Genomic DNA, 45,594 nt, shown 5'->3' with positions numbered 1-45,594 from the left:
AGATTCTAGGACGAAGGCCGTTCTTCGTTAAACGGGCGCTAGGGCGTCACCCTTACACCAACATTTTCGACGCGATCCAAGGACGTAGTCGTAGCAGGATCTGAGGGCTGACCTTCGCGGACACTCCGCAGGACGAAAGAACCCCCGCCGCACGTAGTGCGCAGCGGGGGTTCTTTCATGTCCGAGGACGTCCGCGAAGGTCAGCCCTCAGATCCTGCGGTGAGAGACCTAGGCCTCGTTGTACACCGCCTTGAGCTTCAGCAGGTGAGCATAGCGGTCCATAGCGGCCTGCTCGTTCTCCTTGAAGAGCTCCTCGGCGCGCTCGGGGAAGGAACGCGTCAGCGAAGCGTAACGGGCCTCGTTCATCAGGAACTCCTGATAACCGCCCGCGGGCTCCTTGGAATCGAGCGAGAACTTCTTGCCGGCAGCAGCCTCGGGGTTGAAGCGGAAGAGGTTCCAGTAACCGCACTCGACAGCCTTCTTCATCTCGGCCTGGCAGTTCTGCATGCCGCCCTTCTTGATGGAGTGCATCTCGCAGGGGCTGTAGCCGATGATGAGGGACGGGCCGTCGTAGGCCTCGGCCTCGTGGATGGCCTTGAGGGTCTGAGCCGGGTTGGCGCCCATGGCGACCTGCGCCACGTAGACGTAGCCGTAGCTCATGGCAATCTCGGCCAGGGACTTCTTCTTGGTCACCTTACCGGCAGCGGCGAACTGAGCGACCTGGCCCAGGTTCGAGGCCTTGGAGGCCTGACCACCGGTGTTGGAGTAAACCTCGGTGTCGAAGACGAAGACGTTAACGTTGTGGCCGGAAGCCAGGACGTGGTCCAGGCCACCGAAGCCGATGTCGTAGGCCCAACCGTCGCCGCCGAAGATCCAGAAGGACTTCTTGGTGAGGTAAGCCTTGTCGGCGAGGATCGCCTTGGAAGCGTCGCAGCCGCACTTCTCGAGCTCGGCAACGTAGGCAGCGGCAGCGGTCTTGGAAGCCTCGGCGTCGTTGACGGAGTCGATCCAAGCCTGGCCGGCAGCCTTGAGCTCATCGGACGGGCCATCGGCAGCGATGATGTCCTGGGTAGCGGCGATCAGCTTCTTCTGGACGGCCTCGTAACCGACGGCCATGCCCAGACCGTGCTCGGCATTGTCCTCGAACAGGGAGTTATTCCACGCCGGGCCGTGACCGTCCTTGTCCTTGCAGTAAGGAGCGGTGGCAGCGGGGTTGCCCCAAATGGAGGAGCAGCCGGTGGCGTTGGAGATGAACATGCGGTCGCCGGCAACCTGGGTCACCAGACGTGCATAGGCGGTCTCGGCGCAGCCGGCGCAGGAGCCGGAGAACTCCAGGTAGGGCTGCTTAAACTGGCTGCCCTTGACGTTGGCCGCGATGAGCTCCTTCTTCTCGGAGACGTTCTCGACCATATAGTCCCAAACGGGCTGCTGATCCATCTCCTGCTCGGTGGGAACCATCTCGAGGGCGCCCTTGGGGCAGACCTTGACGCAGTTGGTGCAGCCCATGCAGTCGAGCGGGGACACGGCCATGGTGAACTTCATGCCCTTGGCCTTGGGGCCCATGGCGTCGAGCGTGCGGGTAGCCTCGGGCGCGGCGGCAGCCTCGTCCTCGGTCATCGCGAACGGACGGATGGTGGCATGCGGGCACACATAGGCGCACTGGTTGCACTGGATGCACTTGGTCTCGTCCCAGTGAGGAACGACCACGGCGACGCCGCGCTTCTCGTATGCGGAGGCGCCCAGCTCAAACTGGCCGTCGGCACAATCGACGAAGGCGGAAACGGGCAGGCTGTCGCCATCCATGCGATCGATGGGCTCGAGCAGGTTCTTGACCTGCTGGGCGATGGCGGACTTGGTCTCCTCGGAGAGCTCGACGGGAGCGGCGTCCTCGGCGGTAGCCCAGTCGGCCGGAACCTCGAACTTACGGAAGGCGGTAGCGCCGGCATCGATGGCCTTGTGGTTGGCGTCGACGATGGCCTGGCCCTTCTTCATGTAGGACTTGGTGGCCGCGTCCTTCATGTACTGCAGGGCGTCCTCGGCGGGCAGAACCTTGGCCAGCGCGAAGAAGGCGGACTGAAGCACCGTGTTGGTGCGCTTGCCCATGCCGACCTTGGCGGCCAGGTCGATAGCGTCGATCAGGTAGACGTTGACGTTGTTGTTCGCGATATAGCGCTTGGCCACGGCGGGCATGTGCTCGGCGAACTCCTCGTCGCTCCACTGGCAGTTGACCAGGAAGGTGCCGCCCGGCTTGACGTCGCGGACCATCTTGAAGCCCTTGACGATGTAGCTGGGGTTGTGGCAGGCGACAAAGTCGGCCTTGGTCACGTAGTACGGCGAGCGAATCGGGGAATCACCAAAGCGCAGGTGCGAGACGGTGACTCCGCCGGTCTTCTTGGAGTCGTACTGGAAGTAGGCCTGGACGTACTTGTCGGTGTGGTCGCCGATAATCTTGATCGAGTTCTTGTTGGCGCCGACGGTACCGTCGCCACCCAGACCCCAGAACTTGCACTCGATGGTGCCGGGGGCTGCGGTGTTGGGCGCATCCTCGGCCTCGGGCAGGCTCAGGTTGGTCACGTCATCGACGATGCCGATGGTGAACTCGCGCTTGGGCTCGTCCTTCTTGAGCTCCTCGAAGACAGCGAACGCGGACGCGGGAGGCGTGTCCTTGCTGCCCAGGCCGTAACGGCCGCCGACGACCTTGATGCCCGTCTTGCCGGCCTCGTAGAGAGCGGAGACAACGTCCTGGTAGAGCGGCTCGCCGATGGAACCCGGCTCCTTGGTGCGGTCCATGACGGCAATCTTCTTGACGGTCTCGGGGAGAACGTCGACGAAGTGCTTGATGGAGAACGGACGGAACAGGCGAACCTTGACCAGGCCGACCTTCTCGCCGTGAGCGTTGAGGTAGTCGATGACTTCCTCGAGCACGTCGCAGAAGGAGCCCATGCACACGACGACACGATCGGCATCGGGAGCGCCGTAGTAGTTGAACAGGCCGTAATCGGTGCCGAGCTTCTCGTTGATCTTCTTCATGTAGCCCTCGACGACGGCGGGAAGCTCGTCGTAGACCTTGTTGCAGGCCTCGCGGTTCTGGAAGAAGATGTCGCCGTTCTCGTGGCTACCGCGGGTATGCGGGTGCTCAGGGTTGAGCGCGTGATCGCGGAAAGCCTGGACAGCGTCCATGTCGCACATCTCGGCCAGATCCTTGTAGTCCCACATGGCGACCTTCTGGATCTCGTGGCTGGTGCGGAAACCGTCGAAGAAGTTAAGGAACGGGGTCTTACCCTCGATGGCGGCAAGGTGAGCCACCGGCGAGAGGTCCATGACCTCCTGGACGTTGCCCTCGGCGAGCATGGCGAAACCGGTCTGGCGACAGGCCATGACGTCGGAGTGATCACCGAAGATGTTCAGGGCGTGCGAAGCGACGCAACGCGCGGAGACGTGGAAAACGCCCGGGAGCTGCTCGCCTGCGATCTTGTACATGTTCGGGATCATCAGGAGCAGACCCTGAGAAGCCGTGTAGGTGGTGGTCAGAGCACCGGCACCCAGCGAACCGTGAACGGTACCGGCTGCACCTGCCTCGGACTCCATCTCGACGACCTTGACCGGGGTGCCGAAGATGTTCTTGCGACCCTGGGCCGCCCACTGGTCGACATGGTCGGCCATCGGGCTGGACGGCGTAATGGGATAAATTCCCGCTACCTCGGTGTACGCATACGAAACATATGCGGCCGCCTCGTTGCCGTCCATAGACTTAAACTTACGCGCCATATACCCCTCTCCTCTCATATAGGTATACAGGCCCCGGCGATCGCCGGGATATTGGCGTGATGGGATTTTCGTTGTTGCTTCCAATCATCTGGCAGGCGGACTCAGCAGCAGGTACATGGCGTGGAGAGAAGGCATGCCGAGGCAAGGAGGGCTGCACGCGCTCCACAGGCCCAGCTACCCGTCTTGCACATGACCGAGCGCCGCAAAGGCCGCATGTCGGATGCTCCCGGGCACGCCCCGGCGATGGGAAGCGCCCGCAACGGAAATCCGCATGCGGGTTTATTGTACCCCGCCGTCAGGCCATATTTCGGCAAATATAGGTGGCCGGTAAAGGTTTACCTCGGGTGACTATTGTGCGCCCGGCACCGACGGGCACAGTCCCCTGGAACCCCACAGCAGTTGCGGTGAAATAGGGAGTGTTTTTGCTGTTAACGGCCTTAATCAGTCCCTATTTCACCGCAACTCATTGGGGGGGGATGAGCTAGAGGGCGCCGAGGAGGATGGCGTAGGTGGTGGATTCGCCGAGTTTGAGCTCGTCACCGGGGCTGAGCCGGGCGGAGCGGCCGGGCTCTACTTGAATACACACGCTCGTGGCCCCGTTTACCACCACGGTGCCGTTCGTGGACGACAGGTCCTCGACAAACCATGTGCCAGAATCGTCGCACCAGATATGGGCATGGCGGGCCGAGACGTCGTCACCGACGTCGGTGATGTCGCCCTCCCCCGTTGCCAGGGCGCCGATCTCGACACCTTCCTCACTCGGCTGAATCCAGCGCGGGGCGCTCACCACGTAGCCGTTTTGCACGCGCAGCAGTCCCAGCGGATGCGCCGGCGCGACCTCGTGCTCGCCCGCGACCGAAGATGTGCTCAGCGAGCGCGGCGTCGACGTGGCGCCGCCACAGGTCGCATGAGCGTAGTCGATGGCATAGTTCACCGAGGACCGCACATCCGCCGAACAGCCGACGGCGACAAACAGCACCAGCACGGCCTCGGCGCGCTCGGCAGGCATGAGTTCTGCCGCCTGGGACAGGCGATCGAGCGCGTTGCGATAGAGATTCGTGTCCTGGTGGCACTCTTCGAGTGCGCGTACCATCGGTTCACCTGCAGGACCGCACACCATATTGATCACAGCCGTGGAGTCCATGGGATTTCGCTGGCGCAGGGCCAGTTGCGACATAATACGCGCAGCCGAGGTACCGTATTCGGCAAAGTAGCGCTGCTGAAGCGTGCCGACCGGCGCGCGAACGATAAAGCGGGAAACCCAAGAGCGATCGGCGGCCCGGCTCTGCGGGCTGCGGCCGTCGGCGAGCGGACGGGACGAAAGCACCAAGCCGCACAGCTCGATATGGCTCAGATGCGCCGCGCGCTTAAAGATGTCAAACATGGCCCCGCATGGGGTGAGCTCAACTTGAGATGCCATGACCTAGGCCTCCTTGGTCGTAGAAATAGAATCGGACGATACCTCGACAGGTCTGCCAAAAGTACGGGCAGCTGCGGCTCCACCGGCAAGCGGAGTCGCCATCTGGGCTTTTGTGCGTCGCGGTGCCGAAACGGGGAGTTCAAAGGCAAAGCCCATCGCAAGCAAAAACCACGTAAGCGCATAGGTTGCAACCAGGGCGGCAATAAGGCCGCCCATCACGGCGCGTTGGGAAAATACGCTACATGCAGCCACAACCAGCACCGGAACCTCGCAGGCAGAAAGCGCAAGCACACCCTGCAGGAGCCCCGAGCGCCGATCGCGCGCAAGTGCCCCCGCGGCAACGCCGGCTATGCCTGGCAGCGCCAACGCCAGTGCGGCAATAATACCCGGTAGCGACCCAGACCACACGAGCGATCCCAAAGTCGCTGTCACGCGAGCGCCCGACGCCAGCAGCGCGGCCGAAACCACGACCACAGCCCAAACCACGCCACAGACGACCGTCGCGCCGACCATCAGCGCGCGACGAACCGCGCGGCCAGACGCATCCATGGGGCACGGCGTGAGCGGCTCGCCGCGGAGCGAACGACCGACATTTTGCGTATAGTGGTCACAAAACGCCGAGAGCGCCGCCTCGACCGCCGCCGGCTCGGGACGATCTTTTTGATGGCTGGACAGACAGGCCATCACCACGTCGAACAGCTGGGCATCGACAAACGCCAGCGCATCGCGTAGCTCTTCGGAATCCGGCTCAAGCCCTAGCTGCTGGGCCTGCTCGGCCGCGGCGAGCGCCACATCGGGCTCACGACGAAGCAGCTGAGTCAAATTGCAACCGGGCGCATGGGCACCAATGGGATAGTCGGGCCGCGTGTCCATCTTGAGACGATAGGGGCTGGCGATGTCGCGCGTCTTTTTGCGCGAGCCCGAGGTGCCCGAAGTGCCCGGCGCGGCTTCGTATGGCGCGACGCCGGCAATGAGCTCGTAAACCGTGCTTGCCGCGGCATAGACGTCGATCGCCGGCGACATACGCAAAGCGCGCAGGTCGGGAATATCGTCGGTGAGCATCTCGGGCGGGGCATAGGCAACCGTCGCGCGACGCAGCGTGGCATAACGCTCCGTAAACGACGCCTTGCCGCCGGTACCGGCCACGGCCGACGCAGGCTCAAGCGCCAGCGACGAGCCAAAGTCGATCAGGCACAGGTCAAAGGTGCCCTCGGCAAGCTGCCGGTCAAGCGGCAGGCGCGCCGTGCGCACCATAATATTAGCGGGCGAGATATCGCGATGGACAAAGCCCTCGCCCACCAGGCTCATACGGCAGAGCAGATCGAACAGGTCGCGACCCAGACGCGCCGCCACAAGCGGCGACAGGCGTCCGGCATCGTCCACGGCGAGTCGCGAACGCAAGCGGGCAAGCGTCTCGCCCTCGACCCATTCCATGACAATTGCAGGCACACCATCGACCTCGCCCCAGCCATAGAGACGGGGAAAGCCCTTAAGGCCCGAAAGGGCGCGATGGCATTCGTATTCCTCGCGAAACGCCGCCTTGAACTTGGCGACCAGCGCCTCGTGAGCGGCATCGTCGTCGAACTCATCGCGCGCCGGCAAGATGAGCTGCTTGAGCGCCACGGCCTCGCCTTGGGCGTTGACGGCACGCGTCACGCGGCCGATACCGCCACGGCGCATGGTGGCATCGTCGGCAAACAGCATCGTGAAACGACGCAGATAGGCAGGCAGTTCGTCCTGACCGAGCGCAATAGCCGGCTCAAACCCGTCGACACGCGCCAGGCGCAGGCCGACCATGGGATCGCGACCGAGCGATTGTGGTGTGGTGGATGCAAGATCGGTCATCATAGGGCAAGCGCCGCCACGTTATTGTTGAAGTTACCGAGCGCGACGTCATCATCGCCGTAATGGCCGACCCATTGACATAGGTTGGTGTAACAGCCCCACAGATTGGCATACTGCTGATACCACTTTGACCGGGGCGAAAATGTCTGACGACCGAACTCGGCTCGAATGACAAACATCTCCCCGACCAGGCTGTCGCACGGTCTGGGATCTCCCGTAGAGTTATAGGTCGAGACCACGTCATTGGCACGAGAAACATAGCCGTCGAGCATGTTGTACTTGGTCACAAGCCAACTGTGAATGCTCTCTTCCTCAGCAGCGGAAAGGCCACCGGAGTTTGCATCGTTGTCAGTGTTGCCGCCCGTCGAGCCGCCGTTTCCAGACCCTCCGGTAGAGGAACCCGCCCCAGAGCCGCCGCCCGAACTCGATGAATCCGAGCCGGAGCCAGGAGTATCCGAGCTACCGGGCTTTCCGGACTGCTGGGCGTCCTGCTCCTTCTGCTGCTCGACCTTATTCACCGTTGCCGCCACGCTATTGTTGGACAACCGATCGATGATCTTGGTGTTGGTGAGCACGATGGTTTTGCCATTGGCAAGCGTGACTTCGTTGTCCGGGGCCTCGGCGCCGTCCGCATCGTCGGTGCCAAACACAATATGCGCGACCACACTTGCCCAAGCATATCCAGTCGTGGTACCCAGGTCACTTTTGACCTCATGCCCCACGCGCGGTTCGCGTGCGGCATGCGCCTGCATCATGGACGGCACGGTCATGCCATAGGCAGAAACGCCAGCTATGACCAGCACCAGCGAGCACGATAGCAGTGCGTACGCCCGCGGCGCCAAGCCCAGTCGGCGTCGCATGCGCACCGCGGCGCCGCGCTTTGTCTGAGTGCCACCGGGCCGCATGCGTTCTCCTCCAAGAAAAACACGCCGCTCAGAAGCGGCGCATTCATTCAAATCCATATTTGAGTGTATCAGCGAACCCAAAAGGTTGCGCAACGAATGGGCAAATTAAGGATGCGAGCGGAAGCATCCATGCGATAAGCGGATACGAAGCATCTTTGTTGCACAACAAACCCACAGTCGCTCGGGGAAATTATGACTACCCCGTGCGTCGTGAGGAAAACATACGGCAGGAGCAGGCTCGCCACCTAAATCGCGCGACGGGCCTCGATGGCGCGGCCAAGCGTAAGCTCGTCGGCATACTCCAGGTCGCCGCCCACGGGCAGGCCGCTCGCCAGACGCGACACCTCGACGCCCAGCGGCTTGATAGTGCGGGCCAGGTAGCTCGCCGTGGTCTCGCCCTCGATGTTGGGGTTGGTGGCGATGATGACCTCATGGATATCCTCGTGGCCCAGACGCGCCAGCAGCTCGCGGATGTGCAACTGCTCGGGGCCAATCTTGTCCATGGGGCTGATCACGCCGCCCAATACGTGGTAGAGACCGTGGTAGCTGCCCGTGCGCTCGATCGCCTGGACGTCGCGCGGCTCGCCCACCACGCAAATGCGAGTGGTATCGCGCATCGGGTCCTGGCAGATGGAGCACTCGTCGGCCGTGGCGTAGTTAAAGCAGCGGCTGCAAAAGTGGACCTCCTGCTTGACCTCCAGGATGGCCTCGGCCAGGCGGCGGGCCTCCTCGGCATCGGCCTCGAGCAGGTAATAGGCGATGCGCTGGGCCGACTTGGGACCAATGCCCGGCAGACGGCCCAGCTCATCGAGCAGTTTTTGCAGACTGTGATTCGCACTCATATATATGTGTGTCTTAGAACGGCATGCCCGGGATGTTGAGGCCGCCGGTGATGGCGCCCATCTGCTTGTTGGCGAGCTCGTTGACGCCGCGGACGGCCTCGTTGACGGCAGCCATGATCATATCCTGCAGCATATCGACGTCCTCGGGATCGAGGGCATCGGGATCGATGGTGAGGTTGACGAGCTCCATCTCGCCGTTAACGGTCACCTTGACCATGCCGCCGCCGGCAGAGGCGTCGACGGTCTGGGACTTGAGGTTCTCCTGCGCGGCGGCAAGCTGTTCCTGCATCTTGCGAGCCTGCTTCATCATCTGCTGCATGTTCATACCGGCCATGATGGCTCCTTTACGTGCGGCCGCACGCCGAGCTGCAAGGGCAGCCGGAGCACGGCGGGACTTTCAAACTCAAAAATCGTACCACGGCGCGCGGCCAGCGAGCGGGGCGGACGTGTTCCCTCAGTCGATATACATGTCCTGGAGTGCAAGCCGCACCCAAAGATTATGCAAAGTTGAATAATTCGCATCTGCATAATATTGAAAGCTAAATCTTGTAGAGCCGGAATCCGACATTTTATGCGTCCCACTAAATGGCTAAATGCCGAGCCACTACTCGAGGCGGCGCACATGGCAGCAGGGTATAATTTGATTGCCATAGATAGCAATTTGGAGGTGCCCCATGAATGCCCCCGACGCGCTCCAAAACATCCGCTCAAAACACCCCGTCGCATATGTGGTTCTCTATCTCTTTGTCGGCTGGGCATTGCTGGTTGTCATCACCCATGCTATAGCCTTTGGAGCAGAACTGCTGATAGCCAACTCGGACCAGCCCACCGTCAAATGGGAAGCGACCGATGAGTGCACCGATGGAACCCGAACCATTTACTACAACAGCCCGTCCCTCTACCAAGAGTTCAAGGTCAAGATAAAGGACTCCAAGATTGTCAATGCCGAACCAGGCGCTTTCTTGACAATCGGAGCAACCCTCAACGCCGAGCAAGTCGAGAACACGGACAGCTATGCGGCGTATCGTATCGACCTCAGCATCCTAGGCCGACCGTCGCGTACCTGCCTGCTCGAATGCGAGATACGCGGCACCACACTACACATGTCCGAAATACAAATGCGCCCGGGCAAGGGGTTCTCTTCTTGAGCAGTATACCCGCCCGTACGGCTACTCCACCGGTTTGAAGATGGTGGCCTGACCGAAGACGCTGCGGATGAGGTCTTTGGCCTCGTCCTCGGTCTGCGGGATGCTCGGGGCTGCGCCCTGGTGGCCGAAGGGGCTGCCGGCGCCGGGGTTGGACTCCCAGGGAGCTGCAGGAGCGTCCTCCTCTTTGGGGGCAGCTACAGCGGACTTGGGCGCGGGCGTCGCACCCGGCACGTCGAACGGAGGCAGATCGTCCCCGCTCGCATCGCCAGCGAAGCCGCCGACTATAGCGTCGTCGTAGGGCACCTGTTCGGATTCCCACGGCGCGGACTGCGCGACAGGCTGGGCCTTGGGGGCAGCCGAGCGCTCGGGCACGCGGGGCGCGGGCTCGGTCGGGAGCTTGCCCGTGGCAGGAGCGCCGGCAGGGTTGTCGGAGCGCAGCCAAGGGGCCTTAGCCAGGTCGGATGACTTGGGCGCAGGCGCGGCAGCGGGCTTGGGCGCGGGAGCCGGAGCAGCCGGTTTGGGCGCCGCGGGCTTAGGCGCCGACAGGGTCGGTGCCGCTACCGGTGCCGCTTTTGGCTGCGTCGCGCTGGCGCTCGAGGATACAGGGGCCGCCGAGGACACGGGTTGCGGGTCCGCAGATGCCGCAGCCCGTGCAGATGGAGAATGCTCCTCATGTTGAGGAGCCGGCGTGCCACCCCCATCCAGGACATAGTCGACGGTACGACGACCGAAGACTGCGCAGACCGTCGGCAGGACCACCGATTGCGTGTCAGCGCGGCCGAGCATCTTGATGGCAAAGGTCGAGCCCGCAGGGAACGAGACGGTGAGCTTGGAGCCGTCGTCGGCCGTGGCGCGGGCGTTGAGCAAAAGCCCCGCGTAGGAAGCCTGACGCGCCTTGACGCGCTCGACAACCTCGACCCATTTGCGCTGGAGCTCACCGGCGTCCTCAACCGCGGGGGTCTCGGCAGCACCGGCGGCGGCAACCTGGGCGGCATTGTTGGACTGGGGCTTAGGTGCCGGAGCGGTGGCAGGCGCGGGGGCCGCAACGGGCTGAGGCGTCGGAGCCGGCGCAGGCTGAGGCGCAGGCGCCGCAGGCTTGGAAGCTGACACGGACGCAGAACGGGGCACAGGCTGAGCCGCCGGAGCGGCAGTACCACGGTCCCAAGGCATACCGCCCTGGCGCGCGGACGTAGCAGCGGGGGCAGCGGATGCCGCCGGAGCGGCAGCACGGGCGCCCGAAATTAGCGTCGGCTGTTGGGCAGCAGCGGGTACGGATGCTACAGGCGCGGCGGCCTGAGCAGCAGCCACGCTCGCCGGCACGGCGCCGTTGGCAACCATGGCCTCCAGACGCGCCACGCGCTCGGCCAATGCCTCAATCGTTAAATCAGCCTCGGGACGTGCCAGACGCGTGCAGGCAATCTCGAGCACCAGGCGCACGTCACTCGCGCCCCTCATCTCCAGTGCGGCATCGTCGAGCACTGTCAGCACACGGGCCAGGCGGTCGGCAGGATGCTCGCCAAAGGCAGCGGCCTCGGCAGCAAGCGCCTCGGCCTGCTCGGAGCCGCCCTCAAACAGCTCGGCACGGGCACCGGCAACGCAGGCAACGTACACGTCACGCACATGCGCCACTAGGTCGCGCGTCAGCTCCAGCAGGTCGTTTCCTTCCTCGACCTGCGCACGGATCAGTCCATAGAGCTCGGCAACATCGCGATCGGCAATGGCGCGGGAAAACTCGCCCAGAATCTGGTCCGAAACCTCGCCTAAAAGCGAGCGGGCGTCGTCCGCATGCACAGAACCGTTGCCAAAGACGCTCAGCTGCTCCAGCGTGGACAACGCGTCGCGCATGCCGCCCTTGGCATGGCGCGCCACGATAGCCAGCGCCTCGTCGTCGTAATCGAAGCCCTCCTGCTCGCACACGTATGCCAGGCGATGCTCAATATCCTCGTTGCCGATGCGATGGAAATCGAAACGCTGGCAGCGCGAGAGGATGGTCTCCAGAATCTTTTGCGGGTCGGTGGTGCACAGCACAAAGATCACGTGCGCCGGCGGCTCCTCAAGCGTCTTGAGCAGCGCGTTGAACGCCGCCGTCGTGAGCATGTGGACCTCGTCGATGATATAAATTTTGTACTTGCCGCGCACCGGGGCAAAGTTGACGGAGTTGATAATTTCCTCGCGCACATTGTCCACGCCCGTGCGGGAGGCGGCATCGAGCTCGTAAACATCGGGGTGGTTACCCTCGGCAATGAGCTCGCACTCCTCGCAAGTACCGTCGGGCATGCAGCCGCTTGCACCCTCGGCGCGCGCCGCCTCGGCATTGCGGCACAGCAGCGCCTTGGCCAGAATGCGCGCCATGGTGGTCTTGCCCGTGCCGCGCGGTCCGCAGAACAGGTAGGCGTGGGACAGGCGCCCCTCGGTGATGGCGTGCTCGAGCGTCGAGACGATATGCTGCTGGCCCACCACGGAGTCAAAGGTGAGCGGGCGATACTTTCGGTACAACGATTCCATGGGTGCTCCCCCGGGTATACTGAGTCTTGTTGCCGCGGCGGCCATGCGGTCGCACGGCATACTGCATTCATAATAACCCGTACGGCGAGCCCGCCGCGATAGGAGTCCAAAGAGCATGGCAGACGCAGAAAGCAACCTCGTTCCCTCCGAAGCAGCCGACCAGGTCGAGGTCGCGCTCGAGGAGCAGGCCGCAGCCGACGACGGCATCCTGTACCTCAACGAGTACCAGTACGAAAACGACCTGGTCACCGACTTCGCCCGCCTGGTCGCCTCGCCCAGGCGTCGCGGCTCGCTGTATGTCGCCGCCGCGATTGCCGCGCTCATCGGCATCGGCATGCTGGTGGCCGGCGGCAACTGGATCAAGTTTGGCGTCGTCTTGATCGTATTCGGCGCCTTTTTGGCCTGGTGGAGCAAAAACCTGCACCACACCCTCGCCCGCGACTTTATCGACGCCGTCGAGGCCGACGAGTCCATGGGTGGCCGTTATCGCCGCGTCGCCGCCAACGAGGACGGCCTGATGGTTTGGGGCAAGAGCGGCAAGTCGCAGTTCTTCCCGTTTGAAAAGCTCGACCACGTGCTCGACGGCGAGCGCATCTTTGTGGCCATGTTCGCCGACCAGGGCGTGACGATCCCTAAGGACACCTTTGTTCACGGCGATGCCGAGCAGTTTGGCACCTTCCTTAAGGCACGCATCAACAAAAAACTCCGCATCGAGACCAAACGCAAGAAGATGAAGGCAGAAAAGGCCGCCGCCGAAGCCAAACAGGGCGACAAGCCCCAGGAGACCAAGGGCAAGCAGCGCAAGCAGAAGAAGAACAAGAAGAAGCGCTAACCCGAGCCGGGGTCCAAACTCCGGCCGCCTGCTTAGGCGTAACTTAGATTGACAGCGGAAACCGCATCCCGTTTTGGCGCTCCAAAGTGGGATGCGGTTTCCTTTTGAGCGCCCATCCGGAAAGCGCATCCCGCTCTACGCCAATATTCTGGGACGCAGTTTCCGCAGACCACCCCATTCGGAAAGTGCATCCCTTAATTTGGTCGCAAAGTGGGGTGCGCTTTCCGAGCGAGCCAAAACAGAGCCAAGCCAGACAGGCAACCTCGCATCCCGCTATCCTCCCCATGCACCCGAGCGTGCTACACTAGCAGCATCTATGCCACCGCGAACGGCTCGGCTCCGCGCCCGCCACTCGCAAACGAACTTTAAACGCACGAGGGTTGGCCATGCCGCTTTTCTCGCAACATACCGCCCGGTTCTCGCCGGACGTTCCTCTGGAGGGCACCAGCTCTCGCGAGCTGCTTAAGCGGTACCAGCCGCTCGAGACACTTGCGACCGGCGGTTTTGGCTCCATCGAGATCTGCCGCGACACGCATCTGCGCCGCCGCGTCGCCATTAAGCGCATCCCCCTTATCAACGGTGCCGGCATGCCCGCCAGCGACATCATGGATGTCCTGCGCGAGGCGCACACTGCCGCTATGCTTCAACATCCCAACATCGTGCAGGTCATCGACTTTACGCACGACACAGCCTATGCCTACCTGGTTATGGAATATGTCGATGGCATGTCGCTGGCCGAGTTTTTGCACCGCGTGGACGGCCACTCACTTACCTTTGACGAGGCCGCGGCCATTGCCGATGCCCTGGGCCAGGCGCTCACCTTCGCTCATAGTAATGGCGTACTCCACCTGGACATTAAGCCCGCCAACGTGCTCATCGACCACTCGGGCAATGTAAAGCTCACCGACTTTGGCATGGCGCGACTGTCGTCCGCCGGTGGCTTTGGCGGCTCACGCGGCGGCACCATCGGCTACATGCCGCCCGAGCAGCTCGATATCGAGACCGGCACGGTCGACGAGCGCGCCGATGTCTTTGCCCTCGCCTGTGTGATCTACGAGGGCCTGTGCGGCAGCGCTCCCTTTATGGCGGCCACGCCCGCCGACTCGCTCGACCGCATCATCGGCGGCGCCACCTATCCCAGCGAGCTGATACCACACTTTCCCCCGGGAGCCGAGGCCGCGCTCATGAGCGCGCTCTCCCCCATGCCGCAGGACCGCCCCAACAGCATCGAGGCATTTTGCGACCAGCTCCTTGCCGGTCTGGGCAGCGTGCGCGAGGGCCGTCGCAGCCTGGAGCAAATGGTTGGCGAGCTTTCGGATGACGAGCAGGAACTCGACGATATCGAGCCGTCGCACTACGAGGACGACGCCATCGAGGTCGACCCCGCACTCGGCTGGGCGGGCACGCGCTGGAGCCATGCGCGCGACTACACCATGCGCACTATCTCGGCGCTAACGTGCGGCACCTTTAGCTTTTTACTGATGCAAACGGCCGGGGTCGCGGCGCTTCCCGGCCTGGTCATTGCGGCCATCGCGATCGGAGCGGCGGCTGGCCTGGCCCCCCAGATTGGCTCGGCCATCTCGGCTGTGGGCTTTTTGGTGCTCATGGCCAACGCCACCATGCAGGCACAAGGCATCCTGTCGATGCTGCCCGTCGCGGTGATCTTTGCCGCCGCCATGTCCGGTTGGTGGATCGCCTGGGGTCGCACCGAGACTGCCGCGAGCGCCACGCTCACCTGTGCACTCGCGCTTGGCTGTCTGACCGGCAATACCTTCCTGGCAGCTGGGGTCGCCGCCGGCGTCGCGTCATTTTGGCTCGGCCCGGCAAGCGCCGCCGCGGCAACGGGCATGGGCGCGCTTTTTGCCCGTCTGGCCACGGTCGCGCTTTCAGCCGGAGGCGTGCTGGGGCTCGGTAACGTTGCCGCAGCGCTGGGAGACCCGCTCCTTTGGGCTGCCTTTGTGCTGGTCGCGGCAACTGCCGCAGCGTCATCCGCGCTGCTCAATGCCCATGCCAAGCGTGCCGATCAGGGCTCAAACCTTGCCGCAATCGCCGCCATCGCTGTCACCGGCATCGGCTGCGCAGCGGCGTCCTGTCTTGCACACCATATGGAAATTGCCAGCCTTGCAGCCGCGGTCGTCGCCAAGGCGGCGGTTGCGGGAACCCTATCCTCTATAATCGTTGGGATATGCCTATATTTGCTCGGATACCAAAGAACCTATACGGAGAGTGATCTTTCGTGAACTTCCTGAACATCTTCGAGGACCACGTGGCCGGCATCTTCGGTGCCACCCGTGCCCCGTTCTCCTTTAAGAAGCTTGCCAAGCAGGCCGCTCGCGACATGGAGGATCAGACTCTGGTGATTAACGGCGTCAACACGGCGCCGGCACTCTATACCATCCTTATCGCCGCCGACGACGATCCCATGCTCGCCCCGTTCTACCCCGAGCTTTCGCGCGAGGTCCGCGAGTTTGTGAAGGCGCAGGCCGAAAAGCGCCGCTATGTCTTTGTCGGCGAGCCCCTCGTGCGCTTTATGATCGATCCGCAGCTGCGCGCCGGCAAGTTCTCGGTCTTTGCCGAGAACGTCGATGCCCCCACGCTCGGCCGCCTGTACGAAGAAGAGCGCGCCTATCAAAACGGCCTGGGCCAGAACAACTCCGCGGCAAGCCGTGCCGCCAGCGCCCCGCGCGCCGGCCAGCAGCAGTTTGCTGCCCCGCAGCAGCAGCGCCCCGCCGCCATGCCCCAGCAGCAGCCGACGCCTCGCGCCGCCGCTCCCGACCCGCTTGCCGTGGCAGATCCCTTCGCGCCTAGCGTCCCCGACCCCGCCGCTCCTATCCCGGTGCCGCAGACCGTCTCGCGCGACGCGCTTGCCGGCATGGGCGGAGCCGCCGCGACCGGTGCCGCCGTGGGCCTAGGTGCCGCAGCCGGCATCGCCTCCAACATGGCGAGCACTCGTGCCCCGCAGCGCCCGCTCGCCCAGCTCGTCGACGTCGTGAGCGGCGAGAGCCATAGCATCACCTCCGCACAGGTGACCATCGGTCGCGAGCGCTCAGTTTCCGACATTGCCCTGCGCGACCCCAACGTGTCGCGCCGCCACGCCCAGCTCACCTTTACGGGCTCGGATTGGTCGATCGAGGACCTCAATTCCACCAACGGCACGCTCGTCAACAACCGCCGCATTACGCGCTGCCCGCTGCGCAACGGCGATCTGCTGACGTTTGGCCTGAGCACCTTTGAATTTAGGGGATAGTCGCTTATGAACATCGATATCGTCCTTTTTGCAGGCCGCATCGTCCTGGTCGCCCTGCTCTATATCTTCCTGTTCGCCGTCATGAAGACCGGCGTGGGACTTGTGCGCGGGCAGCGCCGCGACTCGGCTATCTGGACGATTGATGTGGACAAGGGTCCGCGCGGTATCCGCGGCATCCACGTAGACATGCTCGGCCCCGTCATCGTCGGTCGCTCGCCATCTTCGGACATCTGCATCAACGAACCGTTCGTCTCGGCCTCACATGCGCGCTTTTCGCTGCAGGGCCCGGCGCTCATCATCGAGGACCTCAACTCGCTTAACGGCACGCTCGTCAACGGCCGCCAGCTTGTTGAGCCCGCAACGCTGCGCGAGGGCGACGAAGTCCAGATTGGCGACGTGGTCATGAAGGTGAACCGTCGATGATCGACGAGGAGAACAAGTCCGCAACTATGACCGAGGCACCGGCCGCCGCCACAGCTGCGCCGGCCCACGCCGCTCCGGCGGGCTCCGCACCCGTGGAGCCCGAGGACACCGTGTTCTCCCTGCCTCTTTCGCATGTAACGCATGATATTTCGGATCTCGCCGATAACGAGGACGAAGAGGATGCCGTAGCGGCGCCCATCGGCGCACATGCTGCGGAACAGCCCACAGCGCCCGAAGCAACCCCGGCGCCGGCTCACTTTGCAGAGCCCGTCGCCGCGGCAATCAACGAGAGCGCTGCGGTGTTTGCGGCACCCGAGCCCGCCGCGCCGGCGTTTCCCATAGCCCCGGCATCCGAGGTTGCGCCCGCGTCTACGCCGGCGCCCGAGCCTATAGACGTCAGCCCGCAAGACGACGAGTCGACCGCCCGCGTGTCCGAGGAGCCCGACTCCCCGGACACCGACAATTCCGAATCAAACGCCGAGACCGACACCGTCTCTCCCGGTGACACCGCCGAGATCGACGTTGCTGCCGTTGAGGCCAAGCTCAAAGACCCCGGCTCGACCATGAGCTTTGAGCCCCTGACCGAGGAGCGCATCGAGACCGACTCGACCTATGATGCCGGTACCACCACGCAACTCATGTGGGGCGCCCGCTCCGACGTTGGCTGTGTGCGCCCGCACAATGAGGATTCCTACCTGGTGCAGTCGCCGCTCTTTTGCGTATGCGACGGCATGGGTGGTCACGCCGCCGGCGAGGTAGCCTCTTCTATCGCTGTCGAGACTATAGCCAAGACGGCCCCACAGTCCGCCGACGCAGCACGCCTGGCCGCAGCCGTCGAGGCAGCCAACGCCGCCGTAATCGAGGCGGCCCTGAACGGCCTGGGCAAGCCCGGCATGGGCTGCACAGCCACCTGCGCCTATATCGAAAACGATACGCTCGCCATCGCCCACGTGGGCGACTCGCGCGCCTACCTGCTCCACGAGGGCACGCTCATCCGCGTGACCCGCGACCACTCCTACGTGGAGGAGCTCGTGGACGCCGGCGAGATCACGGCAGACGAGGCTCGCGTCCACCCCAACCGTTCGGTCATCACCCGCGCACTGGGCTCGGACCCCGCCATGTATGCCGACCACTTCACTCTGCATATCGAGGAAGGCGACCGCCTGATCCTGTGCTCCGACGGCCTTTCGAGCATGATTCCCGATAGCGATATCGAGAACATCGCCACGCAGTCCTCAACCGCGCAAATCTGCGTCGACAACCTAGTGGACGCGGCGCTTGCCGCCGGCGGCCACGACAACGTGACCGTAGTAGTCGTTGACCTGGTTGACGATGGCGTCATGCGCGAGGCGCAACGCGTGCGTCGCCGCAACGTTACTATCGCCGCCATCCTGGCCCTCGTCTTTGTGCTGGCAGCTGGCATCTGGGCCTACACGGGTGTCACCGGCTCGTACTACCTGGGTACCTACCAGGGCAATGTCGCCGTCTGGCGCGGCCTGCCCGGCAAGCCACTCGGACTCAAGCTCCACTGGCTCGAAAGCGAAACCAGCATCAAGCTGTCCGACCTGCCCGAAGACACGCAAAACCGCCTCAAGGCGGGCATTCCGCAAACAAGTGTCGACGATGCGCAGGACACGATATCCAAGTACCGCCACCAGATCGACGAGGAGCAGACCCGCCAGGTGATCGACGCGCAAACGATTCGCGACAACACCAATCAGGGATCGACCTCCGAATCAGATTCCGAGAAAACCGCCGAACAGTCCGCCGAGGCCGAAGCCTCCGATAAGAATTAGAAAGGGAGTGCCGCTTATGAGTCGCCGCAACACCGAGCTGCTCTTGCTCATCGCCTCGGCGTTCCCCGTCATCCTGCTGTATGCGATGTACGTCCTCACCGCGGGCGCTGCCATCTCCTTTGAGACGCTCGCCGTACCGATCGGCCTCTTTGCCGCCTTTGCCGCGGCCCACATTGCCGTGCGCATCTTGGCGCCCGGTGCCGACCCCGCCATCCTGCCCATCGTATTTATACTTTCGGGCATCGGCATCACGTTCGTGACGCGTCTCGCCCCCGCTCTCGCCATCTCACAGCTCATCATCCTGTTTGTCTCGGTGGCGCTCATGGTGGGAACGCTTGCACTAGTCAAAAACCTCGACGTGGTCATGCGCTACAAGTACACCTTTGGCATCATCGGCATCATTCTGCTGATGCTGCCTATCTTTATCGGCACCACGATCTCGGGCTCCAAGCTGTGGATTCGCATCGCGGGCTTTACCATCCAGCCTGGCGAGTTCGCCAAGGTCTTTATCGTGCTGTTCCTGGCCGGGTACCTGGCCGAGAACCGCGAGCTACTCTCCATCTCCAACCGCAAGATCCTGGGCTTTAAGATCCCTCGCCTGCGACTGCTGCTGCCGCTGTTTGCCGTGTGGGGTGTGTGCCTGCTCGTCGTCGTCTTCGAACGCGACCTGGGTTCGGCCGTGCTGTTCTACACCATCTTCTTGCTGATGCTCTACGTTGCCACGGGGCGCTTTTCGTATGTCGTTATCGGCCTTGCGCTCTTAGCCGTTGGAGCCGTGGGCGCCTACAAGTTCCTGTCGCACGTTCAGGTGCGTTTCCAGGTTTGGGTCGATCCGTTTAAGGACGCCCAGGGCCAGGGCTACCAGATCGTCCAGTCGCTCTTCTCGCTTGCCGACGGCGGTCTGGTCGGCGTTGGCATCGGCAACGGGATGGCCAACAACATCCCCGTCGTCGAGTCCGACTTTATCTTCTCGGCCATCGGCGAGGAGATGGGTCTTTTGGGCGGCGGCGCCGTGCTCATCCTGTTTATGCTCTTTGCCGTGCGTGGCCTCACCACGGCTGCCCGCGCTAAATCCGACCTCGCCGCCTTTAGCGCCACGGGCCTTACGGCCGCCATCAGCTTCCAGGCCTTCTTGATCGTTGGCGGCGTTACCCGCCTGATCCCGCTGACCGGCGTCACCTTGCCCTTTATGAGCCAGGGCGGCTCCTCGCTGCTGGCGAGCTTTATCATCGTCGCGCTCCTGCTGCGCGCCGGTGACGAGGCGACCGGACGCGAGGCCGAGCTTACCGGCACCGGCACCATGGCCGCCATCACCGATGATCAGGTCGCATCTGCCGCCGCCCCGACGGGCACGCGCTTTGCCACCTCGTCTTCCTACGGCAGCGGCAGCCATTCCGTCGGCTCGCGCATGCGCCGTCGCCTGCTCGACACACCTGAATCCGGTGTGCTCGGCCGCGTGGCGCTCGCCAACCGTCTAACCCGCGCGGTGCTCGCCTTTACGGCGCTGTTCGCCATCCTTATCGGCAACCTCACCTATGTCCAGGTCATCAAGGCCAAGGACTATCAGGACATGCCGACCAACAACCACACCATCGCCCGCTCCAAGTACATCCAGCGCGGTTCCATCATCACGTCCGACGGCGTGACGCTGGCCGAGTCGCTGCAACAGGAGGACGGCACCTACGTACGCTCCTACCCCAACGGTAACCTGGCAGCGCACGTGGTTGGCTACGTGAGCCAGCAGTATGGCACCACCGCCATCGAGAGCGTCATGAACGACACGCTCACCGGCTCTAAGGATTACTCCAGCTGGAACAACGCCATCGCGTCGCTCGCGGGCCAGACCCAGCCGGGCAACACCGCCAAGCTCACCATCGACTCGCGCATCCAGACGGCTGCCGAGCAGGCACTCAAGGGCTTTAAGGGCGCTGTAGTGGTCATCGACCCGCGTACCGGCGCGGTGCTCGCATGTGCCAGCTCGCCCACCTACGACAACACCAACATCGATGCCCTGCTGCAGACGGGCGGCGGCGAGGACGGCTCCATGTACAATCGCGCCATGGACGCGCTGTACACGCCGGGCTCAACGTTTAAGGTCGTTACGCTTTCCGCGGCACTCGAGACCGGTGCCGCCAGCCTTACCAGCACCTACCAGGCGCCCGGCTCCATGGACATCGGCAACGCACCGGTCACCAACTATGCCAACGAGAGCTACGGCACCATCAGCCTGCAGCAGGCCTTTGCCGTGTCCTCCAACGTCGTCTTTGGCCAGGTGGCAAACGAAGTTGGCGCAAACACGCTCGTACAGTTTGCCAACGCCTTTGGCTACGGCCAAAAGCTCGGCCAGGACCTGACCTCCGCGGCCTCCATCATGGCCGACCCGTCGCTCATGACCGAGTGGGAGACCGCCTGGGCCGGCGCCGGCCAGCCTGTCGGCATGGACCACACGCCCGGCCCGCAGACCACCGTCATGCAAAACGCCGTGATTGCCGCCGCCATCGCTAACAGCGGCGTGGTCATGGACCCGTACTTTGTAGCCCAGGTACTCGCCCCGGACGGAACCGTGGTCAAGACCACGCAGTCCCGCTCGCTGGGTCAGGCCGTCAGCTCCGCCACGGCCGACCAGGTCAAGCAGGCCATGCTTGCCGTCGTCCAGTCCGGCACCGGCACCGATGCCCAGATCCCCGGCGTCAAGGTCGCCGGCAAGACCGGCTCGGCCGAGATCGGCGGCACCAACGTCAACTCGATGTTCGTTGGCTTTGCACCTTACGATTCACCCACGGTCGCCATCTCGGTGGCCTTGGAGGATTTCGACAAGCATGACGTCAAGGCCGCCAAGATCGCCGGTATCGTCCTGACCGCGGCGCTTGCCGCACAGGGAGCGTGATGCCCATGATCGAATCGGACACCCGAGGCGCGCCGCGGCCGAAGAGTTAGCGGCAACGCGCCACACGGCCCCAGCGGCCACATCGTAGGTACTACACACATCGTTGAGCGAATAGTTATGTTAGGAGCAGGAATGGAACAGAGGGTCCTCGGGGGAAGATACCTCCTCAAGGATAAGGTGGGAACAGGCGGCATGGCGACCGTCTACCGTGCACAGGACCAGGTCCTCGACCGCACGGTTGCCGTCAAGATCATGCTGCCGCAGTATGCTGGCGACGCAACCTTCGCCGCACGCTTTAAGCAGGAGGCCCAGGCAGCAGCCGGTCTCTCCTCCCCCTATATCGTGGGCGTCTACGATTGGGGCAAGGACGGCGACACCTATTACATCGTCATGGAGTACCTGCGCGGCACCGACCTTAAGAGCGGCATCAAGAGCCACGGCGCCCTCGACCCCAAGAAGGTCGCCCAGATCGGCTCGCAGATCAGCTCCGCGCTTTCGGTCGCCCACAAGCACGAGATCATCCACCGCGACATTAAGCCGCAGAACATCATGGTGCTGCCCGACGGCAACATCAAGGTGATGGACTTTGGCATCGCGCGCGCCAAGAACAGCCACCTCACGCAAGACAACAACGTGCTGGGAACCGCCCACTACGTCAGCCCCGAGCAGACCCGCGGTCAGGACCTCGGCCCCACCTCGGATATCTACTCGCTGGGCGTCGTGATGTACGAGTGCGCCACCGGCCGCGTTCCCTTTGACGGTGACGACGCCATCTCGGTCGCACTCAAGCAAGTCAACGAGCTGCCTATTCCGCCGAGCCAGATCAACTCCGGTGTCGACGCCGACCTTGAGCGCATCATCCTCAAGTGCATGGAGAAGGACCCGGCAAACCGCTTCCAGACCGCCGACGAGCTTCGTCAGGTGCTCAACAGCTACCTGTCGGGCCGTGCCGTCAACGTCTCGGAGCCCACGCGCATCATCGGTGCCCCCGGTGAGCTGGGCGCCACCAAGACTCGCGAGCTTTCCGATCAGACGCGCGCCATGGTGCGTCCCGTCTCGGGCGTGAGCGGCCAGAATACCGCCCGTAGCTCGGTTTCGGGCTCCACCGGCTCCTACGAGGTCGAAAAGCCCAAATCCAACAAGAACAAGATCATCGCCGCCGTGGTGGCAGCCGTTGCCGTCATCGGCATCGTGGTGGCCTTTGCCACAGGACTCTTTGGCGGCGAGCAGGTCACCGTGCCCGATGTGCTGGGCAAGGACCAGCAGACTGCCGTCGAGCTGATCAAGGAAGCCGGCCTCGAGGTCGGCACCATCGACCAAAGCTACAACGACGATGTCGACGAGGGCAAGGTCGCCGAGCAGACGCCCAACGGCAACACCAAGAAGGCCAAGGGCACCAAGGTGAACCTGGTAATCTCCAAGGGTCCCAAGCCCTCCGAGAAGGTTGAGGTTCCCCGGCTTGTCGGCCTGACCAAGGACCAGGCCGAGGCCGCGCTGGCAAGCGTTGGCCTGAAGGGCAACGCCTCCGAGGAGGCCAACGAGGCCGATGAGGGCCAGGTCTTTGAGCAGGGCACCGAAGCCGGTAAGGAAGTCGCGAAGGGCACGACCATCTCGTACAAGGTCTCGAGCGGCCCGGATACCACGTCCGTCCCCGATCTGACCGACATGACCGAGGCCCAGGCGCGCAACGCCCTCGATATGGCAGGCTTTGGCGTCGACGTTAGCTACCAGGAGAACGACTCGGTTACCGAGGGCACCGTGATCAGCTGGAACCCCAGTGGCAAGCAGAAGCCCGGCGCCACGATTACCGTCGTCATTGCCAAGAAGTCCGGCAAGGCCAGTGTTCCGGGCAACCTGTACGGCAAGAGCATCTCCGCCGCCGTCACCGCGCTCAACAACGCCGGTTTCTATAACATCGGCTTCTGTGACCAGAACGGCAATCCCGTAAGCGGTAACGAGGATGCCACCGTTACGGGCGTCTCCCCCACTGGCAAGCAGTCCACCGACAGCACGATTACGCTGACGGTCGCACTTTCTGGTTCGGGCTCGGGCTCGGGCACGAGCACGGGCGACGATTCCGGTACGACCAACTAGTCGCCACCCCACCGCTTATCGCGGCTTTCGCCGCAAACATATTCGCTCACAGGCGCCCGCTTGCTCCCCCAGCAAGCGGGCGCTTCGTTTTTGACATGGCATTGAACCAGAAGAGCCCGGCACCGTAGCGGTACCGGGCTCGACAAATCTCTGGTGCTCCGGGCGGATTCGACCCCCCCCGCGGGGAAATTGCTGACGCGGGTGTCGACGGCTCGAATCCTGCCGGCGGTCCCCACAAATCAGAACCACCCTTAAAAAGGGTGGTTTGCTCTTAGGGTATAACCCACGGGCCCCGGGCTCGCGTCTAAAGGCGCGGGCCCGGACTTCGTCCAGGCCTAGTGCATCTTGACCCGTGGCGCGCCGGTCGAACCGGCAGGATCACCCCCTCTTGAAGGGGTCCTCGTACTCCTTCACGCTCAGCTTGTCCAGCGCGATGTCGTGGGACTCCTGCTCCCTGATGTACTTGGCGATCGTCGCCTCGTTCAGGCCGACGGTGGACACGTAGTAGCCCTCCGCCCAGAACTTCCTGTTGCCGAACTTGTACTTGAGGTTGGCGTGCCTGTCGAATATCATCAGCGAGCTCTTCCCCTTCAGGTAGCCCATGACGCTCGCGACGCTGTACTTCGGCGGGATCGCCAGCAGCACGTGCACGTGGTCGGGCATCAGGTGCCCCTCGATTATCTCGATCCCCTTGTACTCGCACAGCTTCCTGAGGATCTCCCCTATGTCGCTCCTGATTTGGTTGTAGATCACTTTGCGCCTATACTTCGGCGTGAACACGATGTGGTACTTGCACATCCACTTCGTGTGGGAAAGGCTGTAGGCCTTCTGGGCCATGGCGACCACCCCTTCGACTCGAATTCTTGACGGCCTGAACAATCGTCAATATCGGTCGGAGGGGTGGCTTTGTAAAGCCGTTCGTCTCCACCCGCGTAGCGGGTGGTTTAAAGCTGGCCGCTGCGCGGCCAGCAGACTAAAGTCTTGAACAACCAGAAACGGCGCCGCTCTCGCGACGCCGTCATAATCTTCTGGTGCCCCCGGGCGGATTCGAACCGTCGACACCCGCTTTAGGAGAGCGGTGCTCTATCCCCTGAGCTACGGAGGCATGTTGTACTAGTGTAGCAGATTTACGCCGTTGTAATACAGCGTATAGCCACTCTTCGAAGTTGCGGTGGAACAGCCCTCCGGAAAGTGTGTCCCACTATCCAGGCAAATTCTGGGTCAAACTTTCCCAATGGGACCTCGCTGGAAACTGTGTCCCAGAATTTCGGCTCGAAACGGGACACGGTTTCCCAAACGACCCCGTTCCGGAAACTACATCCCGGAATCGGCGCTCGAACTGGGATGCACTTTCCCAATCGAGCCCCATGGGAAACTGCGTCCCACTTTGGGGGGCGCTCTTTAATGACTAGTTACCTTTGTGGAAGAGGTTTTTGATAACGGAGGGGATGCTCTTGGCGCCCTTGGCCGTCACATCGATAAAGTCGGGCGAACGCACAAGCTTATCCTCGTCGACGTACTTGCGGACAGCACGAAGCGTCTCTTTGTCGTCGCGCGTCGAAAACGTAAAGTGACCGTTGTCCTTGGTGAAGATGGCAAAACGCGTGATCTTCTTGGTGCCGCGTAAAACCTCGGCGGCAATATAGTCGACCTCATCCCACGGGATTTGAATATAATCCTCGGGATTGCGCTCGTTGTAATACTCGAACGCCTTATTGCCCACCATCACGTTGCCGTGGCTGGTAAGCCCCATCAGGCAGGTTGCCGGCGTTGCCAGATCGACCGTGCTGTTCTGAGATTGCGCCATGCGCGCCTCGCCCTCCAAATAAAACAATCGGACCGCATCCAGTGTACCCACCGGGTGCGGTCCGTTTCAATGGCTCAAAAGCCCTTGCCTAGCAATTCTCGGTCTTAAGCCGAAACGTGCTTACATGAAGCCGCAGACGCGACCGATGATGCCGATGGCGAAGAGAGCCAGGATGATGACGATCGGGCTGACCTTCTTCTTGAGGAGCTTGCAGACCAGCAGGGTCAGGCACACGGCGGCAAGGCCGGGGATGAGCTGATCGAGGTTGGCCTGAAGCGTGGTGACCTTCACCTGATCAAGGGCGTTAGCACCGATGGAGTTATACATCGTCAGTGCTTCCTTGACACCCTCAGAACCGGAGGGCAGGTTAGCCCAGTCGATAAAGGCGCCAGCAGACTGCGTGACCTTGGAGACGACCGGGGTGAAGGAGATGGACACCCAGCGCTCGACCAGGGCGCCGATGATGAACATACCCAGGATGGATGCACCCTCGGTGACCTTGCCCATCAGACCGCCGGAGAGGTCCTTGGCGATGGAGGAGCCGACCTTGTAGCCAAACTCCTGCGTGTACCACAGGAAGGCGTAACGGATGATGTTCCACGCGAAGAAGAACAGCAGCGGACCGGCGATGCTACCGGACAGGGCCAGGGAAGCGCCCAGAGCGCCCAGAATCGGGCGAAGGGTGAACCAGAAGGCGGGGTCGCCGACGCCGGCGAGCGGGCCCATCATACCGACCTTGACGCCCTGAATGGCGACGTCGTCAATCGGAGCACCGTTGGCGCGCTCCTCCTCGAGAGCGAGGGTAACGCCAATGACGGGGGCGGAAACATAGGGGTGGGTGTTATAGAACTCCAGGTGGCGCTTAAGAGCGGCAATCTGGTCATCCTTGCTGGTGTAGAGCTTCTTGATCGCAGGGATCATTGCGAAGCACCAGCCGCCGTTCTGCATACGCTCGTAGTTCCACGAGCCCTGAAGGAACTGATGACGGAAGCAAACCTTCTTGCGGTCAGCCTTGGTGAGCTGAATCTTGTTCTCTGCCATATGTATCACTCCCCTCCTACTCGTAATCGTTCAGAATGTCGCCGAGCGGGTCACCGGAGCCGCCGCCCATGCCGCCACCCTGCTTGGCCAGATCCTTAAGGCCAAGGTAGATGAGGGCAAGGGAGATGCCGATGAGACCAAGGGCGATCAGCGTGAGCTGAGGGATGGCAGCAAGGACAAAGCCGAGGATGAAGAACGGCCAGGTCTCCTTGGTGGCCATCATGTTGATGACCATGGCGTAACCGACGGAAGCGACCATGCCGCCGCCGACAGCCATGCCGCCGGACAGCCAGTCGGGCATAGCGTTAAGCGCGTTGGTAACAGCCTCAGCCGGGATGATGCACAGAAGTACTGCCGGGATGGCGATACGAAGGCCCTGCATGAGGATGGCAGCGTACTGCCAGCGCTCGATGCCGGAGAAGTCGCCCTTCTCGGCGCAACCGTCCATGGCGTGAGCGATAGCGGTGGCCAGGGTACGGCAGATCATGGTCAGGAACAGACCAGCGACCGACAGCGGGACGGCGACGGCGATAGCGGCGGTAACGGCCTTGGCCGAGTCGGTGGCGCCACCGTTGAGGGCGAGCACCATGATGATCGAAGAAGCGACCGAGGCCAGAGCGGCGTCAGGCGCGACGGCGGCGCCGACGTTAGCCCAGCCAAGGGCCATCATCTGGAGCGAACCGCCCAGGAGGATGCCCTCCTGAAGGTGACCGGTTACGAGACCGATAAGCGTGCATGCCACGAGCGGCTGATGGAACTGGAACTCATCCAGAATGCCTTCCATACCGGCAAGCAACGCGACAATCGCAACAAGCAGAATAGTGATTGCAGACATGTATCGGACCCTCCTTTACTATGCTTGAGCGGCCAGTTCGGCCTTAGCTTTCTTCAACATGGCGTCGAGATCCTCGGAGGAATCAGAAGGAACCTTGCGGACCTCGAACTTGACGCCCTTGGCCTTAAGGGCCTCGAGAGTCTTGACGTCGTCATCGCCCATAGCGACGGCATTGGTGACGACGACCTTGCCCTTGGAGTGAGCCATGGAACCGATGTTGACTTCCTTGATGTCGACGCCGGCCTCGATGGCCTTGAGCAGATCCTGCGGATTCTCAAAGAGCAGCATGGCCTTGGTGTCACCAAAGCGCGTGTCCTTGACGACCTCGGCCATCTTCTTGATGGGCACGACGTTGGCATGGACTCCCGGAGGGGCAGCCTGCTCGATCATGGTCTTGCGGAGCTCGTCGTGAGCAACGCCGTCGGAAACCACGATGATGCGGTTGGGGTTGATCTGCTTGGTCCACGTGGTGGCCACCTGGCCATGAAGCAGACGGGTGTCGATACGGACGTGGGCGATCTTGATGTGCCCATCGCCGATGACCGTTCCCGGAGGGATGGCGCCTGCAGGAGCAGCGGCGGCCGCAGCCGGCTTCTTCTCCTCGGGCTCCAGAGACTCGGGCTTGACACGCACGCCAGCCTTAGCCTCAGTCACGAGATGTTTTGCGATCGCATGTGCAGTGTTCTTTGCGTCAAAGCGCTGCGAATATGCCTCGATGAGCATAGGCAGGTTGACACCGGTGACGATAGCCCAGGAATCGTGGCCCTCGATGAGCCCGCTGATCTGGTTGAACGGCGTGCCGCCCCACAGATCAACGAGGAAGAGCACCTGCTCCTGGTCTTCGAAGGAAGCGATTGCTTCCTCGACCTTGGCACGGAAGTCGTCGGGGCCCATGCTCGGCTCGAGCGAGACCACGGCAACAGACGGCTGATCGCCAAAGACCATCGAGCCCGTCTGCTTGATTCCAGCTGCCAAGTCCCCGTGGCTAGCAAGAACAATACTTACCATCACATAACCTCCTTTTTGTCTACGTATTTCCTACATGACATGAAAGGAGTATACCTGTTTGGATTGTGGAATTATAGCTAAATTCGCAAATGGTTGGATTATTTGTTTAAACGTCTAAATTTGTTACAAATTGATTACGTTGCCGGTTTACAGCTTATTGCCTGCTAAAACATGATTTGCTGATTGCTTTCAAAGACATATAAAGGTGCACTGTTCGTTAAGACCTCTTTTAGGTGGATCCCAATGCGTCTGCGTGCCACCATTTTGTTTAAACAGACATGACTTGACTAACCGAAGCAAATATGTTTAGAACTCTAGCCCATGTAGTCATTGGATGTTAGGCGATGTGGAGGGGGTTGGCGGCGTCGACGGCGTCGGGGACGTCGGAGAGGCCGTCAGGAGCAGCGTCTGCCGGGTCCTCGTCGGGGGTCTCGATCTGTTTGATCATGACCTCTTGGCCCTGCAGCAGGTATGTCTCGCCGCTACCGCAATGGGGACAGGTCTTGCCGTGCTCGACCGTCGCGTAGTCGCGGCCGCACGCCTCGCAATGTGTCACGGCCTCGACGGGCTCCACGATAAGCTCCGCGCCCTGCGCGATAGGCTTTTTATCTGCTGCCCAGCGCCAAGCGTCGAGTAGCAAGTCGGGAACGACGCCCGAGACCTCGCCCAGCAGCAGCGTGACGCTCGAAACGCGACGCACGCCATTGGCGCGCGCCACGTTCTCGACATCGCGAATGATGTGATAGACGATCCCCAATTCATGCACTTTTTCTTCCGCCGTTCCCGTTATGGCTACTTACTTGCGACCGAACTTAATCTTGATGGCGCGCTTGAGCGCGTACTTGCCCAGGCTTGGGAGCTTTTGCTCGTATTTGACCATCGTGGAGCACTCGGGGCGGTCGCGATACAGATGGATAGCGTCAAACGCGCACTTGGTGGTGCACAGGCCGCAGCCGATGCACTTGTTAGGGTCGACGATCGAGGCGCCGCAGCCCAGGCAGCGGGCGGTCTCGGCGCGCACCTGCTCCTCGGTAAAGGTCTCAACATACTCGCTAAACGGCGCAGCCTTCTCGCGTTCGCGGTCCACATGCGCAACCTCGCGGCTCGCGTTGTCGTAGCTCTCGAGCACAACGTCGTCGCGGTCGAGCGCGGTGTAGTGGCGCTGGTTGCGGCCGATGGTGAGCGTGGAGCCTGGCTGCACAAAGCGATGGATGGACACGGCGGCCTCGTGACCGGCGGCAATGGCGTCGATGGCAAAGCTCGGACCGGTGTAGACGTCGCCGCCTACAAAGATGTCGGGCTCGGCGGTCTGATAGGTCTGAGGATCGGCAAGGGCACCCTGGCCGCGGCCGAGCTCCACCTTGGAGCCAGCTAGCAAGTCGCCCCACACAATGGACTGGCCAATCGACATGACGACACGGTCGGCATCGACACGGCGCAGATCGTTCTCGTCGTACTCGGGCGCAAAACGGCCCTCGTCGTCAAAGACACGCGTGCAGCGCTTGAAGGTGATACCGCACACACGACCGGTCTCGTCCAGGTGAACCTCCTTGGGACCCCAGCCGCAGCTGATGTGGGCGCCGTCCTCAACGGCCTCGCGACGCTCCTCCTCGCTGGCGGGCATCTGGGCCTCGCTCTCCAGGCAGAACACCTCAACGTGCTCGGAGCCCAGACGGCAGGCGTTGCGCGCGACGTCGATAGCCACGTTGCCGCCGCCCACCACGATGGTGCGGCCGGGCAGCGCGTCGATCTTGCCACTGTTGACCTCGCGCAAAAAGTCGACGGCCACGGCCACGTCCTCGGCATCCTCACCCGGAATACCGGCGAGGCGGCCGCCCTGGCAGCCAATGGCAACGTAGAAGGCCTTAAAGCCCTGTGCGCGCAGCTCGTCGAGCGTCACGTCGCGACCGACTTCCACGCCATAGCGGAACTCGGCACCCATCAGGCGAATGATCTCGACCTCGGCCTCGATAACATCCTTCTGCAGCTTAAAGCTGGGAATGCCGTAGGTGAGCATGCCGCCCGGGCACTCATTCTTCTCGAACACGACAGGTTTGTAGCCCTTCTCGGCCAGGTAGAAAGCGCAGGACAGGCCGGCCGGACCGGCACCGATGATGGCGATCTTCTGGTCGAAGCCGCCGGCACGCGTCGGGGTCACCACGGGCGGGACGTAGCGGGTCGCGGCATCCAGATCGCGCTGGGCGATGAACTTCTTGACCTCGTCGATGGCCACGGCGGCGTCCACACGGCCGCGGGTGCAGGCATCCTCACAGCGGCGGTTGCACACACGGCCGCAGATAGCGGGCAGCGGGTTCTCGCGCTTAATGAGTGCCAGCGCCTCGTCATAGCGACCCTGAGCCGCGAGCTTCAAATAGCCCTGAACGGCAACGTGCGCGGGGCAGGCCGTCTTGCAGGGAGCGGTGCCGGACTCATGCGTCTCGATGCGGTTGTCGTTGCGGTAGTTGGGCGACCACTTGGTGTGGTCCCACTTGGTGGCATCGGGCAGCTCCTGGCGCGGATACTCGGGCACCTGTCCGCCGGCCTTTTTGCTGCAGAGCTTCTGGCCCAGCTTGGCGGCGCCGGCCGGACACACCTCGACGCAGCGACCGCAGGCCACGCACTTGTCCTTCTCGACCTTAGCGACATAGGCCGAGCGCGACAGGTTGGGCGTGTTGAACAGCTGCGAGGTGCGCAGGGCGTAGCACACGTTGACGTTGCAGTTGCAGATGGCGAAGATCTTGTTCTCGCCGTCGATATTAGTGATCTGGTGCACAAAGCCGTTGTCCTCGGCCTGGCGCAAGATGTCGTAAACCTCGTCGCGGGTCACGTAATGGCCACGATCGGTCTCAACCACGTAGTCGGCCATATCGCCCACGGCGATGCACCAATCGGCCGGGTCGTCGGCGCAGCCCTCACCCATCACGTGACGGCTCGCGCGGCAGCTGCAGGTGCTGGCGGCATATTTGCCATCGTATTTGTCGAGCCAATGCTCGATATGCTCGATCGGCACCGAGGTACTCGCGGCGTCGATGGCCTTCTCGACCGGAATGACGTGCATGCCGATGCCGGCGCCTCCGGGCGGCACCATCGGCGTGGCCTTGGACAGCGGTCCCTTGGACGCCTGCTCAAAGAACTTGGCATAGACCGGGTGCTCCTCGAGCTGGCTCACGCGCATGTTGAGGAACTCGGCAGAACCCGGCACCAGCATGGGCAACACCCATTGCTTGGCGCGCTCGGGGTTTTCCCAGTTGTACTCGAGCAGACCCGTGTAGCTCATGTCGTCGAGCATCTTCTCGATCTGGGTCTCGGGCATGCCGGTGAGCTTGGCCATCTCGGGCAGCGTATAGGGACGGCGCATCTTCATCTTGCAGAGCACTTCGGCCTGCTCGTCGGTCGCGGCCTCGGCAAACGACCAGTACTCGTAGCCCAACAGCTCGTCGCGATGCAGCAGACGGTTGGTGCAGTGCTCGCACAGCTTGACGATGGCCTCGCGCGGATGCTCCGGCAGCGGCGGCACGAACTCCGAACCGATGTCGGGCTCGGTGTAGCTAATCCCCGGTCCGTTGAGAATCATGGTTGTCCCTTCTCTTGCCACAGCCCGACGAGGCCGCAGCGCCCCTCTTTTTTTGCAGGCCGGGCATGCCCCATGCCGTTCACCCGCCATTGTTGACATTGTGTCAAAAATAGTATTGACGAACCGTCAACAATATTCAAGACTGTTAGGCGAACGGTCAGGCAAAAGAGGATGAAAGGCGGCAAAACATGGGCAACAACACAGCAGGTACCTCTGTAGTCGATGCCGTCCCCGCATCCGATAGCGCGGCAAAGCGCCTGACGGGCGACGAACGCCGTCGCGAGATCCTCGATGCCGTGCGCACCGTAAGCTCCGAGCTGGGCGTGTCCCACCTATCGGTATCGGCCGTGACCAAGCGAGCCGGCTGCACGCGTTCATTGTTCTACCATTACTTCGCCGACATGGACGCCGCCGTCACCTCTGTTATGGACGAGGCGATCGACGGCTTTATCTCCGAACTCGAGCAGTGGAACGCCGACCGCACCGTCGGTGATATCGAGGGCGCGCTCGACACCGTCGCCCCGCTCTTTAAGCGCCTGGTCGCCAGCGGCCACGAGCTGCCGAGTACGCTCACCTCAAGCAGCGGCGCGCTCTACGGCGGCTTTTTGCACAACGTGGTCCAGCGTGTGGCGCAATATATCTGCGACACCACCGTGGTGTATTTTGTCGCCCATCATGAGCTACGCATCGACCATGTCTACGAGACGTTCTACACCCTCATCATGGGGTTGTTGATGTATATCCGCACGCACCCCGATGTGCCCGACGAGACAGTCAAGGAAATCATCGCCTCGACACTCCACATCGAGGGCTATACCGCCAAGTATCCGGAGCGCAAGCCCCAGGACTGACGACATTTGGCCAAACTGCCCGCGATCAGAAGAGGGGCCGCGGGCGTGTGAAAGGAGAGCAGCATGCTGTTCGATGTTTGGGGTAGCGATACCCTTATCCACTGGGCCGGCTGGGCCATGGTCTTTATTGGCCTGATCGTGCTCAACGAGGTCGGCCGCCGCACCAAGCTGGGCGCGGCCATCATCTTTGGCGTGGCTCCGCTGGCCATGACCATCTACTGCGTCGCCATCGCCGTGGGCGTCTCACAAGGCGCCGAGTGGGCGCTCACCAACCCCACCCATGTGTACCAGAACAGCTGGTTCCACTACGCCAAGGTATACGCGGCGCTGGCCGGTTGCTGGGGCTTCATTGCCATTAAGTACCAGTGGGGCAAGATCGGCAAGGCGCATTGGTTCCGCGCATGGCCGTTTGTGATCGTCGCCATCAACATCATGATCGCTGTCGTGTCCGACTTTGAGAGCGCCTATCACTTCTTTGTCCTGGGCCAGTCCACCTGGGTCACCTCCGAAGGTGCCACGCAGCTGGCCGGCTGGAACAACGTGTTCAACGGCATCGCCGGTATCATCAACATCTTCTGCATGACCGGTTGGTGGAGCGTCTACGCCTCCGAGGACAAGACCGATATGCTGTGGCCCGACATGACCTGGGTCTACATCATCGCCTACGATATCTGGAACTTCTGCTACACCTACAACTGCCTGCCCACCCACTCCTGGTTCTGCGGCTTTGCGCTGCTGCTGGCGCCCACCGTCGCTGCCTTTATCTGGAACAAGGGCGGCTGGATCCAGAACCGCGCCTTTACGCTGGCCATTTGGTGCATGTTTGCCCAGGTGTTCCCCTACTTCCAGGAGGAGTCCATCTTTGTGACCCACTCCACGCTCGACCCCGGCGCCGCCACCGCGGTCTCGATTGCCGCGCTGGTCGCCAACGTCGCCGCGATCATCTACATCGCCTACCGCGCCAAGAAGCTCGGCCGCAATCCCTACAAGCAGGATGTCTTTGAGGGCACCAGCGATTGGGAGAAGGCCACCGCTCGTCGCGCCAAGGTCGATTACGCTCACGCCGAGTAACATGTTGGTCGCTGTTGGCGCCTGGGCATAGGCCCGCCCGCCAGGTTTTTCATCCAATGCCTCGCAGAGCCCCCGGAAAGCGTTTCGCTCGCTTTTCGGGGGCTTTTGTCGTTGCGTCTCTATTCATCTATTCAAAAACATGCGCATATATAAAATCGGATTTCAAATCATGAGGCGGCTCTATGGGGTCCCGTTTTTGGGTACAGTGTTGTCCCGATATTGAGCTTGGGGGATGTATGAATGATGAGACGATGGGCCAAGAGGATGCGGCCCAAGATGCAGAAGCGTGTGCCGAGGCCCTGGAGAGCCTAGACCGGATTTCGCTTGACGATGTTGCGTTTGACGATTCGAGCGTTGATGTGCAGGATGAGCCGGAAATCGAGGCGCAGCCCGATGATCAGGATACAGGCGACGTTGAGCCTGCCGAGGATGAGGCAGATCACGAAGACACCGAAAGCGAGGCCGACGACCAGCCCGGATCCGACACGAGCGAGGAAACCATCTTGCTCGACAACTTGCCGGCCGAAGATTCGCTGACCCGCGAGCTCCCTGGCTTAGGCTCTGCGCCTGCCGTGGACGAGACCATCGCCATGGGCGATATTCCCCTACCGTCCGTTCCTTCGGCACGCGAAGCCGAGGTTCGTCACCGTAAGATGTCGCCCAAGCGCCGCAACCTGATGGTGGCAGGCGTCGTAGCCGTCGCGCTTGTTGCCGGCGGCGCAGGCTATGCTGCCTGGAACGGATATCAACAAGAGCAGGCTGCCGTGCTTGCCGCAAACGCCCATACCATGATGTCGGTGCAGATTGGCGTGCATGCCGCGGGCCTCGACTGCTCAACTGGCTCCAAGATTCCCGTGCAGGTGAGCGGACAAGATTCCGACGGTTCTTCCGTGAGCGAAACGCTCTACGTTGACGAGCGCGGCCGCGGCATCAAACTGCTGCCCGGCGATTACACGCTCTCCATCGCCGCCTCCCCCATCGCGGCCGACGGCACCATCTATACCGTCCCGACCACCAAGACGCAGGTCGCCGTTAAGAGCGATGGACAGGATTTAAGTGCCCAGGCCACCTTTAAGCTCAAGGTGCCTTCGGCCGACACGGTGACTGACGACCAGATCGATGCCGCCGCCAAGTATGCCGAGGAAGGCGGTGCGAGCTCCGCCGCGGCCGCCAAGATACTTCAGCAGGCGGCAACCGCGCGGCGCGACGCCGCCGTCAATGCCGTGAGCGCGAGCGAAGCGCAGGCCGCGCGCGATGCCGATGCTCGGCATAAGGCAACGGACCTGTATCAGCTCGATATTCCGGTTGAGTGGTATGGCAAGGTCGCAACCTGGCAAAACGGCAACACGCTGTGCATTTATCTGGACGGCGACAGCGATACGCCGATCGTGACGCTCGTCGCGGTGCGCGAGGGCGAGAGCTTTACGCCCGATGAGGGCGATACGGTTTTGGGTGCGGCCAATCTGGGCAACGGTTATACCGTCTATGCCAGCGGCCCCGTCTATCCGTACGTGGTGCCCCAGACTATCAACGGGCGCACCCAGGATCCAGTGTCGACCTACCCCATGGACACGGCCATTGAGCTTGTCGAGCTTACGACCGGCAACCGCTATACGTATAGCCAGATCAAGAACGACCTGGTGGGTAAAGACGGCAAGGCCGATGGTGCCACTAAGCTCGAAACCGACTACCTCGCGCAGATCCTGCTGCCGAGTATCAAAACCCAGGACTAGCCTGGCGCAGCAAGGTGCTCCCCAACCGTGATGAGGGAGCCAGGAGGTCCTGACCCCACAGGTCCATAGATGATTAGGCAAGGAGCCACTTCCATGCGGGCACAACGTGGACCACACCGTGCTCGCATGAAATATCGGTCTGTTCATCCATGGTAACGATTGCCGACTCGCCAAGATCGAACTGGGCCATCGAGGCATCAAGCGCGGCAATTTCGCGCTCGCGCGTTTTCTCACGTGCCATATCCGCACTCACCTGAATCAGGCTATAAGCCCGCATGAGAAGCGCGTCCCCAGCCACAAAGTCCACCTCATGGCTTTTGCTCTTCTCTTTGATCAGCAGGCGGCAGACCGAGCCGGTCCTCACCGCGGGAGTCTTTCTTCTTAGCGCATTGAACACTGCGGTCTCGAGCCTCTGGCCCTGGTCCAATGCTGATGCGGGAGAGAATGCTCCAAACATCGCAGGGTCGACAGCGTAGACCTTAGACGCAGACCGCATGTTATTTGCCAGTGAACGCGTGAACTCCGGCACAGAAAATAACAGGTAGGCGTCCTCATAATACTCAAGTAAATCGCTAAGCGAATTACGACTGACGGGTATCTGTCTGCTCTTGAACTCGTTGTACACTTTGTTCACTGACAGCTCTCGTCCCGAAGATGCCATACACCGCGTCAAGAACAGCGATGCCAGGCGAGGGTTCTTGACGTCGTAACGTTCAACGACGTCCATGGCGACCGTTCGCGAAGCATATTCCTGTAGCAGCTGAATCGCGTCTGCAGGCGTCTGCTCAAGTGTCGCAATGAATCCCCCTCGTTCAAGATACCCGATCAGATGATGTCGAAGCAGCGCTGCATCGCTCGGGGAAAAGGTCGCATCTGGCTCGAGAACGCTCCCCGTCTTATATCGAACGTATTCCGAAAAACTCAACGGAAAAAGCTCTCGCACAAGAGAACGACCCCTGAACTCGCTCTTAAGTTCTGAGGACAGCATCTTAGAAGAAGATCCCGTCACATAGACGGTCGCTTTCTCCGTATCGACTACACGCCGCAGAAACGCACCCCATTCGGGAATTTCCTGGATCTCGTCAAAGAAAATGTAAGCGCCCTCGGTTCGAGCAACAGGATACAGCGCATAGAACGTGTCGAGCACGTCCGCCAGCAGCGATGGCTCATACGGGCGCAAGCGCTCATCCTCAAAATTGAAGTAAAGCATCCGGTCAAGCTCGACGCCCCGGCTCTGAAGCCGCCGCATCTCCTGATACAGGCGATACGTCTTTCCACAACGGCGGGCCCCCACAATCACATTTACGATGTTGTCGCGCTTTGGCTCCTGTGGGTTTCCTAGATCAAGGTCTCGCTCAAAGACCTGCGGAACCCCCTGCTGTTCAAAGTCCTTTATTTTCTGGGCGATCAAGTCGTTGAATGCCATTATTCTCCAATCTTGCTCTCTAGCTAATCAAAATTATAGTGATTCTTGATTAATTAGAGAGCAAGATTATATCTGACTTGATTAACACTTAAGCAAGTTTTTTCACTATTACTGCTCGAAGGATGCCGAGTGGCTGAGAGGACAACCAAGCTCGAATGCGACTCCCTGGACAGTCGATTTGGGACGGGACTTTTTTGACTACCCCGTCCCAGAAAATCATCGCCAAATTAGCTACTTGATGCAATTAGCGCCACGGGTCAGCTTCGAACATCGGCTCACGCTCGGGGCGTCGGTCGCTGTAGGGGTCGTAACCGTCATCGTCCTCGTTCTCGGCACGAATGTAGGGGTCGCACGGCTTGGGCGCCGGTTTCGGTGCGGGCTTTGGTGCGGCGGACGCGGCGTTAGTCGCCGGCGTGTTCGTCTTGATCTCGACGTTCATCTGCATATCTCCTTGCCATGTACTCATGCTCAACATCATCGATTGTCGCACGAAAAAGGGCGGCGGACCCAATTGGATCCGCCGCCCTTGGCGTTTTGCGATGAGGGGCGGTTTTAAAGCCGGCCCCAAAAATCTACTCAGCGTCGGGGACCTCGTAGGTGGCCGCCGGCGTGTTGTCGCACACGACGGTAAAGCCGCCGTCCTTGTCGGCATCGACCGTCACCTGATCGCCCTCGCGCACCGTGCCGTCGATGATAGCGGCGGCGATGGCATCCACGACCTCGCGCTGAACCAGACGCTTGAGCGGACGGGCGCCAAAGACCGGGTCCAGGCCGCCCACGGCGAGCATCTGCTTGGCCGCCGGGGTGATGGCAAGCGTCATGCGCTCCTTGGCCAGACGCGCGCGGACGTCGGCGAGCTGGATGTCGACGATCTTCTCGATCTGCGCCATACCGAGCGGATGGAACACCACGATATCGTCGATACGGTTGAGGAACTCGGGGCGGAAGGTCTGAGCCATGGCAGCGTCGACCTGATGGCGCATCTCCTCCTCGTCCTTACCGGACAGATCGGCGATGGCCTTGGAGCCCACGTTGGACGTCATGATGATAATCGTGTTCTTGAAGGACACCTGGCGACCCTGGCCATCGGTCAGACGACCGTCATCAAGCACCTGCAACAGCACGTTAAAGACATCCGGATGAGCCTTCTCCATCTCGTCGAGCAAGATCACGGAGTACGGACGACGGCGCACGGCCTCGGTGAGCTGGCCGCCCTCGTCGTATCCCACGTATCCCGGGGGCGCACCGATCAGACGCTGGACGCTGAACTTCTCCATGTACTCGGACATGTCGATACGCACGAGCGCACGCTCGTCATCGAACAGGCACTCGGCCAGCGCCTTGGCGAGCTCGGTCTTACCCACGCCGGTGGGGCCCAGGAAGAAGAAGCTGCCAATGGGCTTGTCCGGATCGGAGAGGCCCGCACGGCTGCGACGCACGGCCGCGGCGACAGCGGAGACCGCCTCGTCCTGGCCGATGACACGCTTATGCAGCTCGCCCTCCAAGCCCTTCAGCTTGTCGAGCTCGCCCTGCATCATCTTGGAGACGGGCACGCCGGTCCAGGCGCTCACGACCTCGGCGATCTCGTCGGAGGTCACCTGCTCGTTGAGGCCCTCGCCGTCCTGCTGCTTTTGCGCCTCGAGCGCGGCCTCGGAATCCTGAATCTGCTGCTGCAGACCCGGGATCACGGAATAGCGCAGCTCGGACGCACGACCCAAATCGCCGTTGCGCGTCGCACGCTCCTCTTCGCTCTTGGCCTCGTCGAGCTGTCCCTTGAGCTCCTGCACGTGGTCGATGGCGTTCTTTTGGTTGAGCCAGCCGGCCTTTTGCACGTTGAGTTTTTCCTGGACCTCGGCGATTTCCTGGCGCAGAGCTTCCAGGCGCTCCTTGGAGGCGTCGTCGGTCTCCTTCATGAGCGCCTGCTCCTCGATCTGAAGCTGGGTGAGCTGACGCGTGGTGGCGTCGATCTCGACCGGCATGCTGTCGAGCTCCATGCGTAGGCGGCTTGCCGCCTCATCGACCAGGTCGATGGCCTTGTCGGGCAGGAAGCGGTCGGCGATGTAGCGATCGGAGAGGTCGGCAGCTGCCACGAGCGCGCTATCGGTGATATGCACGCCGTGGAAGATCTCGTACTTCTCTTTCAGGCCACGCAGGATCGAAATGGTGTCCTCGACGGTAGGCTCGCTCACCATCACGGTCTGGAAACGACGGGCGAGCGCCGCGTCCTTCTCGATGTACTTGCGGTATTCGTCGAGCGTGGTCGCGCCGATCGCGTGCAGGTCGCCACGGGCGAGCGCCGGCTTGAGGATGTTGCCGGCGTCCATGGAGCCCTCGGTGGCACCCGCGCCCACAATGGTGTGGAGCTCATCGATGAACAGGATGACCTTGCCCTCGGACTTCTGGACTTCCTTGAGTACGGCCTTCAAGCGGTCCTCGAACTCGCCACGGTACTTGGCGCCGGCGACCAGCGCGCTCATGTCGAGCTCGATGAGGTCGCGGTCGCGCAGGGTGCTCGGCACGTCGCCGGCCACGATACGCTGGGCGATGCCCTCGACGATGGCCGTCTTGCCGACGCCCGGCTCGCCGATGAGCACGGGGTTGTTCTTGGTGCGACGGGACAGGACCTGGATGGTACGGCGGATCTCGTCGGTACGGCCGATGACCGGGTCGAGCTTGCCGGCGCGGGCGAGGTCGCAGATGTTGCGGCCGTACTGCTCCAAGGCCTCAAACTGGGTTTTGTCTTCGGCAGACGTCACGCGGTCATCGCCACGCAGCTCCTCGTAGACCTGCTCGATGCGCTCCTTTGTGACGCCGGCGTCGCGCAGCACGCGGCCCGCCTCGCCCTTGTCCTCGGCAAGTGCCATCAGCAGATGCTCGGTCACCACAAAGCTGTCGCCCATCTTGGTGGCCTTCTTCTCGGCCTTTTCGATGACGCGAACGAGCTCGTTGGACAGGCCCATCTGCTGACCCTCGCCCGAAACCTTGGGCGCGTGGTCGATGGCATCCTGCGTGGAACGCGCGAGCTGGGCCGGGTCGGCACCGATGCGCTCGATGATCACGGAGATATTGCGCTCGCCGGCACCGAGTAAGGCGGACAGCAGGTGAATCGGCTCCACCGCGCCGGCCTGCGCGTCGGCAGCCGTGCTCATGGCGGTCTGCAACGCCTCGCGCGACGTCATTGCTAGCTTATCGATTCTCATGGAATCACCTCTCTTGGGGCGGCCGCCCTACGGGGCGGCTTCACGTTGTTCGAGAAGTATTGTTGCCAGCTTTGTACAATCTTATACACAAATCTAAGTCTCTATATATAAGATTTTCTGAGTGATTAAGTGATAGGGGGCAGGCACGCTCGCCCGCTGCGGCCTCGTCCCCTAACTATCTCAATCTGTAACATCTATCGACCGTTTCCGGCTCCAGATGTTATAGATCGAGACGAATTGTTCAGCGGCGCCCGTTTGTCTCAATCTGTAACATCTAATCGGCAAATAGGGCTCTATCTGTTACAAATCGAGACGAACAGAAGACACCTGAATCGAAAATCTAAATCTGTAACACCAGGCCCACTTTTAGCGGCCAAGATGTTACAGATCGAGACAGACCGAAAACCACCACAAAGAGGACAGGCACCTTTGTGGTGGTCGCGGTCTCTACTCCTTCGCCGAACCCATACTTCCCGATTCGACGGTCCAGAGCATCTCATCCTCGAACAGCCATGTACGGGCAGACCCACTATCGCGTGCAGTCTGCGGGTCAGGCAAGCAGGTCTGTTTATAGGCATCTTGGATACACTGACCCATAAAATCGTTGAGCTCGGTCTGGTCGCCCTCCATGACATAGGCGACATCGCCGTCCATGATGTAGATGCCCGGACCCTCATTGCCCTCGTAGCCCGGATCGTACGAGACATCACACAACTTTGCGCCGTTTGCAGTGTCCAGCTCGATGGAAGAGTGGCATCCGCCAACCATGTCGTTCGCTTTTGCCCGATAGGACGCATATCCGTACCAGCGCTTAAAGGTTTTGCCCTTGAGTAGCTCGGACGCCCTATCGATCAGGCTTGTATCCGTGGTATAGCGCATGGCCCCAAGCTGAATACGCGGATAATTGCTAATACCCAGCACAGCCGGCTGCTCATCAAAATCAACGGTAATGGCCTCGGGCTTGTCGTCGCCGGTCAGAAGTTCGACAGATTGAGTCACAGGCTTGACTACCGGCTCCGTCACCGCAGCAGGTAGAAATGCCATACCGACAGCGCCCGCGCCAACCACAGCGATCGCAAGCGCCAAGACAATCAATCCAATACGGGCAGAACGGCTCACGGCAAAACACCCCACAATGCAAACCTTCGCCACCTTCACTAATGATACCGCCAGCTAACACTATTACCAAAAGAAGCCGCGCGCTCCTCACCACCACAAAGGGGACAGGCACCTTTGTGGTGGTTTTCGACGCTAACGGTCGACTATCTCGCGCCATGAGATTAAACTTGAATTGTTCTCTGAACATATCCATTTCTGCCTATCCTCAACAGATCTTTGTCTCGAGGAGCGCATATGAAGCCGCCTCATTCCACCGGTCGCAACGTCATCGCCATTCTCGCCATACCCATCGTGATGCTCTTCCTTATCGTCATCACGCCCTTTTCTTTTGGTATCGCCTCGCCCTTCGATCTTTGCGGGATGATCGACGCCGGCTCGCGTGCCACCTCGCTCTCCTTTGTCTGCCGTGGCGTGTTCTACGAATATGCAATTCCCACCGGACTTTGGCAGTCCAAGTTACCGTTGCTCGGTCAGATCGACGGATGCTCCCCCTATTTCTGCCTTGGACCTCAGGCGCTAAACTATCTAATCGACGACCAGCCACTCGACTCCATCGGCCTTGCCTACGACTACGCACCAAACACCGATGAGCGCCACATGAACCAAGTCCTCGACAAGATGCTTGGACAGTGCGGGCTCACCGAGGAGGCCGGTCGAACCATCTATAGCAACCAGAAATTAAAGCGAACAGAACTCCGCCGTGTCGGAAAAATCAAAGGGCGAAACAGGGCCGCCTACTGGGATGCCTGGGCAACACGCGACAAGGGCGAATTCGGACACAGCACCTATATGGTCACCGTCTACACCAAAGACGGAATTAAGGACAATGTTGACGATTTCGCGTCATCCAAACTCGGCATCCCCAAAACAACCAAACCCGCCAGCCCAGATGAAATTCTGTAGAGACGCTCATTAGAATGTCGTTCAACGAGCACGGCAGCATCGAGCTCGCCCCACCACCACGAAAGGGACAGGCCCCTTTGTAGTGGTTTTCGACTCTGGCACTCGACTGTCTCGATCTGTAACATCTAGCGGCTCTTTTCGATCTTAGATGTTACAGATTGAGATGAAATGATCAGCGGCGATCGTTTGTCTCAATCTGTAACAACCGCTCGTCAAATAGGGGCCCAGATGTTACAGGTCGAGACAAACGGGACCGCCACAAAGGTGCCTGTCCCCTTCGTGGTGGTTTTCGACAAAAAGAAACCGCCCCGATAACAGAGGCGGCATCAAGCAAGTCTATTTATTAGCGTCCCTCAAGACCCAACGAGAACGTCGCGGTAGCCCCGGCCATACCTTTCCCTCGGGCGACCCTCGCGAAGCGCGTGAGCACGAGGGAAAGGTGTGGCAGGGGCGTACAGCAGAGTTACTCGGCAGCGGCCTTGAACTTGTTGTAGTTGATCAGGCAGCCGGCCTTGACGATAGCACGCTCCTCTGCCGTCATGTCGGCAATGTAGAGCTCAATCTGCTCGACCGCACCATCGGCGCGGACCACGTAAGCGGCGATGTCCTTCAGGTCGCCGTCGAGCGCGGCGCGGATACCCGGCACAAAGACGTAGTCGCCCACCTCAAAGCTGGGCTCGGCCTCCATCTGGAAGGGCACCATGCCCCAGTTCATCACGTTGGAGCGATAGCGCTTGGTGGCGTACTCGTGGACGATGTTGGCCAGGCCGCCAATTACGCGCTGGCAGCTCGCGGCCTGCTCGCGGGCAGAACCGTCACCGGGCTTCTTGGCATAGAGCATGGAGCCGTACTCGGTCGCCCTGGCGTCGGCAGCGACACCCGCGCCGGCCAGTGCCTCAAACACGCCGGCAAGCTCGGCATCGAGTGCCGCCAGGTCGCCTGCTGCCTCGCCGGCAACGCGGCGCTTCTCTACGGCGTCGACCTCCTTCGAACGGCCCACGTAGGCCGGGTCGCGGCGGCTCAGCGTAAACTCTGCCAGGCCCAGTGGATTGGAGCGGAAGGAGCTCGTCTCGCCCGAAGGAATGAGCTCGTCAGTCGTGGTGACCGGGTCCATGATCTTGGAGCACACCTTGAGCAGGATATCGTCGCCGAGAGGCTCCATCGCGGGCCACGGCTTGATGTTGGGGCCTTCGACCAGCTCGTCGGCCGGCTCAGCCTTGCCAAAGCCCCAGTACACGCGCTTCTTGTACGGCGCGTCGTCAAAGGTGTACTCGCAGGCCTCGTCCCAGGTCTCCTCGGGCAGGTCGGTCGCCGGCGTCAGGACGCCGCCGTTGGCAGCCGTCGCCGCAATGGAGCGGGCGTCCATCAGGGCCACCGCGCTCAGCTGGCCATTGCCCGGCTTGGAACCCTCACGGTTGGGGAAGTTGCGCGTGGTGTGGCGGATGGACAGGCCGTTGTTAGCGGGCGTGTCGCCGGCACCGAAACACGGGCCGCAGAACGCCGTGCGCACGATCGCGCCAGCCTCCATAAGGTCGTAGATGTAGCCGCGACGCGTGAGCTCGAGTGCCACGGGCTGGCTCGTGGGATAGACCGACAGCGAGAACTCGCCGCAGCCGGTGTTGGCGCCCTTGAGCACGCGGGCAGCCTGGACCACGGAGTCGTAGTTGCCGCCCGAGCAGCCGGCGATAACGCCCTGCTGCACGTGCAGCTTGCCGTCGACGATCTTGTCGAGCAGGCTAAAGTGCGTCTTACCCTCGCCGATCTTGGCAGCCTCGAGCTCCACCTCGTGCAGGATGTCCTCGAGGTTCTCGTTAAGCTCGTCAATCTCAAAGCCGTTGGAAGGATGGAACGGCAGCGCGATCATGGGCTTGATGCTCGACAGGTCGACCTCGACGCAGCCGTCATAGTAGGCGACATCGGCGGGCTTGAGCTCGCGGTAGTCGTCGCCGCGGCCGTGCATGGTCAAGAATGCGTGCGTGTCCTCGTCGGTGGCCCAGATGCTCGACAGGCAGGTGGTCTCGGTGGTCATGACGTCGACGCCGTTGCGGTAGTCGGTCGTCATGCTCGCGATACCGGGGCCCACGAACTCCATGACCTTGTTCTTAACGTAACCCTTGGCAAAGACGGCACGGATGATGGCGAGCGCCACGTCGTGCGGGCCGACGCCGGGGCGCGGGGCGCCCGTGAGGTAGATGGCGACGACGCCGGGATAGGCAACGTCGTAGGTGTCGCGCAGCAGCTGCTTTGCCAGCTCGCCACCGCCCTCGCCCACGGCCATGGTGCCCAGGGCACCATAGCGGGTGTGCGAGTCGGAGCCCAGGATCATCTTGCCACAGCCGGCGAAATTCTCACGCATAAAGGAGTGGATGACGGCGATGTGCGGCGGGACGAAGATGCCGCCGTACTTCTTGGCAGCCGAGAGACCAAAGACGTGGTCGTCCTCGTTGATGGTGCCGCCCACGGCGCACAGCGAGTTGTGGCAGTTGGTGAGCACGTAGGGCAGCGGGAACTGCTCCATGCCCGAGGCGCGCGCCGTCTGGATGATGCCGACAAAGGTGATGTCGTGGCTCGCCATGGCGTCGAAGCGAATCTTGAGCGCCTCGGGGTCGCCGGACGTATTGTGTGCCTGGAGGATCGAATACGCGATGGTGCCGCGCTTGGCATCCTCGGGCGTCTGCGTAATACCGCGCTCGGCAGCCTCGGCCTCAGGCACAACCTCGCTGCCGTTACGCAGGTAGATGCCGTCCTCGTACAGCTTGACCATACTGTCCCCCACTCTGCCCAAAAGATTTGGGCGCATAGCATACATTCGTTCAATATCGTGCCATAGAACGGTTGCGAGTGGGTTACGAATCTACACGTTCACTTTATCTCAGTAAAGTAAAGGACGAGCACCTTGCATCCCTCTTCTGACAAGGAGTGTCCCAAAGTGCCGGCACAGACGATATGAGCAGGACATAAAAACATTGAGAGCCCCTGCTGCATGAAAGACCGCGGATTAGGCCGACAATGGTGAGTGTCTAATTCAGCCGCGGCGGCCACGCCGCATTCATGGAAGGGGCTCCCATGCTCGATACTACCACCTTCGTCGGCCTCGACGTCCACGCCCGCTCGATAAAGGCAGTCTCCCTCGACGTCATGACCGGGGAGGTGCGCTGCGCGACCTTCGGCTACGACGCCGGCGCCGTCGCGGGGTGGGTGCGGTCCGTGGACCCCAGGGCCAGGTGCGTGTACGAGTCCGGGGTCACGGGCTTCGACCTGCAGAAGAGGCTCTCCGGCCTGGGGGTCGACTGCGTGGTCGGCGCCGTCTCGAA

31 protein-coding genes, 1 tRNA gene and 1 pseudogene are annotated in these 45,594 nt (G+C 61.7%); 13 read left to right on the top strand and 20 right to left on the bottom strand.

The genetic code is table 11. The annotated features are described in order from the left end of the window. Nucleotides 1-228 precede the first annotated feature (228 nt). From nifJ to AB5202_RS06660, 6 genes are all read right to left on the bottom strand, one after another. A complete protein-coding gene (gene nifJ / locus AB5202_RS06685; RefSeq protein WP_368143958.1) occupies nt 229-3,768 on the bottom strand; it encodes a pyruvate:ferredoxin (flavodoxin) oxidoreductase in 3,540 nt (1,179 codons plus the stop codon). 481 nt (nt 3,769-4,249) lie between these two features. Beyond that, entirely contained in the window at nt 4,250-5,188 is a 939-nt protein-coding gene (locus AB5202_RS06680) for an FHA domain-containing protein (RefSeq protein ID WP_368143959.1), read from the bottom strand. Nucleotides 5,189-5,191: 3 nt separating this feature from the next. Further along, on the bottom strand, nt 5,192-7,036 hold the full coding sequence (locus AB5202_RS06675; protein ID WP_368143960.1) for a serine/threonine protein kinase: 1,845 nt from the start codon (nt 7,034-7,036) through the stop codon (nt 5,192-5,194). Next, the gene (locus AB5202_RS06670; protein ID WP_368143961.1) at nt 7,033-7,938 is read right to left on the bottom strand and encodes a hypothetical protein; all 906 of its coding nucleotides are present in this window, start codon (nt 7,936-7,938) and stop codon (nt 7,033-7,035) included. The genes AB5202_RS06675 and AB5202_RS06670 overlap by 4 nt, the downstream gene beginning before the upstream one ends. 245 nt (nt 7,939-8,183) lie before the next feature. Continuing rightward, the gene (gene recR / locus AB5202_RS06665; RefSeq protein WP_006235173.1) at nt 8,184-8,780 is read right to left on the bottom strand and encodes a recombination mediator RecR; all 597 of its coding nucleotides are present in this window, start codon (nt 8,778-8,780) and stop codon (nt 8,184-8,186) included. 13 nt (nt 8,781-8,793) lie between these two features. After that, complete coding sequence (locus tag AB5202_RS06660; RefSeq protein ID WP_006235174.1) at nt 8,794-9,114, bottom strand: YbaB/EbfC family nucleoid-associated protein; 321 nt, start codon at nt 9,112-9,114, stop codon at nt 8,794-8,796. A gap of 340 nt (nt 9,115-9,454) precedes the next feature. On the opposite strand from AB5202_RS06660, the gene AB5202_RS06655 reads away from it, so the two are divergent. Next, nucleotides 9,455-9,928 (top strand): hypothetical protein, encoded by a 474-nt coding sequence (locus AB5202_RS06655; protein ID WP_368143963.1) that lies wholly within the window; start codon nt 9,455-9,457, stop codon nt 9,926-9,928. Nucleotides 9,929-9,949: 21 nt separating this feature from the next. On the opposite strand, the gene dnaX is transcribed toward AB5202_RS06655, so the two are convergent. Next, nucleotides 9,950-12,433 carry a DNA polymerase III subunit gamma/tau gene (dnaX, locus tag AB5202_RS06650; RefSeq protein WP_368143964.1) on the bottom strand — a complete coding sequence of 828 codons (2,484 nt, stop codon included), beginning with the start codon at nt 12,431-12,433 and terminating at the stop codon, nt 9,950-9,952. A gap of 115 nt (nt 12,434-12,548) precedes the next feature. Here dnaX and AB5202_RS06645 point away from each other — a divergent pair, with 115 nt between their 5' ends. The 7 genes from AB5202_RS06645 (at nt 12,549) to pknB (ending at nt 23,712) form a co-directional block, all read left to right on the top strand. Continuing rightward, on the top strand, nt 12,549-13,265 hold the full coding sequence (locus AB5202_RS06645) for a hypothetical protein (protein ID WP_368143966.1): 717 nt from the start codon (nt 12,549-12,551) through the stop codon (nt 13,263-13,265). 386 nt (nt 13,266-13,651) lie between these two features. Further along, nucleotides 13,652-15,505, top strand: a complete 1,854-nt coding sequence (locus tag AB5202_RS06640) for a serine/threonine-protein kinase (RefSeq protein WP_196033891.1) — start codon at nt 13,652-13,654, stop codon at nt 15,503-15,505. Then, nucleotides 15,502-16,512 (top strand): FhaA domain-containing protein, encoded by a 1,011-nt coding sequence (locus AB5202_RS06635; protein WP_070097545.1) that lies wholly within the window; start codon nt 15,502-15,504, stop codon nt 16,510-16,512. Before AB5202_RS06640 ends, AB5202_RS06635 begins: the two co-directional genes overlap by 4 nt. Nucleotides 16,513-16,518: 6 nt before the next feature. After that, nucleotides 16,519-16,935, top strand: a complete 417-nt coding sequence (locus tag AB5202_RS06630) for an FHA domain-containing protein (protein ID WP_006235180.1) — start codon at nt 16,519-16,521, stop codon at nt 16,933-16,935. Then, the gene (locus AB5202_RS06625; RefSeq protein WP_196033896.1) at nt 16,932-18,731 is read left to right on the top strand and encodes a Stp1/IreP family PP2C-type Ser/Thr phosphatase; all 1,800 of its coding nucleotides are present in this window, start codon (nt 16,932-16,934) and stop codon (nt 18,729-18,731) included. Before AB5202_RS06630 ends, AB5202_RS06625 begins: the two co-directional genes overlap by 4 nt. Before the next feature lie 16 nt (nt 18,732-18,747). Beyond that, nucleotides 18,748-21,618, top strand: a complete 2,871-nt coding sequence (locus tag AB5202_RS06620; RefSeq protein WP_271738189.1) for an FtsW/RodA/SpoVE family cell cycle protein — start codon at nt 18,748-18,750, stop codon at nt 21,616-21,618. A gap of 132 nt (nt 21,619-21,750) precedes the next feature. Further along, nucleotides 21,751-23,712 (top strand): Stk1 family PASTA domain-containing Ser/Thr kinase, encoded by a 1,962-nt coding sequence (gene pknB, locus AB5202_RS06615; protein ID WP_368143967.1) that lies wholly within the window; start codon nt 21,751-21,753, stop codon nt 23,710-23,712. A gap of 378 nt (nt 23,713-24,090) precedes the next feature. Here pknB and tnpA read toward each other — a convergent pair whose 3' ends face one another. From tnpA to AB5202_RS06575, 8 genes are all read right to left on the bottom strand, one after another. Next, a complete protein-coding gene (gene tnpA, locus AB5202_RS06610) occupies nt 24,091-24,549 on the bottom strand; it encodes an IS200/IS605 family transposase (protein WP_055287554.1) in 459 nt (152 codons plus the stop codon). Nucleotides 24,550-24,741: 192 nt separating this feature from the next. Then, nucleotides 24,742-24,817: transfer RNA gene (locus tag AB5202_RS06605), tRNA-Arg, on the bottom strand. A gap of 303 nt (nt 24,818-25,120) precedes the next feature. Continuing rightward, nucleotides 25,121-25,519: a DUF956 family protein gene (locus AB5202_RS06600; protein WP_006235193.1), complete on the bottom strand. Its 399-nt coding sequence runs from the start codon at nt 25,517-25,519 to the stop codon at nt 25,121-25,123. Between the two features lie 120 nt (nt 25,520-25,639). After that, the gene (locus AB5202_RS06595; protein ID WP_022094170.1) at nt 25,640-26,560 is read right to left on the bottom strand and encodes a PTS system mannose/fructose/sorbose family transporter subunit IID; all 921 of its coding nucleotides are present in this window, start codon (nt 26,558-26,560) and stop codon (nt 25,640-25,642) included. Between the two features lie 16 nt (nt 26,561-26,576). Further along, on the bottom strand, nt 26,577-27,395 hold the full coding sequence (locus AB5202_RS06590) for a PTS mannose/fructose/sorbose transporter subunit IIC (protein WP_055285302.1): 819 nt from the start codon (nt 27,393-27,395) through the stop codon (nt 26,577-26,579). A gap of 18 nt (nt 27,396-27,413) precedes the next feature. Beyond that, the gene (locus tag AB5202_RS06585) at nt 27,414-28,403 is read right to left on the bottom strand and encodes a PTS sugar transporter subunit IIB (RefSeq protein WP_006235196.1); all 990 of its coding nucleotides are present in this window, start codon (nt 28,401-28,403) and stop codon (nt 27,414-27,416) included. A 337-nt stretch (nt 28,404-28,740) separates the two neighbouring features. After that, on the bottom strand, nt 28,741-29,169 hold the full coding sequence (locus AB5202_RS06580; RefSeq protein ID WP_161115190.1) for a hydrogenase maturation nickel metallochaperone HypA/HybF: 429 nt from the start codon (nt 29,167-29,169) through the stop codon (nt 28,741-28,743). Nucleotides 29,170-29,199: 30 nt separating this feature from the next. Beyond that, the gene (locus AB5202_RS06575; RefSeq protein ID WP_368143968.1) at nt 29,200-31,977 is read right to left on the bottom strand and encodes an FAD-dependent oxidoreductase; all 2,778 of its coding nucleotides are present in this window, start codon (nt 31,975-31,977) and stop codon (nt 29,200-29,202) included. Nucleotides 31,978-32,165: 188 nt separating this feature from the next. Here AB5202_RS06575 and AB5202_RS06570 point away from each other — a divergent pair, with 188 nt between their 5' ends. The 3 genes from AB5202_RS06570 to AB5202_RS06560 all read left to right on the top strand — a co-directional run bounded on the left by AB5202_RS06570 (nt 32,166) and on the right by AB5202_RS06560 (nt 35,632). Beyond that, a complete protein-coding gene (locus AB5202_RS06570) occupies nt 32,166-32,828 on the top strand; it encodes a TetR/AcrR family transcriptional regulator (RefSeq protein ID WP_368143969.1) in 663 nt (220 codons plus the stop codon). 63 nt (nt 32,829-32,891) lie between these two features. Beyond that, nucleotides 32,892-33,899: a DUF5692 family protein gene (locus tag AB5202_RS06565; protein ID WP_227790330.1), complete on the top strand. Its 1,008-nt coding sequence runs from the start codon at nt 32,892-32,894 to the stop codon at nt 33,897-33,899. A gap of 236 nt (nt 33,900-34,135) precedes the next feature. Beyond that, complete coding sequence (locus AB5202_RS06560) at nt 34,136-35,632, top strand: hypothetical protein (RefSeq protein WP_368143971.1); 1,497 nt, start codon at nt 34,136-34,138, stop codon at nt 35,630-35,632. A gap of 73 nt (nt 35,633-35,705) precedes the next feature. Here the strand turns inward: AB5202_RS06560 and AB5202_RS06555 are convergent, their stop codons facing one another. From AB5202_RS06555 to AB5202_RS06540, 4 genes are all read right to left on the bottom strand, one after another. Next, nucleotides 35,706-37,058 carry an ATP-binding protein gene (locus tag AB5202_RS06555; RefSeq protein WP_195622186.1) on the bottom strand — a complete coding sequence of 451 codons (1,353 nt, stop codon included), beginning with the start codon at nt 37,056-37,058 and terminating at the stop codon, nt 35,706-35,708. Nucleotides 37,059-37,302: 244 nt separating this feature from the next. Then, the gene (locus AB5202_RS06550) at nt 37,303-37,497 is read right to left on the bottom strand and encodes a hypothetical protein (protein ID WP_342996958.1); all 195 of its coding nucleotides are present in this window, start codon (nt 37,495-37,497) and stop codon (nt 37,303-37,305) included. A 133-nt stretch (nt 37,498-37,630) separates the two neighbouring features. Further along, complete coding sequence (gene clpB, locus AB5202_RS06545) at nt 37,631-40,258, bottom strand: ATP-dependent chaperone ClpB (RefSeq protein ID WP_238057912.1); 2,628 nt, start codon at nt 40,256-40,258, stop codon at nt 37,631-37,633. Between the two features lie 447 nt (nt 40,259-40,705). Next, the gene (locus tag AB5202_RS06540) at nt 40,706-41,377 is read right to left on the bottom strand and encodes a hypothetical protein (RefSeq protein WP_368143974.1); all 672 of its coding nucleotides are present in this window, start codon (nt 41,375-41,377) and stop codon (nt 40,706-40,708) included. Nucleotides 41,378-41,611: 234 nt separating this feature from the next. Here AB5202_RS06540 and AB5202_RS06535 point away from each other — a divergent pair, with 234 nt between their 5' ends. Further along, nucleotides 41,612-42,280 (top strand): hypothetical protein, encoded by a 669-nt coding sequence (locus tag AB5202_RS06535; protein ID WP_349105321.1) that lies wholly within the window; start codon nt 41,612-41,614, stop codon nt 42,278-42,280. Nucleotides 42,281-42,743: 463 nt separating this feature from the next. Here the strand turns inward: AB5202_RS06535 and AB5202_RS06530 are convergent, their stop codons facing one another. Continuing rightward, nucleotides 42,744-45,044 (bottom strand): hydratase, encoded by a 2,301-nt coding sequence (locus tag AB5202_RS06530; RefSeq protein ID WP_368143975.1) that lies wholly within the window; start codon nt 45,042-45,044, stop codon nt 42,744-42,746. A gap of 302 nt (nt 45,045-45,346) precedes the next feature. On the opposite strand from AB5202_RS06530, the pseudogene AB5202_RS06525 reads away from it, so the two are divergent. Then, nucleotides 45,347-45,594, top strand: a pseudogene (locus AB5202_RS06525) (IS110 family transposase); the annotation flags it as partial.

Origin of the sequence: Collinsella aerofaciens (genome assembly GCF_040915545.1) — a bacterium.
GTDB lineage: Bacteria > Actinomycetota > Coriobacteriia > Coriobacteriales > Coriobacteriaceae > Collinsella > Collinsella aerofaciens_BE.
This window is presented reverse-complemented; position numbering and strand designations above follow the sequence as displayed.

Excerpts from the sequence above, each read along its gene's own strand:
- nifJ (WP_368143958.1), bottom strand. The coding sequence starts at position 3,768 with ATGGCGCGTAAGTTTAAGTCTATGGACGGCAACGAGGCGGCCGCATAT.
- AB5202_RS06680 (WP_368143959.1), bottom strand. The coding sequence starts at position 5,188 with ATGGCATCTCAAGTTGAGCTCACCCCATGCGGGGCCATGTTTGACATC.
- AB5202_RS06675 (WP_368143960.1), bottom strand. The coding sequence starts at position 7,036 with ATGATGACCGATCTTGCATCCACCACACCACAATCGCTCGGTCGCGAT.
- AB5202_RS06670 (WP_368143961.1), bottom strand. The coding sequence starts at position 7,938 with ATGCGGCCCGGTGGCACTCAGACAAAGCGCGGCGCCGCGGTGCGCATG.
- recR (WP_006235173.1), bottom strand. The coding sequence starts at position 8,780 with ATGAGTGCGAATCACAGTCTGCAAAAACTGCTCGATGAGCTGGGCCGT.
- AB5202_RS06660 (WP_006235174.1), bottom strand. The coding sequence starts at position 9,114 with ATGGCCGGTATGAACATGCAGCAGATGATGAAGCAGGCTCGCAAGATG.
- AB5202_RS06655 (WP_368143963.1), top strand. The coding sequence starts at position 9,455 with ATGAATGCCCCCGACGCGCTCCAAAACATCCGCTCAAAACACCCCGTC.
- dnaX (WP_368143964.1), bottom strand. The coding sequence starts at position 12,433 with ATGGAATCGTTGTACCGAAAGTATCGCCCGCTCACCTTTGACTCCGTG.
- AB5202_RS06645 (WP_368143966.1), top strand. The coding sequence starts at position 12,549 with ATGGCAGACGCAGAAAGCAACCTCGTTCCCTCCGAAGCAGCCGACCAG.
- AB5202_RS06640 (WP_196033891.1), top strand. The coding sequence starts at position 13,652 with ATGCCGCTTTTCTCGCAACATACCGCCCGGTTCTCGCCGGACGTTCCT.
- AB5202_RS06630 (WP_006235180.1), top strand. The coding sequence starts at position 16,519 with ATGAACATCGATATCGTCCTTTTTGCAGGCCGCATCGTCCTGGTCGCC.
- AB5202_RS06625 (WP_196033896.1), top strand. The coding sequence starts at position 16,932 with ATGATCGACGAGGAGAACAAGTCCGCAACTATGACCGAGGCACCGGCC.
- AB5202_RS06620 (WP_271738189.1), top strand. The coding sequence starts at position 18,748 with ATGAGTCGCCGCAACACCGAGCTGCTCTTGCTCATCGCCTCGGCGTTC.
- pknB (WP_368143967.1), top strand. The coding sequence starts at position 21,751 with ATGGAACAGAGGGTCCTCGGGGGAAGATACCTCCTCAAGGATAAGGTG.
- tnpA (WP_055287554.1), bottom strand. The coding sequence starts at position 24,549 with ATGGCCCAGAAGGCCTACAGCCTTTCCCACACGAAGTGGATGTGCAAG.
- AB5202_RS06600 (WP_006235193.1), bottom strand. The coding sequence starts at position 25,519 with ATGGCGCAATCTCAGAACAGCACGGTCGATCTGGCAACGCCGGCAACC.
- AB5202_RS06595 (WP_022094170.1), bottom strand. The coding sequence starts at position 26,560 with ATGGCAGAGAACAAGATTCAGCTCACCAAGGCTGACCGCAAGAAGGTT.
- AB5202_RS06590 (WP_055285302.1), bottom strand. The coding sequence starts at position 27,395 with ATGTCTGCAATCACTATTCTGCTTGTTGCGATTGTCGCGTTGCTTGCC.
- AB5202_RS06585 (WP_006235196.1), bottom strand. The coding sequence starts at position 28,403 with ATGGTAAGTATTGTTCTTGCTAGCCACGGGGACTTGGCAGCTGGAATC.
- AB5202_RS06575 (WP_368143968.1), bottom strand. The coding sequence starts at position 31,977 with ATGATTCTCAACGGACCGGGGATTAGCTACACCGAGCCCGACATCGGT.
- AB5202_RS06570 (WP_368143969.1), top strand. The coding sequence starts at position 32,166 with ATGGGCAACAACACAGCAGGTACCTCTGTAGTCGATGCCGTCCCCGCA.
- AB5202_RS06565 (WP_227790330.1), top strand. The coding sequence starts at position 32,892 with ATGCTGTTCGATGTTTGGGGTAGCGATACCCTTATCCACTGGGCCGGC.
- AB5202_RS06560 (WP_368143971.1), top strand. The coding sequence starts at position 34,136 with ATGAATGATGAGACGATGGGCCAAGAGGATGCGGCCCAAGATGCAGAA.
- AB5202_RS06555 (WP_195622186.1), bottom strand. The coding sequence starts at position 37,058 with ATGGCATTCAACGACTTGATCGCCCAGAAAATAAAGGACTTTGAACAG.
- AB5202_RS06550 (WP_342996958.1), bottom strand. The coding sequence starts at position 37,497 with ATGAACGTCGAGATCAAGACGAACACGCCGGCGACTAACGCCGCGTCC.
- clpB (WP_238057912.1), bottom strand. The coding sequence starts at position 40,258 with ATGAGAATCGATAAGCTAGCAATGACGTCGCGCGAGGCGTTGCAGACC.
- AB5202_RS06535 (WP_349105321.1), top strand. The coding sequence starts at position 41,612 with ATGAAGCCGCCTCATTCCACCGGTCGCAACGTCATCGCCATTCTCGCC.
- AB5202_RS06530 (WP_368143975.1), bottom strand. The coding sequence starts at position 45,044 with ATGGTCAAGCTGTACGAGGACGGCATCTACCTGCGTAACGGCAGCGAG.